This window comes from Inquilinus sp. CA228, assembly GCF_052078665.1.
Taxonomy (GTDB): Bacteria; Pseudomonadota; Alphaproteobacteria; order DSM-16000; family Inquilinaceae; genus Inquilinus.
Genome location: NZ_JBQJIK010000062.1, coordinates 1 through 50,668 on the forward strand (window position 1 = coordinate 1; position 50,668 = coordinate 50,668).

Sequence of the window (50,668 nt, forward strand, 5' to 3'; positions counted from 1 at the left end):
CGTCTCCCCAACACGGCTCAGGCCTGCCTTCCGGACTCCCTAATCCTCTCAACCAGGGCGACACACCATGCCGTAGCCTCTTCACCCGCTTGACACCAAACTCCCCATGTGAGCCCGGGCATGACAGTGAAAAGCTTACTTCGCCCGCAACGGCTTCAGCGCCTCGGCCCAGCGGGCCAGCTCGTCCAGCATCGCGGTCGCGGCCTTGGCCTGGGCCTCGGGGACGGTGAGCTTGCCGTCGGCCACGGCATTCCAGGCCATCGGGATCGCCACCGCCTCGGTCAGCGGCACCACCTTCAGCGTGGTCAGGGTCAGCTTCTCGACCTGGACCGAGCGCAGCCCGCCCGACGCGCCGCCATAGCTGACGAAGCCGGCCGGTTTGTAGTTCCATTCCAGGTACAGGAAGTTCAGCGCGTTCAGCAGCGCCGGCGGCGGGCCGAAATTGTACTCCGGCGTGACGAAGACGAAGGCGTCGGCGGCGCTGACGCTGGCGGCCCACCGCCTGGTGTGCTCGTGCACATAGCGCTGCAGCCGCGGGTGCTCCGGCTCGTCGAACACCGGCAGGTCGAAATCCTTGAGGTCGACCAGCGTGGCATCGAATTGGCCGTGGCCGGCGGCGATCTCCTGGAACCAGGAGGCGACCACCGGTCCGATCCGGGTCGGCCGGGTGCTGCAGATCACGGTGTGGAGCTTCAAGGGCACGGCAGTCTCCGGTTGCGACGCGGGTTGGAAGGGAATGGCGATCTTTGCGGCGGCCAGGACGTCGGTGCAAGCGCGCAGGCCTGCGTCAGTCGGTCTCCGGCCGGCGGGCGATCAGGGCCGAGGAGGTGACGACCTCGGTCACCATGCCGTCGCTCTCGAACTCCGCCATCAGCCCCTCGATCTCGGCGATCAGTGCCTCGACCCGGTCGCCGATCCGCTCCGGCGCGGTGCCGGACATCGACAAAGCGCGGTCGATCAGCGTCTCGGTCGGGATTCGCCGCCGCTCGATCACCGCCACCTCCTCCAGCCGGCTGAACGGCGAGTCGAGCAGCACCGCCGTGTGGCTGACCCACTCCGAAGACCGCAGCATCGCCCGGGCGCTGTCGCCTCCGGCGTAGCGCTCGATCAGCTCGCGGAACGGCTTCGCCCAGCGGTTGTCCGGCACCTTCGGATGGTCGTCATGGATCAGCACCACGGCGCCCTCGGGGTCGATCATCCCGTCGAGCCGGCGCAGCGTCTCGGCCCGGTCCATCCAATGGAAGGAGCGGCCCATCGTCACCAGCCGGAAGCGGCCAAATTGCGGCCCCAGATCAAAGGAGCTGCCCTGGTGCCAGGTGACCCGGACGCCGGCCCGCTCCGCCGTCTCCGCCGCCACCGCCAGCATCTCCGGCTCCGGATCGATGCCGATGACCTCGCCGGCGAAGGGCGCCAGCGCTGCCGCGATCTGCCCCGGCCCGCAGCCGAGATCCATCACCCGATGATCGGCGCCGAGGCCGCAGACCCGAGCGATCCGGGGGAACAGGCCAGCGGCATAGGCCGCGCGGCCCTGCAGGTAATGGGCGGCCGCGGTGCGGAACCGCCGCGGCATATAGGGAATCGTGGTCATGGACCGGCCTCCTGGGCTGTGCCGGCGCCCCCTTCCCCGCGCCTCGTATCCGGCATAGCAGGATTCGATGACCATCCGAAGACGACGGAGCGCCGCGCGGCGCCGCGGCTCAGAGGAAGCGGATGCGCAGCTCGTCGTCATAGGCGCGGTCGCCGATCCGCAGCGCGCCCGGCTCGACCCCGTAGACCTTGAAGCCGTGCCGCTCATAGAGGCGGCGCGCCGGCTCGGCCTCGGTGATCACGGCCAGCAGCACCGCGTCGAGCCCCTCGGCCCGGGCATGGTCCAGCACCGCCTCGACCAGCGCGTCGGCGGCGCCGCTGCCACGTGCCTCGGGCCGGACATACATCCGGACCAGCGTGCCGCGATGCCGGCGCTTGATTGTCTTCTCCAGGGCCAGCCCGGCGAGGCCGAGCGGCCGGCCGTCGCGTTCGGCGGCGAAGGTCGGCACCTCGGCCACGCGCCGGGCGAAGTCCTCCAGCGACAGCCCGGCTTCGGTCTCATAAGTGGAGCCGAACGCCTCTGGATGGCGCTCCAGCCCCTCCAGCCGGATCTCGCGATAGGCCGCGGCATCCGCAGGGCCAAGCCGGCGAATGACGAAGCCCGTCATGATCAGGAAATGGTCTGCGGCAGGGCGGTGAAGCCGGCCGCCTGCTCCATCACTTCGGCGACGCGCAGCAGCGTCTCCTCGTCGAACGGCCGGCCGAGCAGCTGCAGCCCGAGCGGCAGCCCGTCGTCGCCGAGGCCGGCCGGCACCGACAGGCCCGGCAGCCCGGCCAGCGAGGCCGGCACGGTGAACACGTCGTTGAGATACATCGCGATCGGGTCGTCCTGCTTCTCGCCGATGGCGAAGGCGGTGCTTGGCGCGGTCGGCGTCAGGATCACGTCGCAGCGCTGGTAGGCCTCGGTGAAGTCGCGGGCGATCAGCGTCCGCAGCTTCTGCGCCTTGGTGTAGTAGGCGTCGTAATAGCCGGCCGACAGCACATAGGTGCCGATCATCACCCGGCGCTTCACCTCGCGGCCGAAGCCGGCGGCGCGGGTGTTCTCGTACAGCTCGTTCAGGCTGTTGCCGGTCTCGCGCAGGCCGTAGCGCACGCCGTCATAGCGTGCCAGGTTGGACGAGGCCTCGGCCGGGGCGACGATGTAGTAGGTCGGCAGCGCATACTTCGTGTGCGGCAGTGAGACCTCGACGATCTCCGCCCCCGCCGCGCGCAGCCACTCGGCGCCCTGCTGCCAGACGCGCTCGATTTCGGCCGGCATGCCGTCGACCCGGTATTCCTTCGGGATGCCGACCTTGAGGCCGCGGATGTCTCCGGTCAGCGCTGCCTCGAAATCCGGCACGCCCAAGTCGACGCTGGTCGAATCCTTCGGGTCGAAGCCGGCCATCGAGCGCAGCATGATCGCCGCGTCCCGCACGGTCCGCGCCATCGGCCCGGCCTGGTCGAGCGAGGAGGCGAAGGCGACCACGCCCCAGCGCGAGCAGCGACCATAGGTCGGCTTGATGCCGACGATGCCGGTGAAGGCGGCCGGCTGGCGGATCGACCCGCCGGTGTCGGTGCCGGTCGCCGCCAGCGTCATGCGCGCCGCGACCGAGGCCGCCGAGCCGCCGGAGGACCCGCCCGGCACCAGCTTGGCGTTGCTGCCATCCTGCCGCCGCCAGGGGTTCTCGACATTGCCGAAGGCCGAGGTGATGTTGGCCGAGCCCATGGCGAACTCGTCCATGTTCAGCTTGCCCAGCATCACCGCGCCGTCGCGCCACAGATGGCTGGTGACGGTCGATTCATAGGGCGGCACGAAATTGCCGAGGATGTTGCTGCCGGCCGTGGTGCGCACCCCTTCGGTGCAGAACAGGTCTTTAATGGCGATCGGCAGGCCTTCCAGCGGGCCGCCCTCGCCGCGAGCGAGCTTGGCGTCGGAAGCCTTGGCCATCGCGATGGCCTTCTCCGGCGTCTCGGTGACGAAGGCGTTGAGGCCGCGCAGGCTCTCCATCGCGGCGACATGCGCCGTGGTCAGCTCGACCGAGGAGATCTCGCGGCTCTTCAGCGCGTCGCGCGCGCCGGCCAGGGTCAGATGCGTCGGCTTCGCCATCACTCGACCACCTTCGGCACGGTGAAGAACCCGGCCTTGGCCGAGGGCGCGTTGGCCAGCACCTTCTCGGGATAACCGCCGTCGGTGACCTCGTCCGCCCGGCGCCGCAGCCCCTGCTGGGCCACGCTGGTCATCGGCTCGACCCCGTCGGTGTTCACCTCGGCCAGTTGCTCCACGAAGTCCAGGATGCCGGACAATTCGCCGGTCATGGAATCGAGCTCCGCCTCGTCGAGGCGGATACGGGCCAGATGCGCGATTTTCGCGACGGTGGCTCTGTCGAGCGACATGTCGTAGTCATCTCCGGGGATCGGAGGCCGAACCGGGCCGGCATGGGGCCGGAACCGCGGGGAAGGCCATCGGAAAACGGCGCGGAAGGTATCACCCGATATGGCGGTCTGCAATCTTCGCGACCTGAAGCCCCTGCTACCCCTCGGCGGGCGGCTGATCGGCCTGGATCTCGGGGAAAAGACCATCGGCATGGCGGTGTCCGATCCCGGCCTGTCGCTGGCCTCGCCGATCGGCACCATCCGCCGCACCAAGTTCACGCCGGACGCGCAGGAGCTGCTGCGCATCGTCGACGACCGCGGCGTCGCCGGGCTGGTGATCGGCCTGCCGGTCAACATGGACGGCAGCGAGGGGCCGCGCTGCCAGTCGGTGCGCGCCTTCGCCAAGGACCTCTTGAAGCTGCGCGAGCTGCCGATCGCCTTCTGGGACGAGCGGCTGTCGACCATGGCGGTGCAGCGCCAGATGATCGAGTTCGACGTCACCCGGAAGAAGCGCGCCAAGGCGGTGGACACCGCGGCGGCCGCCTGGATCCTGCAGGGCGCGCTGGACGCGCTGCGGTTCGAGACGCCGCCCCCCCTCTAATCCACCGCGATCTGGTCGGGCTCGGCCCGTGCCAGCCGGGCCAGCGTCTCCAGCGCCTCGCGCAGCACCTCGGGCGGCGGCGAGGCCAGTGCCAACCGCACCGCCGCCGGCGCATGACCCGGCCCCGCGGCATAGGCCGGGCCGGGGGTCAGGGAGATGCCCCTGCGGGCGGCGGCGGCGGCGAAGGCCTCCGCCCGCCAACCTTCCGGCAGCTCGAGCCAGAGATGGTAGGCGCGCGGGTCGCCCTGGATCTTCAGCCCGTCCAGCGCCTGGCGGGCGATCGCCTGCCGGGTGCGGGCGTCCTGCCGCTTCTCCGCCACCAGCGTCGCCACCGTGCCGTCCGCCATCCAGCGCGACGCCGCCTCCAGCGCCAGGCCGCCCGGGCTCCAGGGGCCGGAGCGGATCGCCGCCACCATGCGCTCGACCAAAGCGCGCGGCGACACCGCGAATCCCAGGGTCAGGCCGGGCGCGAGGCGCTTGGACAGGCTGTCGATCACGATCGCATGCTCCGGCGCCAGCGCCGCCACCGGCGCCTCGTCGGCCAGGAAGCCGTACACCCGGTCTTCGATCGCGACCAGGTCGAGCCGCTGCAGCAGCGCCGCCAGATCCGCCCGCCGGCCCGGCGGCATCGACATGCCGAGCGGGTTGTGCAGCACCGGCTGCAGATAGACCCCGCGCAGCGGCGCGGCGTGGTGCGCCGCCTCCAGCGCATCCGGCCGCAGCCCCTCGGCGTCCATGGCGATCGGCACCAGCGCGATGCCGAGCCGGGCGGCGACGCCCTTGATCACCGGATAGGTCAGCGCCTCGACCCCGACCCGGCCGCCGACCGGCGCCAGCGCCGACAGCGCCGCCGCGATCGCCTGCCGGCCGTTGCCGGTGAACAGAATCCGCGCCGGCTCCGGCGACCAGCCGGGCTCGGCCAGGAACGCGGCCGCCACCGCCCGCGCCGCCGGGGTGCCGGCCGCCGGCACCGGCCGCAGCGCCAGGCCCAGCGCGTCCGGCCGCAGCAGCGCCTGCAGCCCCTGCGCCAGGACCGCCGGCTGGCCGGGCAGGATCGGGAAGCTGGATTCGAGGTTGATCGGCGCTTGCCAGGGCTCGGCCAGCACCGAGGCCGGCACCGGCGCCGCGGCGCGGACGAAGGTGCCGCGCCCGACCTCGCCCGACACCAGCCCGCGCCGGGTCAGCTCGGCATAGACCCGGGCGGCGGTGGAGGCGGCGATGCCGCGGCGATAGGCGAAGTCGCGCTGCGGCGGCAGCCGGTCGCCCGGGCGCAATTGCCCCGAGGCGATCTCGCCGGCCACGGCGTCGGCGATGGAGCGGAAATCGTCCAGCATGCTAAATTGCTCCGAGTGCAATACAGCGATTGCACCGATATCATGCTCGGATCAATCTAAGAATGCAACCCCGCAATTGCGGCCCGGGCATGGGCCCCCGCCGGCTGCGGGCCAACAGGAGACCTTCCATGTCGACGCGCGTTGTCGAGCGCCGCGTTCCCCGCTCCGTCCTGTCCCATCCCGTGGCGTTCGCCGGGCTTGGGCAGATCTTCGGCCTGTGGCTGCGGCGCGCGCGGACCCGACGCCAGCTCGACGCGCTGAGCGACCACGAGCTGCGCGACCTCGGCCTCGACCGCGGCGACGCTGCGGTCGAGGCGGCGAAACCGTTCTGGCGCGGCTGAGCCTCGCCTGACAGCGGCCCGGCAGGGTATGGCGGGCGACGAGCCCCTGCCCTGCCGGAGGCGGCAGCCCGATGACCGACATCTCGGCCGAAACCCTGCTGCAGACCGAGATCGTCGCCATCCGCGACGTCGCCTGCAGCGGCGCGTGCCGGCACCGCAGCGCCGAGGAATGCGCCCGCTTCACCCATCTGGTGTTCCCCTATCGCGGCGTCTTCGTCCGCCATCTCGGTGCCGACGACGCGGTGGCCGAGGCCAACCAGGTGGTGTTCTTCAACCCGGCGGAGGGCTACCAGGTCAGCCATCCGGTGGCGGGCGGCGATGCCTGCCTGGACCTGGTGGTCGACGACGCGCTGCTGCGCGAGCTGGCGCCGGCGGAGCTTCTGCATGACGGCGCGGTGGCCGCGTTCCGCCCGCATCGGCTGCGCATCGACGCGCGCAGCCAGGCGCTGGTGGCGCTGCTGCGGCACAGCCTGAGGCGAGGCGCCGCCGAGACGCTGGAGGCGGAAACCCTGGCGCTGACCCTGGTGCGGCGCGCCATCGGCGAGCGCACCTCGCACCAGGCCGAGGCCAGCCGCGGCCTGCAGAAGCTGGTCGACCGGGCCAAGCTGGCGCTGTCCGCCGACCTGGCGCGGCGCTGGACCCTGGCCGAGATCGCGACCGAGGTCGGCGTCTCGCCGGTCTACCTGACCCAGGTGTTCCGGCAGGTCGAGGGCATCCCGCTGTACCGCTACCAGCTGCGCCTGCGGCTGGCGCGGGCGCTGGACCTGCTGGGCCGATACGACGACCTGACCGCGCTCGGCCTCGATCTCGGCTTCTCCAGCCACAGCCATTTCAGCGCCGCCTTCCGCCAGGCCTATGGCCGCACCCCGGCGGAGTTCCAGCGCTCGGTCCGCCTGCGCTGACCGGCCCTGCCATAAGTTCCTAAAGAATCCGACAGCGGGCTGGCCGCCCGAAATGCTCCCCTTCCCTGGCCCGGACAGCGGGCGGAGAAGGAGAGTCTTCATGAGCGAGAGAACCTGTGCCGCGTGCGACTGCGAGCTCGACGCCGAGACCATCAAGGTGACGATCGGCGGCCAGACGGTGGAGGTGTGCTGCGACGACTGCGCCCGGGCGCTGCGCGAAGCCGACGCCTCGACCGCGGGCGGGGAGTGACCGATGCGCTCCCGGCCGGCGACCGCAGCGAGACCGCACCGAGCCAACCCGGCCGGCTTCGCCCGCCCCTTCCTGCACCGGATCGCGCTGTGGCTGCGCCGGTCCCGCACCCGCCCCCGGCTGTGGACGCTGAGCGACCACGAGCTGCGCGACCTCGGCCTCGAGCGCTGCGCCGCCGACCGCGAGGCGCTCAGGCCGTTCTGGAGAGGATAGTTCGTGGGTTGGGTTCGCCGCGGCGAACCCAACCCACGAAACCTACCGTTCGACCGAGAGCCAGCGGCTGAGATGGTTGTCGAGGACGTTGTCCTGCCAGCCCTTCACCTTGGTCGAGAGCATCCGCTTGCTGGTGTAGTAGTAGATCGGGATGATCGCCTGCTCGGCCAGGAACAGCTGCTCGGCCTGGGCCAGGGTCTGGCCGCGCTTGGCCAGGTCGGCCTCGACCACCGCCGCATCCATCAGCTTGTCGTAGTCCGGGCTGGCATAGGCCGGGTAGTTCTGCTCGCCGGCGGTGCTGCGGAACAGGTCGAGGAAGTTGCTGGGATCGTCGAAATCGCCGATCCAGGAGGTGCGGCCGATATCCTTGTACTCCTTCTTGCGCAGCGCGCTCTGCATCGTGCCCCATTCGAGATTGGTCAGGGTGGTGTCGACGCCGAGCTTCTGCTTCCACATCGCGCCGATGGCGACGGCGATCTTCTTGTGGTTCTCGGAGGTGTTGTAGGCGATCTCGACCTCGAGCGGCTTGTCCGGGCCGTAGCCGGCCTTGGCGAACAGCGCCTTGGCCTCGGCGTCGCGCTGGGCCTGGGTCTCCCCGGCCTCCTTCGGCGTCCAGGTGGCGAAGTTGCTCATCCCCGGCGGCACGAAGGTGTAGGCCGGCAGCTCGCCGCCCTGGGTGATCTTGCTGACCATCACGTCGCGGTCGATCGCCAGCGACAGGGCGTGGCGCAGCTCCGGATGGCTCTTCCAGGGCTCGTGGGTCAGGTTGACCGTGTAGTAGTAGGTGCCGATATAGGGGACGATCCGCACCTCGTCGGCCATGGTCTGCCTCAGCTCGGGGATCTGCTGGTTCGGCAGGGTGTAGGTGTAGTCGAGCTCGCCGGCCTTGAAGCGCTGCAGCTCGCCGTCGACATCCTCGGTCACGAAGTAGTTGACGGTGTCGATCTTGACGTCGGCGGCGTCGTGGAACTCGGGGTTCTTGGCCAGCTTCACATGCGATTGCGGCACCGCCTCGGCCAGCATGTAGGCGCCGTTCGACACCATGTTGCCCGGCTTGACCCATTCATCGCCGAACTTCTCGAGATTGGCGCGGCTGAGCGGGAAGGTGGCGTGATGGGTCAGGGTCGACAGGAAATACGGCGTCGGACCCACCAGCGTGACCTCGAAGGTGTGGTCGTCGACCGCCTTCACCCCCAGCGTGTCGGCCGGCTTGGTGCCCAGGCGGATGTCCCTGGCGTTGACCACCTGGTCGATGAAGTAGCCGTAGGGGCTGGCCGTCTTCTGGTCCAGCAGGCGCTCCCAGGCGAAGACGAAGTCGCCCGCCGTCACCGGCGTGCCGTCCGACCATTTGCCGTCGGCGCGCAGCTTGAAGGTGTAGGTCTTGCCGTCGTCGGAGACGGTCCAGCTCTCGGCCGCGCCGGGGATCGGCTGCGCCTTGGCGTCTTGGGTCAGCAGACCCTCGAACAGGTCGTTCTGGACGTTCGCCTCGCTGACGCCCGAGGATTTGTGGATGTCGAGCGATTCCGGCTCCTGGCTGTTGCCGGCGTTCAGCACCATCTCGGCCGTCGCGATCTGCGACATCCCGCCCAGCAGCGCCGCCGCCAGCAGGCCGCGGACGAGAACCCTGGAGAAGCCTTGCATTGGGTTGCCCCCTGTTGTGGCTGCCTTTTTTCCGGCGCCAAGGCTATGGCCTAGACCACCGTAGCGCCCCTGCCAAAAAGGAGGAAGGTCTTAACCTGGGGTCATGATCCCTCGAGAGGTCCGGGCCGATTGCGGCCCCGCCCCGCCTGGGCTAACCAGGGCGGAGCAAAGAAGAAGGTTCAAGACATGACCGACAGCCCCGCCGGCGCCCTGGCCGGCCTCAAGGTGCTCGACCTGACCCGCGTCCTGGCCGGCCCCAGCGCCACCCAGATCCTGGGCGACCTCGGCGCCGACGTGGTCAAGGTGGAGCGGCCGGGCGTCGGCGACGACACGCGGAAATGGGGCCCGCCCTTTCTGCAGGATGCAGACGGCGCCGACACCACCGAGAGCGCCTACTATCTCAGCGCCAACCGCAACAAGCGCTCGATCGCCATCGACTTCACGGAAGGCGAGGGCCGCGCCCTGCTGCGCCGGCTGGTGGCCGAGGCCGACGTGCTGGTCGAGAACTACAAGCTCGGCGACCTCGCCCGCTACGGCCTCGGCTATGACGATTTGAAGGACGAATTCCCGGCGCTGGTCTACTGCTCGATCACCGGCTTCGGCCAGACCGGCCCCTATGCCGCGCGCGCCGGCTACGACTACCTGATCCAGGCCATGGGCGGGATCATGAGCCTGACCGGCCCGGTCGACGGCGAGCCGATGAAGGTCGGCGTCGCCATCGCCGACCTGATGACCGGCACCTACGCCACCATCGGCATCCTCGCCGCGCTCGACCACCGCCGCCGCACCGGGCGCGGCCAACTGGTCGACCTGGCGCTGCTCGACACCCAGGTGGCCTGGCTGTCCAATGCCGGCCAGTACTATCTGACCTCGGGCGTGCCGACGCCGCGCACCGGCAACGGCCATCCGACCATCGTACCCTACCAGGCGTTCCGGTCGGCGGACGAGTACCTGATCCTGGCGGTCGGCAACGATTCGCAATTCGCCAAGTTCTGCGACGTCGCCGGCCGGCCGGAGCTGGCGGCCGATCCGCGCTTCGCCACCAACCAGGGGCGGGTGCGCAACCGCGAGGTGCTGGTGCCGATCATCGCCGGGCTGATCGCCGGGAAGCCACGCGGCTTCTGGCTCGCGGCGCTGGAGGCCCGGCAGGTGCCCTGCGGCCCGATCAACACCATCGACCAGGTCTTCGCCGACCCGCAGGTCGTGGCCCGCGGCATGCGGATCGAGATGCCGCATCCGCTGGCGCCGGAACCGGTCGCCCTGATCGGCAGCCCGATCCGGCTGTCGGAGACGCCGGTCAGCTATCGCCACGCCCCGCCGGCCTGCGGCGCCGACGGCGAATCGGTGCTGCGCGACTGGCTCGGTGAACCGAATCCGGATGCCAAGTGTTATTAAGGGGAAGAGAGGCTGGCGTCATGCGCCGGCGAGGCGTGCGCGCCCAGGATCGGGCTGCGTCGCGCCACGGGTTCGTCGTGACCTGGCGCCGTGAAAACGGAGAACAGAGACATGGCCAAGACTGTCCATGCGGCGTCTGCCGCCGCCCTGGCCGCGCTGCTGATCGCAGCGCCGGCCATGGCCCAGACCGTGATCGTACCGGCCCCGGCCCCGACGGTCATCACCCCCGTGCCGACGATGGTCACCCCGGTGCCGACGCCGGTGATCGTGAAGCCGGCACCGATGGCGATCGTGCGGCCGGCCCCGGTGGTCGTCGCCCCGCCGCCGCCTCCCGTGATGGCCGAGCCGGTGACGGCCTATCCGGTCGACCCCAACACCCGGATGGAGCAGCCCTATATCGTGCATGGCGGTGTGCAGCCGCGCCACCCGCCGGTCACGGCGATGCCGGGCGGGCCGGCGCCGGGCGATCCGCGCGAATACGCCACCAACACGCCGATCACGGTGACCGGCCGTGTCGACGGCGTCAGCCATCTGGGCGGCGTCACCTCGTTCCGCCTGCAGACCCCGACCGAGGCCTGGACCGTCGTGGTGCCGGGCGGCCAGCCCGGCCATATCGGTCGCTCCGCCACCGTGACCGGCTATCCGCATGTCGAGGTGCGCAACCAGCTGCTGGCCGCGAGCATCCGCTGAGGCGGGCGCCCCTCTCCACTCGCTGAATAAAAAGAACCCCGGCGTCGAGGCCCGACGCCGGGGTTTCGTGAATGATCGCCGGAAGGGGGAGAGAGGCGATCAGTCCACAGGGTTGGACGACGGCGTCGCCGTCGTCGAGTTTGTCTTGCTGAATAAAAAGAACCCCGGCGCCGAGGCCCGACGCCGGGGTTTCATGAACGATCGCTGGAAGGGGGAGAGAAGCGATCAGTTCACGGGGGTGGACGACGGCGCCGCCATCGTCGAGCTCGTCTTCTTGGCCTGGGCATGCTTCTTGGCATGCTTGGTGGTGTGCGCACGGCGATGCGCCGTGTGATGGGTTGTCTTGTGGGCGGTCGCCGCCGGCGTGGTGGTGGCATCCGTCGTGCCCGACGTCTGGGCGAAGGCGGCGACGGGCAGGGCCAACGTCATGATGCCGGCGAGGATAAGTTTCCGCATAGTCTTGCGCTCCCGGGAGCCGTGTTGAAACGGCACATCCGACAGTGCCGCGCAGCAAGAGAACGCCATGAATCGCCCCTCCGGAGCATCTTAATTCTTGGTAAGGCGGATAAACTCTCGGTAAACTTGCAGCCCCGGCTAACTCGGCCCGTCCCCGTCAAGTGATCGTCCGACCGCATCGGCTGCGGCGATGCCGCGGTCGACAGGCGCCCCGGCGCTTCCCTATCGTCCGCGAGCGGGCCGCAGCGCATCTCCGTCTGCCGCCGCCGACCACGAAGGGGCGCTCCATGACCAGCTTCGATTCCGACATTTCGAGCCTCCGCCATGCCGCCGACCTGACCCGCCGCGGCTTCGCCATGACCTCGCTGATCGCGGGCTTCGCGCTCGCCACCCAGCCGGTCTCGGCCGCGGCCATCGCCACCGACACCGAGGGGCTGGACGCCGGCGAGGTGCAGGTGCCGGTCCAGGACGGCCGGATCCCGGCCTATCGCGCCAAGCCCAAGGCCGGCGGCCCGGCGCCGGTGATCCTGGTGGTGCAGGAGATCTTCGGCGTGCACGAGCACATCAAGGACATCTGCCGCCGCCTGGCCAAGATCGGCTACTACGCGATCGCCACCGAGCTCTATGCCCGGCAGGGCGACGCCAGCAAGATCAGCGATATCAACCAGCTGATCTCGACCATCGTGTCCAAGGTGCCGGACCAGCAGGTGCTGTCCGACCTCGACGCCACCGCCGCCTTCGCCGCCACCGACGGCGGCGACGCCGCCCGGCTGGGCATCACCGGCTTCTGCTGGGGCGGCCGGATCGTCTGGCTCTATGCCGAGCACAACCCGGCCCTGAAGGCCGGCGTCGCCTGGTACGGCAAGGTGGTCGGCGACCCCACCCCGCTGCAGCCGAAGAACCCGATCGACCTGGTGGCCGATCTGCACGCCCCGGTGCTGGGCCTGTATGGCGGCGCCGACACCGGCATCCCGGTCGACACGCTCAAGCAGATGGAGGCGGCGGCCAAGGCGGCCGGCAAGACCGTCGAATTCGTGGTCTATCCGGACACGCCGCACGCCTTCAACGCCGACTACCGGCCGAGCTATCGCCAAGGCCCGGCCGAGGATGGCTGGAAGCGGCTGCAGGCCTGGTTCCGGGCGCACGGGCTCTGACCCGGCTGGACACCGCGGGGGCCAGCCGGGCCCATCGCCGCGCCGGGAGTGTTATGATGCAGGCACCGACGCCGTTCCTATCCCGGAAGCAGACGAAGGACGAAAGATGATGACCCGCGCTTACCGCCGACCGTCCCGCTGGCTGGTGCTGGCCGCCGCGGCCGTCGCCCTGGCCGGCTGCGGCGTCGTCGCCGCGCCGTTCCGCGTCACCGGCGCCGTGGTCAAGGCGGTGCCGATCGTCGGCCATCCGGTCGCCGCCCCGTTCGACGCCACCGGCGACGCCATCGACTGACGGCGCGCCGGCGACTCGGCCGGATCGCCGGGCAGCCATCCCGGCGATCCGGGTTTCGTGGGCCGCCATCACCGGCTATGGTCGGCGCCCCTCTCCCAAGCGCCGCCGATGACCGCCGACCCTTCGACCACCGAAAGCATCTTCCGCCACCGCGGCTTCGCCTATTACTGGACCGCCCGCCTGATCGCGACCTTCGCGGTGCAGTTCATCAGCGTCGCCGTCGGCTGGCAGGTCTACGACCTGACCCGCGACCCGTTCGACCTCGGCCTGGTCGGGCTGGTGCAGTTCCTGCCGTCGCTGCTGCTGGTGCTGGTCACCGGCGCCGCGGCCGACCGCTACAACCGGCGCCGGATCATGGCCATCTGCATCGGCGCGGAGATCCTGTGCGCCCTGGCGCTGCTGGCCCTGACCCTCGGCGGCGACCATCGGGTCTGGCCGATCTTCCTGGTCCTCGCGGGCTTCGGCATCGCCCGCGCCTTCCTCGGTCCCGCGGTGCAGTCGCTGCTGCCCAACCTGGTGCCGCCGGCGGAGCTGTCGACCGCGATCGCCTGGAACTCCTCCTCCTGGCAGATCGCCACCATCAGCGGCCCGGTGATCGGCGGCCTGCTCTACGGCCTGGCGCCGGAGGTGCCCTACGCCCTCGCCGCGGTGCTGATGGCGGCCTCGATCGGGCTGGTGACGCTGATCCCGAAGCCGGCGCAGAAGACGGTGCCGGAGCCGGCGAGCTGGGAGAGCCTGGGGGCCGGCTTCCGCTACATCTGGGGCGAGAAGGTGGTGCTGGGCGCGATCTCGCTCGACCTCTTCGCCGTGCTGCTGGGCGGCGCCACCGCGCTGATGCCGGTCTTTGCCCGCGACATCCTCGAGGTCGGCCCCTGGGGCCTCGGCCTGCTGCGGGCCGGACCCGGCATCGGCGCGCTGGTGGTGGCGGTCTGGCTGGCCCGGCGGCCGATCGAGGACCAGGCCGGGCTGATCATGTTCGCCTGCGTCGCCGGCTTCGGTGCCTTCACCTGCGTCTTCGGCGCCTCGACCCTGCCCTGGCTGTCGATCGTGGCGCTGATCCTGATGGGCGCCTTCGACATGGTCAGCGTCTATATCCGCGAGACCCTGATCCAGCTGTGGACGCCGGATTCGCTGCGCGGCCGGGTGAATGCGGTGAACATGGTCTTCGTCGGCGCCTCGAACGAGCTCGGCGAGTTCCGCTCCGGCATCTCGGCGTCGCTGATCGGCGTGGTGCCGGCGGTGGTGGTCGGCGGCCTCGGCACCATGGCGGTGGCCGGGCTGTGGTCGACCTGGTTCCCGCAGCTGCGCCGGATCCGCCACCTGAACCACGCCGCCTAGCCCCGACATCGCCGTTCCCCCGGCTGGGAAAATCGCCATGATGGTCGCGGCGCAGGAACGGATTCGCTCATGTCCTCATTCGACCCCACCTCGATCTGGGCGCTCGCCGCCGCGGCGGTGCTGGGCTACCTGCTCGGCTCGATCCCGTTCGGCCTGGTGCTGACCCGGGCCGCCGGGCTGGGCGACATCCGCAGCATCGGCTCCGGCAACATCGGCGCCACCAATGTGCTGCGCACCGGCAGCAAGGGCCTGGCCCTGGCGACGCTGCTGCTGGACGGCGGCAAGGGCGCCGTCGCCGTGATGGTCGCCGGCCTGTTCGACCCGATGCTGGCCGTCATCGCCGGCGGCGGCGCCATGCTGGGCCACATTTTCCCGGTCTGGCTCGGCTTCAAGGGCGGCAAGGGCGTAGCCACGGCGCTGGGCATCCTGCTCGCCATCCTGTGGCCGGTCGGCGTGCTGTGCTGCCTGATCTGGCTGGTGATGGCCGTTCTGTTCCGCTACTCGTCCCTCGCCGCGCTGACCGCGATCGCCGCGGCGCCGGTGCTGGCCTGGGCGCTGTCCGGCGTGCCGATCCTCGGCTCGGTCCGGACCGACCTGCCCCGCGCCGCCCTGGCCCTGTTCATCGCGGTGCTGGTGTTCATTCGCCACGACGGCAACATCCGCCGGCTGCTGCGCGGCGAGGAGCCGAAGATCGGCCGGAAGAAAACGCAAGCCGCAGGCTGACCGCGGCGCGATCCCGGTTGACCCGGCCGCCGCCCAGCCGCGAAGCTGGCTGGATGACGACGCCCCGGCGCCCCCTGAGCGAAGCCGAACGGCTGGACTGGCTTCGCCTGGCCCGGACCGACGCCGTCGGGCCCATCACCTTCCATGCCCTGATCGACCGCTACGGCTCGGCCGGCGCCGCGATCGAGGCGCTGCCCGAGCTGTCGCGCCGCGGCGGCCGGCGGGCCGCGCTGAAGCCGCCCTCGGTGGCCGAGGCGAAGCGCGAGCTGGAGGCGCTGGCCCGGATCGGCGGCCGCCTCGTCGCCGCCTGCGAGCCCGACTATCCCGAGATTCTCGCCGCGATCGAGGATGCGCCGCCGGTGCTGTCGCTGCGCGGCCGCGGCGATCTGGCGGCCCGGCCGATGGTCGGCATCGTCGGGGCGCGCAACGCCTCGCTCAACGGCCGCCGCTTCGCCCATGACATGGCGCGGCAGTTGGGCGAGGCCGGCTTCACCGTGGTTTCCGGCTTCGCCCGCGGCATCGACACCGCGGCGCATGAGGGCGCCTTCGCCACCGGCACGCTGGCGGTGCTGGCCGGCGGCCTCGACATCGTCTATCCGCCGGAGAATGCCGGGCTTTACGACCGCCTTGCCGACTCCGGGCTCGCGGTGGCGGAATGCACCATCGGCACCCAGCCGACCGCCCGCCACTTCCCGCGCCGCAACCGGCTGATCTCCGGCCTGTCGCTCGGCGTCGTGGTGATCGAGGCGGCGCTGCGCTCCGGCTCGTTGATCACCGCCCGCATGGCCGCCGAGCAGGGGCGGCAGGTGCTGGCGGTGCCGGGGTCGCCGCTCGACCCTCGCGCCCAGGGCTGCAACCGGCTGATCCGCGGCGGCGCCACTCTGGTCGAATCGGCCGAGCATGTGCTCGAGGCGCTGGCGCCGCAGGTCTCCGCCCCGTTGCTGCGGGAACCGCCGCCGCCGGCGCCCCGTTCCCCCTCCGCCTCCCTCCCGGAGGGCGGCGGAGGGGCCGAGGCCGACCGCGCCCGGGCGATGGCCGAGGTGCTGGAACGGCTGTCGCCGACGCCGACGGCGGTTGACGAACTGTTGCGCGATTGCCAATTGTCTCCGCCGGTGGTGCTGACCGTGCTGCTGGAGCTCGAACTCGCCGGCCGGATCGAGCGCCAGCCGGGCAACCGGATCAGTCTGCTTTGACGCAACGCCCTGAGGCGACGCGTGGTTTTCCTGGCGCCGCCCTCCGGCGACGCCGTCGTAAAGATTGAGTGTGGCGCTTTGGCAGACCAGACCCTCGTCATCGTCGAGTCGCCCGCGAAGGCCAAGACGATCAACAAGTATCTCGGCCGCGACTATACGGTGCTGGCCAGCTTCGGCCATGTCCGCGACCTGCCGGCCAAGGACGGGTCGGTCCGGCCGGAGGAAGACTTCGCCATGGACTGGGAGCTGGCCGACCGCGGCAAGTCCCGCATGGACGAGATCGCCCGTGCCGCCAAGGACGTCACCCGCGTGCTGCTGGCCACCGACCCGGATCGCGAGGGCGAGGCCATCTCCTGGCATGTGCAGCAGCTGCTGCGCGACCGCCGCGGGCTGAAGGACATCGAGATCCGCCGGGTCACCTTCAACGAGATCACCAAATCCGCCATCCTCGACGCCGTCGCTAATCCGCGCGACCTGGACCAGGAGTTGATCGAGGCCTATCTGGCCCGCCGCGCGCTGGACTATCTGGTCGGTTTCACGCTGTCGCCGGTGTTGTGGCGCAAGCTGCCGGGGTCGCGCTCCGCCGGCCGCGTCCAGTCGGTGGCGCTGCGGCTGATCTGCGAGCGCGAGCTGGAGATCGAGCGGTTCCGGGCGCGCGAGTTCTGGAGCATCGAGGCGGTGTTCCGGACGCCGAAGGGCGACGAGTTCACCGCCCGGCTGACCCATCTGAACGGCCGCAAGCTCGACAAGTTCGACCTGCCGGACGAGGCCTCGGCCCGGGCCGCGGTGGCGGCGATCGACCCGCTGGCCTTCGCCGTCGTCTCGGTCGAGACCAAGCAGGTGCGGCGCCACCCGGCCCCGCCCTTCACCACCTCGACCCTGCAGCAGGAGGCGTCGCGCAAGCTGGGCATGAGCGCGACCCAGACCATGCGCACCGCGCAGCGCCTGTATGAGGGCGTCGACATCGGCGGCGAGACCGTCGGCCTGATCACCTATATGCGGACCGACGGCCTGACCCTGGCCGGCGAGGCCATCGCCCAGGCCCGCCAGGCGATCGGCAACCTGTACGGCCCCAGCTACGTCCCGCCCCAGCCGCGGGTCTACAAATCGACCGCCAAGAACGCGCAGGAAGCGCATGAGGCGATCCGCCCGACCGACCTGCGCCGCCGGCCGGAGGAGGTGTCCCGCTCCCTGTCGCGCGAGGAGCTGCGGCTGTACGAGCTGGTCTGGAAGCGCACCATGGCCTGCCAGATGGAATCGGCGGTGATGGACCAGGCCATCGTCGACGTCGCCGACGCCCGCCAGGCCGCGGTGTTCCGCGCCGTCGGCACGGTCATCCGCTTCGACGGCTTCCTCAAGGTCTACCAGGAGGACCGCGACGACCCCGTGGCCCCGGGGGAGGATGCCGACGAGAGCCAGCGCCGCCTGCCGGCCATGGCCAAGGGCGACGCGGTCGACCGCCGCAAGACCGTGCCGGAGCAGCACTTCACCCAGCCGCCGCCGCGCTTCACCGAGGCCAGCCTGGTCAAGCGGATGGAGGAGCTGGGCATCGGCCGCCCCTCCACCTACGCCTCGATCCTGCAGGTGCTGCAGGATCGCGAATATGTCCGGCTGGAGAAGAAGCGCTTCATTCCGGAGGACCGCGGCCGCATCGTCACTGCCTTCCTCGAGAACTTCTTCAAGCGCTACGTCGAGTACGACTTCACCGCCAAGCTGGAGGAGCAGCTCGACGACATCTCGGGCGGCAAGCTCGACTGGAAGCAGGTGCTGCGCGACTTCTGGGCCGCGTTCCATGCCGCGGTCGAGGGCACCAAGGACCTCAAGATCGGCGACGTCATCTCGGCCCTGGACGAGGCGCTGTCCGACCACCTGTTCCCGCCGAAGGGCGACGGCACCGACCCGCGGCTGTGCCCGTCCTGCGCCAAGGGTCGGATGGGCCTGAAGCTCGGCCGCACCGGCGCCTTCATCGGCTGCTCGAACTATCCGGAATGCCGCTACACCCGGCCGCTCGGCGCGCCGACGGAGGAGAATGGCGGTGAGGAATCGGCCTTGCCGCGCCTGCTCGGCGACGACCCCGAGACCGGCCTGCCGGTGTCGATCCGCAAGGGCCCCTACGGCATCTACGCCCAGCTCGGGCCGAAAGACGAGGCCGAGAAGGGCGAGAAACCGAAGCGCGCGTCGCTGACCAAGGCGCAGGACCCGATGGCGATGACGCTGGCCGAGGCGCTCGCCCTGCTGTCGCTGCCGCGCGAGATCGGCCGCCACCCCGAATCGGGCGAGCCGATCCTGGCTGGCATCGGCCGCTACGGGCCCTATCTGAAGCATGGCGACAAGTACAAGAACCTGCCGCCGGAAGAGGATGTGCTGAAGATCGGCATGAACCGGGCCGTCGACCTGCTGGCCGCCGACAACGCCAAGGCCCGGCCCAGCGCCGAGCCGCTGCGCGAGGTCGGGGCGCATCCCGATGGCGGCGAGCCGATCAAGGTGTTCGCCGGCCGCTACGGCCCCTATGTCCGCCACGGCAAGGTCATGGCCTCGCTGCCCCGCGGCGTGGAGCCCGAGGCGGTGACGGTGGAGAAGGCCGTCGAGTGGCTGGCCGCCAAGGCGGCGAAGGGCCCGGCCAAGGGCAGTCGCGGCCGGTCGGCGCCGAAAGCGGCGCCTAAGAAGGCCGCGGCGCGCAAGAGCAAGGCCGCGGAGTGAACGAACCGCCCACCCGCAAGCCCCCGGTCCGGAGGCCGATCAAGCGGAAGAAGGTCGTCAAGACCGTCGTTCCGGCCAAGACGCCGCTGGGCAAGGGCAAGAAGGCGGCCAAGCCGTTCCCGACGCGCGAGCAGATCGCCGAGTTCCTGAAATCGCGCGACGACACGGTCGGCAAGCGCGAGATCGCCCGCGCCTTCCACATCACCGGCGACGACCGGGTGCGCCTCAAGGAACTGCTGCAGGACATGGCCGAGGAGGGCCAGCTGGAGAAGCGCCGCGGCCGCCGCATGCGGGCGCCGGGCGCGGCGGCCTTGCCGAACGTCGCCGTGCTGCGCATCGTCGCCATCGATAGCGACGGCGAGGCCCTGGCCCAACCGGTGCGCTGGGAGGAGGACGAGCCGCCGCCGCGCATCAGCATGGCCGCCGAGGGCCGCGGCCAGGGCGCGCTGGCGGTCGGCGACCGGGTGCTGGCGCGGCTGCAGCAGGACGAGGACGGCAGCTGGACCGGCCGCACCATGCGCCGGCTGGAGAACCAGACCGATGTCCGCGTCGTCGGCGTGTTCCGCCGCGGCCGCGACGGCCAGGGCCGCATCGTGCCGGCCGACAAGCGCGCCCGCGACACCTGGCCGGTGCGCGAGGGCGACACCGGCGGCGCCAAGGATGGCGACCTGGTCGAGGCGCTGGTCGAGGCCTCCGACCGCCTCGGCCCGCGCCGCACCGTGGTCACCGCCCGCTACGGCGACGCCGAGGATCCGCGCTCGATCAGCCTGATCGCGATCCACGCCGCCGGCATCCCGACCGACTTCCGGCCCAAGGCCCTGGCCCAGGCCGAAGCCGCCGAACCGGCCGCGCTGGGCAACCGGGTCGATCTGCGCCTGATCCCGCTGGTCACCATCGACGGCGCCGACGCCCGCGACTTCGACGACGCGGTCTGGGCCGAGCCCGACCCCGATCATCCCGGCGGCTGGCACCTGATCGTCGCCATCGCCGACGTCGCCCACTACGTGCCGCCGGGGTCGCCGCTGGACCGCGACGCCTTCGAGCGCGGCAATTCCTGCTACTTCCCCGACCGCGTCGTGCCGATGCTGCCGGAGGCGCTGTCGAACGGGCTGTGCTCGCTGCGCCCCGACGAGGACCGCGCCTGCCTAGCCGCCGATCTGTGGATCGACCAGCATGGCCAGCTGAAGCGGCACCGCTTCCGCCGCGGGCTGATGCGGTCGTCCGCCCGGCTGACCTATGAGCAGGTGCAGGCCGCCCGCGACGGCCAGCCGGACGAGACCACCGGCCCGCTGCTGGAGCCGGTGATCGCCCCGCTCTACGGCGCCTACCAGGCGCTGCTGGCGGCGCGGGACAAGCGCGGCACGCTGGAGCTGGACCTGCCGGAGCGCAAGGTCCAGCTCGGCGAGGACGGCCGCGTCGCCTCGATCGGCGTCCGGCCGCGGCTCGACAGCCACAAGCTGATCGAGGAGTTCATGATCGCCGCCAATGTCGCCGCGGCGGAGACGCTGAGCGACAAGAGCCTGCCGGCGCTGTACCGGGTGCACGACCAGCCCGACCGCGCCCGGGTCGAGGCGCTGAAGGAGTTCCTGGAGCCGCTCGGCTACACCCTGTCGCTCGGCCAGGTGATGCGGCCGCGGGTGTTCGGCCAGGTCCTGGCGCGGGCTCAGGGCCGACCGGAAGAGCCGATGGTCAACGAGATGGTGCTGCGGGCCCAGGCCCAGGCGGTGTACAGCCCGGACAATCTCGGCCATTTCGGGCTCGCTTTGCCGCGCTACGCCCATTTCACCTCGCCGATCCGGCGCTATGCCGACCTGACCGTGCATCGCGGGCTGATCCGGCTGCTCGGCCTCGGCAAGGACGGCGCCACCGAGGAGGAACTGTCGCGGCTGGAGGAGATCGGGACCCACATCTCGGTCACCGAACGCCGTGCCGCCCAGGCCGAGCGCGACGCGGTCGACCGCTATCTGGCGAGCTGGCTGTCGGACCGGATCGGCGCCATCCTGCCCGGCCGCATCGGCGGCGTCGCCAAGTTCGGCCTGTTCGTCAAGCTGGACGAATCGGGCGCCGACGGGCTGGTGCCGATCTCGACCCTGCCGGACGACTATTACGACCATGACGAGGCGGCGCACGCCTTGGTCGGCCGGCGCTGGAACCGCGTGTTCCGGCTCGGCGCCCGGGTACGGGCGCGGGTCACCGAGGCCGATCCTCTGACCGGCAGCACCGTCTTCGCCCTGGTCGATGCCGGCCACGGCGCCGATGTCGAAGGCCTGCCGCCGTTGCCGGGACCGGACCGCCGGGGCCCCCCTCGGATCGGCATGCGATCGGGCCCCCGATCCGGCCGAAAGCCAGGGTCCGGGCCGCTTCGCGGGCCTCGGCGTTGAACGCAGCCCTGCTGCGCTGCAATAACGCCTTTTTCCTGTCAAGTACCTGGCCTAGAGTGCGCCTGAAAAACTCGGGCCCGGAGTTCCATTAAGTGTTTCGTCAGAAGCGGTTGGCGGCGGTTGTTGCGGCGCTGCTGGTGCTTTCCGGCTGCCTCGCCTCCGCCCCGGACTCCGCGGCGCCCCAGGCCGATGCGCAGACCCGCGAGGGCGGCCATTTCGCCGACCCCTCGGTGTTCACCGTCGGCTTCGACCGGATCCAGGAAGTCTATCTGGTCAAGGAGGACTTCGGGAAGCTGGCCCTGGACGGGCTGAACGGCCTGTCCAAGCTCGACGACACGCTCAGCGTGCGCCGCGACGGCGGCCGGGTGCAGCTGATCCGCACCGGCCATGTGGTCGGGGATTTCGACTCGCCCGCGCCCGACGCCTCCTACGACTGGGGCACGCTGGTCGCCTCCACCCTCGACTCGGCCTCGCTGGCGTCGCCGAAGGTCGCCGCCGCCGGCAGCGAAGCCGCCTACCAGGCGGTCTATGACGCGCTGCTGGCCGATCTCGACCCCTTTTCCCGCTACGCCAACCCGGACCGCGCCCGCGACGACCGCGCCCAGCGCGACGGCTACACCGGCGTCGGCATCGCGCTCAGCCAGGACGACCAGGGCCGGCCGGTGATCGGCGACGTGTTCCCGGACACGCCGGCGGCGCGCGCCAACCTGCTGAAGGGCTCGATGATCGTCGCCATCGACGGCGTGTCGGTGCAGGACGCCAAGGTCGACGAGATCGCCGACCTGATGCGGGGCCCGGTCGACACCAAGGTCGGCCTGACGGTGCGCGAGCCCAAGGGCAGCATCCGCACCGTTACCATGACGCGTGAGAAGGTGATCGAGAACATGGCGCGCAGCGAGGTGCGCGACAACGTCGTCATCGTCAAGCTGCTGCGCTACAACAAGACCTCCGCCGGCGCCGTGCGCAACGCCGTGACCGGCCTGCTGCGCGGCCTGAACGGCCGGGCCCGCGGCATCGTCCTCGACCTGCGCGGCAACCCGGGCGGCCTGCTCGACCAGTCGGTGGCGCTGGCCGACATGTTCATGGAGCATGGCCAGATCGTCTCGACCCGCGGCCGCGACCCGGACAGCGACCAGAGCTTCTCCGCCGGTGACGACGACATCGCGCGCCACCTGCCGCTCGTCGTGCTGGTCGACGGCCATTCCGCCTCGGCGGCGGAGGTGACGGCCGCGGCACTGCAGGATTCCGGCCGGGCGATCCTGGTCGGCTCCACCTCCTTCGGCAAGGGCAGCGTGCAGACCGTGACCCGGCTGCCGAACGACGGCGAGCTGTTCCTGACCTGGAGCCGGATCTATGCGCCATCGGGCTACACCTGGCACCGCCAGGGCATCCTGCCGACCATCTGCACCAGCGGCAACGGCACCGACGCCAAGGCGCTGATCCAGGCCTTCCGGTCGGGCCAGCTGCCGCGCATGGCCGATGCGGCGGCGGAGCGCTTCCAGGCGCCGGACGACGACGCGGCGCTGCGCCGCGTGCGCGGTGCCTGCCCCTGGCAGGTGCACGACGCCGATCTCGACGTCCAGGTCGCCGTCGACCTGCTGAGCGACCCGGCCCTCTACGCCCAGGCCCTGGGCTCGCAGGACCGCGGCACCGTCGCCGCCCACGCGCAGTAATCCTCCTCGCCGCCTCGAGGAGGCCCGTCCCGGGGGATGGGGCGGTCCAGCGTTTCACCGCCTTGTATGGAGGACCGCGTTCGACCCTATCCGGATATCGATCGCCTAGCTTCGAGCCGCCTGACCTCACATAGAAGGAGTGCTCAAATCGTTGGCCGACAGAAACTTCGCCCGTTCAATGGTGTCCCGCATGATTCGCGTGGCTGTGCGAGGGAAGTCCGCCCGAAACCAGTTCTGGTAAAGTTCGCCGACTATCTGCTCTAGTTCGGCGATCTCAAGAGGTTGAGCGTCTGAGTTACTGCGACGTTGTTCGAGGACTGCGCGCACTGCCAGATATGCCTCTTTGCGTGCAACGATCACTGGCTCCCATTCGCTTGGATCACTGCCCTCCGGTGCCACGTCAATCTCCTCTGCAACCTCATCACGATCATAGATGAGATCTGGCTGATGACGAAGCCACTGTCTGCTTTCCGCCCTTTGCGGAAACTGCAGTGTCCTGACGGGCGGTCTCGGAGGGACTTATTGCCTTCGATCGTAAGGACGCGCGCGACCATCCAGCGAGCCGCTATTCTCCTTCCGAGTTGTTCACGCACCGCCGCCCGCGGCGCATGTCTGGACCTGTGTATTTTCTGGTGACGCCACCGCTTGGTCAATGACCGCAATCCGCCCTTGATCGTCTCCGGCGAGCTTCGCCAGACCCTCGCCGTCATCGCGAGCCTCCGCAGGAGGCGTGGCGATCCAGCCTGTCGCCGACCGCGCCGACGGTTAACGCAATGTTCATTGCGCGACCGCTCGCGACTCGTTCATCATACGTTCTATGAAGACGGCGCCAGCAGATCTCGACATCCAGGCCTATTGCCGCGGCCTCGCGCTGCAGCAGGTCCAGATGCTCACGCGCCTGGCCGAGATCGCCATGCAGCTGGCCGAGGCCGAAGGCACCCGCGCCACTGCAGCGCAGGCCCGCGCCGCCCAGCCGAAGGCCGACGCGGCCGCGGTGCAGACGGCCAGGGCCGAGGCGCAGGAGGCCGGGATGGCCTTCGGCCGCTTCTCCCGCTCGGTGCAGCGCTCGCTGGCGCTGCGCAGCCGTGCCGCCGCCGACCTCTGCGCCGGCGACAAGGCCGACCGAAAGGCCCGCCGCGCCCGCCAGCGCAACCATGTCACCTCGGCCCTCCACGCCCTGATCTGGGACCCGACCCAGTCGACCGAGGAGCACGACAAGGCCGAAGACCGCACCGACGATCTGGACCGGCGGCTCGACGAGCTTTATCGCGACGAGGAGGACCGGATCGAGGACCGGCCGGTGGGCTCCGTCATCGCCGGCCTTGCCTGCGGCCTCCACCTGTCGGACGAATGGCGTCGCCGGGCCTCCGACTGGTCGGACCCGCCCTATCCGCCGCCGCTGACCGGCACCCCGGCCGAGACCCGGGAGCGGCGCTGGGCCTGGCTGCGCGAACTGATGAAGCAGACGCTCGACGCCATCGACGCCGACAAGGCCGCCCGCCTCGAGGCCGGGATCGAGGCCCGGCTGCAGGAGCCCGATGTCCCGGCGCGATCGACGCCGGAGCCGCCGATGCGGGCTGCCGGACGCCTCTGCCGATCGCTCGGCCTCGAGCCCTATCCCCATCTCGACTGGGCGGACAAACCCGACACCGGGTGACCGGCCGCGAGGCCGACCGGCGAAGGCTGACCTGCCTCCAGTCGAGGCGGCCATATCACCCTGGCCATCGCCGCGCTTGACTCGGGCGGCGCGGACGCTATGGTGCGCGCTTCCCGGCCCGTGATGCGGCGCCGAGCAGAGTCATATTGGGACCAGCATCATGGCCAAGCCGAGCACCATCAAGATCCGCCTGAACAGCACCGCGGACACCGGTTTCTTCTACGTCACCACGAAGAACCCGAAGACCAAGACCGAGAAGCTGACGCTGAAGAAGTACGACCCGGTCGTGCGCAAGCATGTCGACTTCAAGGAAGGCAAGATCAAGTAAGGACCGCCGTCCGGTCACCTGACCGGATGCCGATCTTCGCTTGACCGATCAGGCCCCGCCGGCGGCGGGGCTTTTTGCTTGCCTGCGTGTCAATCCAAATGCCGGCGCACCGTGGCGATGAAGCCGGCGACGCTGATCGGCTTGGAGATGTAGTCGTCGCAGCCGCCGGCGCGCACCATCGCCTCGTCGCCTTTCATCGCCAGTGCCGTCACCGCGATCACCGGGATCGCCGCCAGATCCGGGTCGGCCTTGAGCCATTTCGTCACCTCCAGCCCCGAGATCTCGGGCAGCTGGATGTCGAGCAGGATCAGGTCCGGCCGGTGCGCCCGCGCCAGCGCCATCACCTCCGACGCGCTGTCGGTGCCGATCGTGGCGTAGCCATTGGCCTCGAGCACGTCGATGAACAGCTTCCGGTTGAGGTCGTTGTCCTCGACGATCAGCACGGTCTTCGGCATGGCCCCGCCCCCCGGCATCTGAGTCCGATGCCCCCAGACCGCAGAATCGGCCGGGCCTTCCGCCTTGTAAAGGCTGCAACGCTCGCAACGCGGTGATCGGTGCGCGTCCGGTACAAAACAGGTACAATCGCGCCATGTCAGAATCCATGGCATCGCGGCCAGCCCGATGACCCCGAAGCCGGACCGGGCCAACCTGCTGCCCGGCCTGTGCCGGGACTGCGGCGCGCATCCGCCGCCGGGTGCGCGGCGCTGCGCCCGCTGCGGGTCGCCGCGCCTGATCCGGCATGCCGAGCTGCACGCGCTGAGCATCGCCCATCTCGACTGCGACGCCTTCTACGCCACGGTGGAGAAGCGCGACCGGCCGGAACTGGCGGGCCGGCCGGTGATCGTCGGCGGCGGGGTGCGCGGCGTGGTCTCCGCCGCCTGCTATGTCGCGCGGCTCTATGGCGTCCGCTCGGCCATGCCGATGTTCAAGGCGCTGGAGGCCTGCCCCGACGCCGTGGTGCTGCGCCCGGACATGGCGAAGTACGCCGCGGTCAGCCGGCAGATCCGCGCCCTGTTCCTGGCCGCCACGCCGAAGGTCGAGCCGCTGTCGCTGGACGAGGCCTTCCTCGACCTGTCCGGCACCCAGGCGCTGCACGGACGCAGCCCGGCCGAGACCTGCGCCGCCATCGCCCGCCAGGTCGAGCGCGAGATCGGCGTCACCCTGTCGATCGGCCTGGCGCCGAACAAGATGCTGGCCAAGATCGCGTCCGACCTGGACAAGCCGCGCGGCTTCGCCGTGATCGGCCGGGCCGACGCCATGGCCTTCCTGGCCGACAAGCCGGCCGGCATCATCCCCGGCGTCGGCCAGGTGATGCGCGAGAAGCTGTTCAGCGACGGCATCCGCACCGTCGGCGACCTGCGCCGGCTGGACGAGGGCGCGCTGGTCCGCCGCTTCGGCGTGTTCGGCCGGCGCCTGTACCGCTATGCCCGCGGCGAGGACCAGCGGCCGGTCGACCCGGACGGTGAGACCAAGAGCGTCTCGGCCGAGACCACCTTCGCCACCGACATCCAGCATTCGCAGGCGCTGCTGCGCGAGCTGTGGCCGCTGTGCGAGACCGTGGCCGCCCGGCTGAAGAAGCACGATCTGGCCGGCGGCACCGTGGTGCTGAAGCTGAAGACCGCCCGCTTCCGGCAGCTGACCCGCAGCCACCGCCTGCCCGACCCGACCCAGTTGGCCGAGACCATCTGGCGCGTCGCCGTGCCGATGGTGGAGCAGGCGGCGTCCGGCGAGGCCTTCCGGCTGATCGGCATCGGCTGCACCGACCTGGTCGAAGGCCGCCTGGCCGACCCGCCGGACCTGCTGGACCCCGCCCCCGCCCGCCGCCGCGCGGTCGAGGAGGCGATGGACGAGATGCGCCGCAAGCTGGGCCCCGACGCCATCGCCAAGGGCCGCTCCGGCCTGCCGCGCCGCCCCGGATAGGTAGCTGTAGCGTCTTTCGGTCGCGGGCTCAGATGCGGGCTGGGCGCGGCCCCCTGGTCGGGAGAAGACTGCGCCCCACCTGCTGTCACGCGATCCGCCGGCGCCGCCGGCGCCCAACCGAGAAAGCCTTGCGATGAACCGACGTGATGCCCTGACGCTGGGCGGGGCCGCCGCCCTCGCCGCCACCGCCGTCCGGATCGGCGCCGCGCGCCCGGCCCTGGCCCAGGCCGCCCCGGCCCCGACCGGCCCGTTCAAGCAGCCGCCGCTGCCGTTCAAGGAGGACGCGCTGGCCCCGACCATCGGCGCCGAGACCGTCGCCCTGCACTATGGCAAGCACCACAAGGCCTATTTCGACACACTGAACAAGCTGGTGCCAGGCACGCCCTACGAATCGATGACGCTGGCCGAGGTGGTGGTGAAATCGGCCGCGGCCAAGGATGCGGCGGTGTTCAACCAGGCCGGCCAGGCCTGGAACCACAACCTGTACTGGGAGCAGTTCACCCCCGGCGGGCCGAAGGCGCCGCAGGGCCGGCTGGCCGACGCCATCGGCGAGTCCTTCGGCGACCAGGCCGCGCTGGTCAAGGCCACCACCGACGCCGCCGGCAAGGTGTTCGGCAGCGGCTGGGTCTGGCTGGTGGCCGATGCCGGCAAGCTGGAGCTGGTCGGCACCTCGAACGCCGATTCGCCCTTCGCCCATGGCGGCCAGCCGCTGTTCGGCATCGATGTCTGGGAGCACGCCTACTATCTGGACTACCAGAACCGCCGCGCCGACCACGTCAAGGCGGTGCTGGAGACGCTGGTCAACTGGTCAGTGGTGTCGGACCGGCTGGGCGCCTGAGCCTCAGTCGCAGCGCGGCGCGTCGATCGGCTCCAACGTGTCCAGCTTCGCCGCCATGGCGAAGTCGCCGTAGTCGATCACGATGCGGTCGGCGATGCCGTTCTCGAACAGGCGCTGGCGCAGCTCGTATTCGGGCTGCTCCGCCCCCGCGCCCGCGCTCTTGTCCTTGTCGGCCTTGCCGACGGTGAAGAAGGCCATGACGATCGGATGCGACGGACCCTGCCGCAGCGCGTCGGCGGCAGGGTCGCCCGGCTGGGTGCGGCCGATCGCGACGCTGACATATTGCGGCCCGTCGGTGGAGCTGCCGTCGAAGAAGCCGGCGGTGAAGATCGATTGCCCCTGCCGCATCGCCTCGACCAGCCGCTGCATATGGGTGGTCGGGAACAGGCTGCCCGCCGGCAGCGGCTGCTTCAGGTCGGCCGGCGTCTTGAACACGGCGTCGCCGCCCGCGCCGCCGTCCAGCCGCGCCGTGCCGCGGATGTCCTCCTTGTCCTCGCCGTTGGTCGAGGAGCTGAGATTGTAGGTCAGCTCATGCCCGTCGGCGGATTCCCAGCCGGCGTAGCGCGTCTTGCGGGTCAGCGTGTCGCCGGAGGCGTAGATCATCGCCACCTGGTAGTTCTGCTCGAAGCTGGAGCCGTCGCAGGCCGTGGCCCAGCGATACTCCATCTGGCCCTCGATCGAGATCACGCTGCGCTGCCCGCGCGTCATGTCGAGGGTCAGGGAATACACCGCCCGGTGCGGCTGCAGCGCCACCGCCGGGGCGGCCTGGGCCGCGCCGGACAGGAGCAGGAGGGCGAGGGCGGCGGATGGTGCGATGCGGGACATGCGCCATCTGAGCCCGAAGCCGCGGGCCGACGCAAGCGCGACGGCGCGGGCCGCCTCAGCCGGCCGGCGCGATCTTCACGCCTTGCAGGCGGATCAGGCTGTCCGGATAGGCGACGAAGCCCTCGACCGCCCGGCGCATCCCCCAGATCGATCGGTAGTGGTACAGCACGATCTGCGGCAGATCCGTGAGGTAGATGTCGGCGGCCTGGCGGTACAGCTCGGCCCGCCGGGCGTCGTCGGTGCTGCCGCGGGCCTGGGCCAGGATGGCGTCGAACTCCGGGTTGCAGTAGCGCCCCCAGTTCAGGAAGCCGTCGCAGGAGGCCCAGGTGCCGATATTGGCGTCGGGGTCGAGCCGCCCGCTCCAGATCGCGATCGAGGCCTGGTAGTTGCCGTCGTTGGAGCTGGCGGCGAGGGTGGCCGCCTCCAGCGCCTGGAGCTTGATGTCGAAGCCGGCCTCGCCCGCCATCGCCTGGATCATCTGCCCGACCTGCTGCGTGACGGGGTTGTTGGTCACCAGCAGGGTGAAGGACGGGTTCGGCGCCCCGGCTTCGGCCAGCAGCGCTTTCGCCTTGTCGAGGTCGCGCGCGGGCATCGGGTGGCCGGGATCCTCGAACCTGGTGCCCGGCACCTCCGGCTGGTTGCCCGGGAGGAACAGCCCGTCATAGGCGGCGGCGTTGATGGCGTCGCGGTCGAGCGACAGCTCCAGCGCCTGGCGCACCTTGGCGCTCTGGCCGATCGGGCTGTTCGCCTGGTCGCCATGGCCGATGTTGAACGAGATCAGGTCGTAGGCCAGCGATGGCGCCTCGACCAGGGTCACGGCCGCATCGTCGCGCAGCCCGGGGACCTCGACCGTCGGCACATGCTCGATCAGGTCGAGGTCGCCGGAGCGCAGGTTGAGCAGCCGCACGGTCTCGTCCGGCATCGGCCGGTAGTCGATCGTGTCCAGGAAGATGGCGTCCCGGTTCCAGTACCGGTCGAAGCGCTTCAGCCGGATGTGGTCGCCCTGGACCCGCTCGACGAACTCGAACGGGCCGGCGCAGACCGGGTGCAGGCCGATGGCGTCGCCCGCCTGCGCCAGCGCCTTCGGCGACAGCATCATCCCGGCCCGATCGGACAACACCGCGACCAGCGGCGCATAGGGTTGCGACAACGTCAGGCGGACGGTCAGCCGGTCCACCGCCGTGACCTCCGCCACCGGCTTCAGCTCCGCCTTCCGGCGCGAGATCGGGGCGCTGCGGAAGCGGTCGAGATTGACCTTCACCGCCGTGGCGTCGAACGGCTCGCCATCCTGGAACAGCACGCCGTCGCGCAGGGTCAGGGTCAGGACCGTGTTGTCGGCCGACCAGCTCCAGCCGGTGGCGAGCTCCGGCTGGAAGTCCCCGCCGGGGGCGACGCCGACCAGCTTGTCGCACAGCGCGGCGAAGACCTGGCGCCCGGAGACCGACCCGCCCTGGGCGGGGTCGAGCACGTCCGGGTCGGCGTCGATGCCGATCCGGATGCCGGCGGCCACGGCCGGCGACGAGGCGACATGAAGCACCAGCACCGCGCCGAGCGCGGCCATCCTTCCCGGCCATCCCAACATCGGTTGCGTCCCTGCAGGTTGGATCCGTCGGGCCTTGAGGCGGCGCGACGTCGCCGGACAGGGTAGCGCGGCAACGCGGCCGCGACGAAGCTGAAATGTCCGATAAAAAGAAACCGCCCGCGGCCGAAGCCGCGAGCGGAAAGCCTCAGCCGGCCTTCTTCGGCAGGTCCAGCTTGATGTGCAGCTCCTTCAGCCGGGCCTCGTCGACCTCGGCCGGGGCACCCATCAGCAGGTCCTCGGCGCGCTGGTTCATCGGGAAGGCGATGACCTCGCGGATGTTCGGCTCGTCCGCCAGCAGCATGACGATGCGGTCGATGCCGGGGGCCGAGCCGCCATGCGGCGGGGCGCCGAAGCGGAAGGCTGACAGCATGCCGCCGAACTTGGCCTCGAGCTCGTTGCGGCCGTAGCCGGCGATCTCGAACGCCTTGATCATGATCTCCGGCTTGTGGTTCCGGATCGCGCCCGAGGACAGCTCGGTGCCGTTGCAGACGATGTCGTACTGGAACGCGTTGATGGTCAGCGGGTCCTGCGTCTCCAGCGCCTCCAGCCCGCCCTGCGGCATCGAGAACGGGTTGTGGCTGAAGTCGATCTGCCCGGTCTCCTCGTTCAGCTCGTACATCGGGAAGTCGACGATCCAGCAGAACTCGTAGCGGTCCGGGTCGATCAGCTCCAGCTCCTGCCCGATCCTGGTGCGGGCGAAGCCGGCCAGCTTGGCGGCCGCGGCCTCCAGGTCGGCGACGAAGAACACCGCGTCGCCGTCCTCGGCGCCGGTGGCCTCGCGCAGCGCTCCCTGGGCACCCGCCTCCAGGAACTTGGCGATCGGGCCCTTGCCGGCGCCGGCCTCGAACACGACGTAGCCGAGGCCCGGCGCGCCCTGCTCCTGCGCCCAGCCGTTCAGCTTGTCGAAGAAGCTGCGCGGCTTGTCGGCCACCTTCGGCGCGCGGATGGCGCGGACCACGCCGCCCTTCTCGATCACGCCCTTGAAGGCGCGGAAGGTCACGTCCTCGCGGGTGAAGACGGCGGTGACGTCGGTGATCACCAGCGGGTTGCGCAGGTCCGGCTTGTCGTTGCCGTATTTCAGCATCGACTCGGCATAGGGGATGCGCGGGAAGGCGCCGGCGGTGACCGCCCGCTTGGTGCCGGTGAAGTCCGAGAACTCCTCGAACACGCCGCGCAGCACCGGCTCGATGGTCTGGAACACGTCTTCCTGGGTGACGTAGCTCATCTCGAAATCGAGCTGGTAGAACTCACCCGGGCTGCGGTCGGCGCGGCCGTCCTCGTCGCGGAAGCAGGGCGCGATCTGGAAGTAGCGGTCGAAGCCGGCCACCATCAGCAGCTGCTTGAACTGCTGCGGCGCCTGCGGCAGGGCGTAGAACTTGCCCGGATGCTGGCGCGCCGGCACCAGGAAGTCGCGCGCGCCCTCCGGGCTCGACGCCGTCAGGATCGGCGTCTGGAACTCGCGGAAGCCCTGCTCGATCATGCGGCGGCGGATCGAGGAGATGACCTCGCTCCGCAGCACGATGTTGCGCTGCATCTTCTGCCGGCGCAGGTCGAGGAAGCGGTGGCGCAGCCGGACATCCTCGCCGGCATCCTCGTCGGACGAGACCTGCAGCGGGATCACCTGGGCAGCCGACTGCAGCACGAAGTCGTCGATCCGCACCTCGATGCCGCCGGTGGGCAGCTTGTCGTTGGCGGTCTCGGCGCTGCGCTTGACCACGGTGCCGGTGATGGTGACGACGCTCTCGACCCGCACCGCCTCGGCCGCCGGGAAATGCGGGCTGTCGGTGTCGACCACGCATTGCGTCAGGCCGTAATGGTCGCGCAGGTCGAGGAACAGCAGATTGCCATGGTCGCGCTTGCGATGGACCCAGCCCGACAGGCGGACGGTCTCGCCGGCCTGTTCGGGACGGAGCTGGCCGCAGGTGTGGGTGCGGTAGGCGTGCATGGGATCGCTCTCGGACCAGGGCAGAAACGCCGGTCAGTGACACTGCGCGCGCCGGCCTGTCAAGCCGCGGCTCGACGCCCCTGCCCTGCCTCCGGCAGAATGGCTGCCGTTCCGCCTCGTTCCGGGCCGCCGATATCATGCGCTGGATTTTCGCCCTCCTCCTTTTCCTCGCCGCAGGGTCCGCCGTCGGACAAGAGCCGCAGCCGCCCTACTTCACCGCCGACGACTGCCCCTCCGGCACGATCCTGCCGGAGGGGATCGCGGCGGAATGCGGCATCGTCACCGTGCTGGAGGACCGCAGCCGGCCGGAGGGGCCGCGCATCCGCCTGCGGGTGGCGACGCTGTGGCGGACGGATCAAGAGCTGCGGCCGGACCCGCTGCTGTACATCGAGGGCGGGCCCGGGCAATGGGCGGGGCTCGACGCCGAGGGTCTCGCAGGTTGGGCGCGAACCCTCAAAGATTGGCGCTGGCTTGGCAACCGCCGCCTCGTGCTGTTCGATCAACGCGGCGTCGGCGCATCACAGATGCTGCCGTCGTCCTGCGGCAGGCTCAACCGGTACACCCTGTTTGAGATCGCAGACCATACGTGGCCCTCGCGACAGGAATGGGCCGCAGCCTTCAAAGACAGTGCCGACAGATGTTGGGCGAGCTTTCGCGAGAACGGATACGATCCCGGCCAGATCACGACCGCCGCGATCGCAGCAGACGTCGCTGATCTCCGCGAGGCGCTGAGCTATCCGGTGTGGAACTTGTGGGCGGTGTCGTTCGGATCTCGCGTCGGGCTGACCGTGATGCGCGACCATCCCGAGGGGCTGCGCTCGGTGATTCTTGAAGGCGTGTGGCCGCCCGAGGCGAATTTCTACGACTATGCCGCAAAGATCGGCGAAGCCTTCGACGCCCTGATCCGAGCCTGTCGAACCGATCTCGCCTGCAGCCAAGGCTACCCCGATCTCGAACGGCGGTTTCTCGCTCTGGCAGATCGGCTCAATGCCAGCCCGCTGTCGGTGCCGCTTTTCGACAGCGAGCCGGCGCGGATCGATGGCTGGACGCTTCGCGACCTTACCGATCAGATGCTGATGTCCGCCGAGCAAGCGCGGCTTCTGCCGCGACTGGTGGCGGAAGTGGAGTCCGGCGATAACCGCCTGCTCGCCGAAAATAAAGAGACCGAGGTCATGGAGTTCTTCGGTGCCGAGCATCGCTACGATCAGGCCGTCTATGTCTCGATTGCCTGTGCCGAGACATTTCCGGACGATCCGGACTGGGTGGCAAAGGCACGATCCCGCGATGCCCGTTTTGCAGAACAGGTCTGGAATCCAATGGCGGACGGGTACTGTGCCGCCTGGCCGGTGCCGCGAAGCCCGGCCAGCGACGCCGCTCCGGTGACCAGCGACATCCCGACCCTGCTGATTTCCGGGGCCTTCGATCCGCGCACTCCACCATCCTGGGCCGAGGCGGCGGCGAAGAGACTGTCCAATGGCTACAGCTATGTCTTTCCCGGACAGGGCCACGGTGTGCTCGATCGTGGCGAAACCTGTGCCGGCCGGATCGCGGATCGGTTCCTCGATGCCCCGTCTCAGCGGCCGGACGATGACTGCTTCGCCAAGCTCGCCCCGCTGATCTTCGAGCCGCCGCCGCGCTAGCCCTCCGCCCGGCGGGCGTCGTAGCGGGCGCGGGCGGTGGCGATCTCAGCCTGGTTGCTCTCGGTCCAGACCACCAGCGCCTTGATCGTCTCGTGCAGGGTGCAGCCGAGCGGCGTCAGCGCATAGTCGACGCGCGGCGGGACGACGGGATAGACCGTCCGCTCGACGATGCCGTCGCGCTCGAGCTGGCGCAGTGTCGTGGTCAGCATGCGCTGGCTGACGCCGTCGATCGTCTTGCGCAGCTCGGTGAAGCGCAGCGTGCGCTTCTCCAGCAGCGAGATCACCAGCAGCGACCATTTGTCGGCGATCCGGTCGAGGATCTGCCGCACCTCGCAATCCTCGCGGGTATCCCACTGCACCACGTCGTCGTCGAGATCGGTGCGGCAGCAGTGCCTCGGTGAGTTTGAAGTGCCTTCTTCCATGGGGTGGGAGCATGCCTTATCTCCATCATGGTTACAATAGGGAACTGATATGCCGATTTCTCACCGGCATGCGGTTTCCTCACCATCGCGACCCAACCCCGAGAGGAGCCGGTCATGTCGACCTCCCCACCCGCCGCCGACGCGGCGGCCGTGCCGATGGGCGCCCGCGCCCGGGGCGCCCTGCTGATCCTGTGCGGCGCGATCTTCCTGGAAGGCATCGACGTGGCGATGCTGAACGTCGCCCTGCCGGCGATCCGGGCCGAGCTCGGCCTGTCGACCACGACGCTGAGCGCCGTGGTCAGCGCCTATGTCCTGGGCTATGCCGGCTTCATGCTGCTGGGCGGGCGCGCCGCCGACCTGTTCGGCAAGCGGCGGATGTTCCTGGCCGCGCTGACCGTCTTCCTGCTGTTCTCCGGCCTCGGCGGCTTCGCCACGGAAGGCTGGATGCTGCTGGTCGCCCGCTTCGTCACCGGCGTGGCCGCGGCCTTCATGACGCCCGCCGGGCTGGCCCTGATCACCACCAACTTCGCCGAGGGGCCGCAACGCAACAAGGCGGTGCTGATCTACGCCGCCACCGCCTCGGCCGGCTTCTCGCTGGGGCTGGTGGCCGGCGGCTTCCTGCTGGCGATCAGCTGGCGCTGGGTGTTCTTCGCGCCGGTGATCCTGTCGGCGCTGATCCTGGCCCTGGCGCCCCGGCTGATCGCGGATGACGGGAAGCGCAGCGCCGGCGGCCGCTTCGACATGCCCGGCGCCGTCACCCTGACCGGCGCCATGCTGACCGCCGCCTATGCCGTCACCCGGCTGGAAAACCCCGGCGAGGGTCTGCCCTGGACCCTGGCCGCCATTGCCGCGAGCCTGGTGCTGGCACTGCTCTTCGTCGCGATCGAGCGGCGCACCCGCGCGCCGCTGGTCCGCCTCGGCATCCTGCGCACCGGGTCGCTGGTCCGCGCCAATCTCGGCGCACTGCTGTTCGCCGGCGCCTTCTTCGGCTTCCAGTTCCTGGTGTCGCTGTACCTGCAGGAGTTGCGCGGCTGGACCGCGCTGGAGACCAGCGTCGCCCTGCTGGCGATCGGCGTCGACGCGATCCTGGCGCCGACGCTGACCCCGAAGCTGGTGTCCCGCTTCGGCCATGCCCGGGTGGTGCTGGGCGGGCTGGTGCTGGCCGTCCTGTCTTACGCGTTGTTCCTGCGCATCAGCCTGGACTGGACCTATGCCAGCATGTTCCCGACCATGATCCTGCTGGGCCTCGCCTTCGCCCTGGCCTACGGCCCGCTGACCATCGCGGCGACCGACGGCATCGCCGCGGACGAGCAGGGGCTGGCCGGCGGCCTGTTCAACACCGCCTTCCAGTTCGGCGCGGCGCTGGGCCTGTCCGCGGTCAGCGCCATCAGCGTCTACAGCCTGGCGGACCTGTCGCCCGCTGGCCGGCTGGAGGCGCTGCAGACGGCGCTGCTGGTGCCCGTCGCCGCCACGGCGCTGGCCGTGCTGGTGACCGCCACCGGGCTGCGCCGGCCCGGGCTGCAGCCGCAGCAGGCCGGCTGACGCGCCGGTCGCGACTCGTCACTGAACGGACGCCCGCGCATGCTATCCTGGCCGTATGAGAGTCGAGGCTTCGAAACCAGCATGGCCGGCGTGACGGCCAGGGCGCAGCGGGCGCCGAATTCCCCCCAGACCCGGGGGCCCCAGAGCCGGGCCGCCCAGGACCGGGTGACGGTCGACCTGTCCGCGGTGGTCGTGGCGGTGGCCGGCGAGACGCCGCGCGTGCTGGCGCTGCGCGGGCCGGACGGGGTCGACGCCCTGCCCGCCGGCCCGCTGGAGCCGCAGCACCGGACCCTGGAGCTGGGGCTGCGCGCCTGGGTCGAGGCCCAGACTGGCCAGCCGCTGGGCTATGTCGAGCAGCTCTACACCTTCGGCGACCGCGACCGGCAGCTGGCCGGGCCGGGCCGGGTCCTGTCGGTCGGCTATCTGGCGCTGCTGCGCGAGGCGGCGCCGGCCGGCGACAGCCTGTGGAGCGACTGGTACCACCACTTCCCGTGGGAGGATCGCCGCGCCGGCCGCCCGGAACTGTTGGACCGGATCGAGCCGGCGCTGGCCGGCTGGGCCGGGGCCGCCGCTGCCGAGCCGGAGCGGCGGCGGCGCGAGGCCCGGCTGCGCCTCGCCTTCGGCCTGGGCGGCCTGCCCTGGGGCGAGGAGCGGGTGCTGGAGCGCTACGAGCTGATGTACGAGGCCGGGCTGGCCGCCGAGGCGCATCAGGACGCCCCGGGCGACCGCGCCCACCCGGCCTGCCCGGCCCTGGCCGAGGGCGCGCCGATGGCGGCCGACCACCGCCGCATCCTGGCCACCGCGATCGGCCGGCTGCGCGGCAAGATCAAGTACCGGCCGGTGGTGTTCGAGCTGATGCCGCCGACCTTCACCCTGTCGCAGTTGCAGCGTACGGTCGAGGCGCTGGCCGGGCTGCGCCTGCACGCCCCGAACTTCCGCCGCCTGGTCGACAGCCAGGGGCTGGTGGAGGAGACCGGCGAGGTCGCCGGCGGCACCGGCGGCCGCCCGGCCCGTCTGGTCCGTTTCCGCCGCGAGGTGCTGCAGGAGCAGCCCGAGCCGGGGGTCAGGCTGCCCCTGTCGCGCCGGCCGGGGTGAGAGGCCGGCCCTAAAACTCGACGTCGAGCTCCTCGAGCTCGTCCGGCTCGGCCCGGGCGGCCTCGACCCATTCGGCCATCGGCGCCCAGCGCATCACCGTCCGGCAATAGGCCCGGCTGTCGGCGTCGAGCGGGACGGCGTAGGTCAGGAAACGGGTGCAGACCGGCGCGTACATCGCATCCGCCAGCGACGGCCGGCCGCCGAACAGGAAGGGGCCGCCGGAGCGCGCCAGGGCGTCGCGCCAGATGGCGAAGACCCGGTCGATGTCGGGCCCGGCGCCGGCCCAGACCTTGAAGCCCGGGTAATGCGCCTTCAGGTTCATCGGCAGCGCCGAGCGCAGATTGTGGAAGCCGGAATGCATCTCGCCGCTGATGGCGCGGCACAGGGCGCGCGCCTTGCGCTCCACCGGCAGGATCCCGGCCTCGGGCTGCAGCTCGGCCAGGTACTCGCCGATCGCCAGCGTGTCCCAGACCACCGCGCCCTCATGCTCCAGGCACGGCACCAGGAAGGAGGGCGAGAGCAGCAGCAGCTCGGCCCGGATCGAGGGATCGTCGATCGGCAGCACATGCTCCTCGATCTCCAGCTCCGCCATCCGGCACAGGAGCCAGCCGCGCAGCGACCAGGAGGAGTAGTTCCTGCTCGATATGGTCGATCTGGCCGTGGCCACCGGCGTCCTCACCCCGTTGCAGCGTCGCCCGGACGGACAATCATCTCGCAGTGCAGCAGAAAACGCACTAGCGTTTCGGTCGGGGGCTCTCGATGGGGGCAGTGCCGGAATCGTGCTCTATCTCGCCTATCAGATCCAATCCGACCTGGCCGCTCCGGTCCGCGCCGCGGCGCGCGCCGCCGAGGCCCTGTTCGGACCCGCTGGCGCCATCGCCGCCCCGACGGCCGCCCGCCCCCTGGCCGCGGCCTGGCACCTGATGGCCCGGGCCGGGCTGAGCCACGCCCGTCCGTCCTACGGCATCGACCGGGTCACGGTCGGCAATCGCGAGGCGGCGGTCACCGAGGTGCCGGTCGCCGCCACGCCGTTCGGCACGCTGCTGCACTTCCGCAAGGACATCGACATCGCCCAGCCGCGGGTGCTGGTGGTGGCGCCGCTGTCCGGCCATTTCGCCACCCTGTTGCGCGGCACGGTGCGCACCCTGCTGGCCGACCACGACGTCTTCATCACCGACTGGCACAATGCCCGCGACATCCCGGTCGGCGCCGGGCGCTTCGGCTTCGACGAGCATATCGAGCACGTCATCCGCTTCCTCGATGCGATCGGCCCCGGCGCGCATGTCCTGGCCGTGTGCCAGCCCTGCGTCCAGGTGCTGGCGGCGGTCTCGGTGATGGCGGCGGACGGCCACCCGGCGACGCCGCGCAGCATGACCCTGATGGCCGGGCCGGTCGACACCCGGATCAACCCGACCAAGGTCAACGAGCTGGCCACCAGCCGACCGATCGACTGGTTCGAGCGGACGCTGATCTCGACCGTTCCCCCGCCCCATGGTGGTGCCGGCCGCCGGGTCTATCCGGGCTTCGTCCAGCTGCTGTCCTTCATGTCGCTCAACATCAACCGGCACCTGAAGACACATATCGAGCTGTGGGGCCATCTGGCGCGCGGCGAGGCGGCGGAGGCGCAGGCGATCCGCAGCTTCTACGACGAGTATTTCGCCGTGCTGGACCTGACCGCGGAGTTCTATCTCGAGACCGTCCGCCTGGTGTTCCAGGAGGCGCTGCTGGCCCGCGGCGAGCTGCGCTTCCGCGGCAGCCGTGTGGAGCCGCGGGCGATCCGGCGGACCGCGCTCCTGACCGTCGAGGGCGAGCGCGACGACATCTGCGCCGTCGGCCAGACCGCCGCGGCGCACGATCTGTGCTCCGGCCTGCGGCCACATCTGAAGCGCCACCACATGCAGCCCGGCGTCGGCCATTACGGCGTGTTCAGCGGCCGGCGCTGGGAAACCCGCACCTATCCCATCGTCCGCCACCTGATGCTGTCGGCGGATCGCTCGTGACGGTCGCCGACGCTACCTCCCTGCCTCGTCCAGCAGTTGGATCTCGTCGGCCGCCAGGGTCAGCCGGGTCGCGGCGATCTGGTCCTCGAGCTGCTCCGGGCTGGTCGCGCTGGCGATCGGGGCGGTGATGCCGGGACGGGCGATCAGCCAGGCCAGCGCCACCGTGGCCGGGCGGACGCCATGCGCCTGCGCCACCCGGTCGAGCGCGTCGAGGATGCGGAAGCCCCGCGGGTTCAGCCGGTCCTTCATGCCGCCGCCGCGGGCGCTCTTCGACAGGTCGGCCTCGCTGCGGTACTTGCCGCTGAGGAAGCCGCTGGCCAGCGAGAAATAGGTGATCACGCCGATGCCCTCGCGCCGGCACAGCTCCTCCAGCGGCCCCTCGTAATGCGACCGCTCGTAGAGATTGTAGTGCGGCTGCATCGTCTCGTAGCGCGGCAGGTCCTTCTCGGCGCTGATCTTCAGGGCCGAGGCCAGCCGCTCGGCGGAAAAGTTCGAGGCGCCGATCGCCCGCACCTTGCCGGCGCGGATCAGCTCGGCATGCGCCGCCAGCGTCTCCTCCTGCGGCGTCTGCAGGTCGTCGTGATGCGACTGGTACAGGTCGATGACATCGACCTGCAGCCGGCGCAGCGAGGCCTCGACCTCCTCGCGGATCCAGGCCGCCGACAGGTCCTTGCGCTGCACCCGGCCCGGCATCTCCCAGCCGACCTTGGTGGCGACCACCACCCGGTCGCGCTTGCCGCTGCGCTTCAGCCACTTGCCGATGATGGTTTCCGACTCGCCGCCCTGGTTGCCGGGCGCCCAGGAGGAATAGGCGTCGGCGGTGTCGATCAGGTTCAGCCCGGCATCGACGAAGGCGTCGAGCACCCGGAACGAGGCGGCCTCGTCCGCGGTCCAGCCGAAGACATTGGTTCCGAGGGCCAGCGGCCCGACCCGGATGCCGGACCGGCCCAGATTGCGCAGTTCCACGGTCTCTCTCCTGCGATCACATCCGGCCGGAACGCCTGCGGCCCGGCCGGATGGCTGCGGGCAACTTCGGGCGTGCCGCGGTGCCCCTGCCACCATTGTAGGCGGAGTGCCGGACGATGCTCAACGCCCGCGGACGGCCTGACCGGCAGGCCTATACCTAGGTATGGCCCATGGCACCGCTCCCGGTTACGGGGCCAACCGCCAATATGATGGCGCCGGGCCTGCAAAGGGCGTTTTCTTCCCGGGCATCGGCGGTCGGACCGGCGATGGCCGAGGCGGCGCCCTTCTCGGATGACAACCGAAACCTGCCGCCCGGCCCTGCCGTCCCGACCATCGAGCCAGCGTGCCAATCGGCTTGGGCCGAAGGCGCGGGCGAGGTTCTGGCGGCTGGCCGTCCCAACCTCCCCCTCCCCGCCTCCCGGGAAAGACGATCGACGCGTGGATCCGATGACGCCGTCGCGCCGCTCAGCGCCCGCGACGTGCGGTCCGGCTCCTGAAAAGCCGGGACCACGAAGGACTGGAGGAAAAAACAATGACCCTGTTCACCCGCCGCGCCGCCCTCGGCACCCTGGCCGCAGGCGGCCTCGCCGTCGCCGCCACCGGCGCGAATGCCCAGACCGCGGCCGTGCCGCAGCCGATGACCCCCGGCCGCGGCGGCACCGATCCCGGCCCGCGCGATCTGATGCGCGACCAGGAGAATCCGAGCTTCCTGAACCCGCCGCGGACCGACAGCGGCACGTTCCAGAACCTGCGCTATTCATTCTCCGACTCGCATATGCGCCAGGAGGAGGGCGGCTGGACCCGCCAGGTCACGATCCGCGAGCTCAGCGTCTCCAAGACCATCGCGGGCGTGAACATGCGCCTGAACGCCGGCGGCACGCGCGAGCTGCACTGGCACAAGCAGGCGGAATGGGCCTACATGCTGTATGGCGAGGCGCGGATCACCGCCGTCGACGCCGCGGGCAACAACTTCGTCGACGATGTCGGCGTCGGCGACCTCTGGTACTTCCCCTCGGGCATCCCGCATTCGATCCAGGGCCTGGGCAAGGATGGCTGCGAATTCCTGCTCGTCTTCGATGACGGCGAATTCGACGAGGACGGCACCTTCCTGCTGAGCGACTGGTTCAAGCATGTGCCGACCGACGTGCTGGGCAAGAATTTCGGTGTCGATCCGAAGTATTTCGGTAACACGCCGGATCCGCATCAGCGCTACATCTTCAACCTGCCGATCCCGGGCCCGCTGGCCGGCGACAGGATCCCCGGGGCGAGCCCGGTGCCGCAGGTCTTCAGCCACAAGATGCTGGCGCAGGACCCGATCAAGACCAAGGGCGGCACCGTCCGCATCACCGACTCCTCGAACTTCCAAGCCTCCAAGACCATCGCCGCGGCGCTGGTCGAGATCGAGCCCGGCGGGATGCGCGAGCTGCACTGGCACCCGAACGCCGATGAGTGGCAGTACTACATCGAGGGCCAGGCCCGCATGGGCGTGTTCGGCGCGGTCGGGTCCGCCCGCACCATCGACTACGTCGCCGGCGATGTCGGCTACGTGCCCTTCGCCATGGGCCACTACATCGAGAACACCGGCACCACCACGCTGCGCTTCCTCGAGATGTTCAAGAGCAGCTACTACGCCGACGTCTCGCTGAACCAGTGGATGGCGCTGACCCCGCCGGAGTTGGTGCAGGGCCATCTCAACCTCGACAAGGCGGTGATGGACGCGCTGCGCAAGGACAAGAGCCCGGTCGTCGCCGGCTGAGCCGGCGGCCCCGCCGCCGGGCCCCCTGCGCCAGACGCGGGGGTCCGGCGAGGGATGGGCTGAACGATCTTCGACGCCGTGAAGGAGAAGGCTGGCGATGTATCGCGACACGATTGCCAAATATGCCGAGTCCGGGGCGCACAAGGCCGGGATGGTCAGGGCCCATCTGCTGGCCTTCCTGATCGGCTCGGCCCTGGCCGGCGCCTATATCGGCTTCGGCGACATCTTCATGTTCACCGTCGGCGCCCATGCCGACCCATCCTGGTCGCATCTGGTGATGGGCACGGTCTTCGCCTCGGCCCTGACCATCGTGATCTTCGCCGGGTCGGAACTGTTCACCGGCACCGCCATGTACATGCCCTTCGCCGTGCTGCGCGGCGACAGCGGCGTGGGCGACATGCTGCGGGTCTGGATCGCCTGCTGGGTCGGCAACCTGGCCGGTGCAGTGGTGCTGGCGGGGCTGCTGCACATGGCCGGCGGCGGCGTGCTGCTGACCGACGGCAGCAGCGAGTTCTTCGCCGTGGTCGCCGCCAAGATGGCGGCGCCCGGCTATGAGCTGTTCGCCCGCGGCCTATTGTGCAACTGGCTGGTCTGCCTGGCCATCTGGATGTGCGGCCGCACCGAGAACGACGCCGCCAAGATCGCGCTGATCTTCTGGCCGATCGCGCTCTTCGTCGCCTGCGGCTTCGAGCATTCGGTCGCCAACATGTTCGTCTTCGCCCTGGCCCTGCTGGGCGCGCATCCGGAGACGGTCACGCTCGGCGGCGCCGTGCACAACCTGGTCTGGGTGACGCTGGGCAACCTCGTCGGCGGCGGCCTGATGGTCGGGCTGGGCTACTGGCTGCAGGAGCGCGGCGCCGACCGGCCGGCCGAAGCCACGGTCCCTGCCCCGGCGGCCCGGCCGTCGAACGTTCTGCCACGCGTCTAGCCGAGGAGCCTTGCGATGCCGAAAGACACCGATGTCCCGGGCGTGAAGCCCTATGGCGGCCCGGCCGGCGGCTGGGGTGCCCTCGGCGCCGTGGCCCGGGCGATCAAGGACCAGATGGCGATCGCCGAGGACACCCGCGCGCTGATGCGGATGAACCAGCCCTCGGGCTTCGACTGCCCCGGCTGCGCCTGGCCCGACCCGAAGCACACCTCGTCCTTCGAGTTCTGCGAGAACGGCGCCAAGGCGGTGTCGTGGGAGACCACGAGCAAGCGCGTCACACCGGAGTTCTTCGCCGCGCACCCGGTCTCCGAGCTCTGGACCTGGTCCGACCATGCGCTGGAGGACGAGGGCCGGCTGACCCATCCGCTGGCCTATGACCGGGCGACCGACCGCTACCTGCCGGTCAGCTGGGACGAAGCGTTCCGCCGGATCGGCGAGCGATTGCGCGGCTATGCCGACCCGAACACGGTCGAGTTCTATACCTCCGGCCGGACCTCGAACGAGGCCGCCTTCCTGTACCAGCTCTTCGTCCGCGAATACGGCACCAACAACTTCCCCGACTGCTCGAACATGTGCCACGAGGCCACGAGCGTCGGCCTGCCGGTGTCGATCGGCGTCGGCAAGGGCACGGTGACGCTGGAGGATTTCGACCTCTGCGACGCCATCTTCTGCATCGGCCACAACCCGGGCACCAACCATCCGCGCATGCTGACGACGTTGCGCGAGGCGGCGAAGCGCGGCGTGCCGATCGTGGTCTTCAACCCGCTGCGCGAGCGCGGGCTGGAGCGCTTCGCGGCGCCGCAGAGCCCGATGGAGATGCTGACCCTCGGCTCGACCCCGATCGCCTCGGCCTACCACCAGGTCAAGGTCGGCGGCGACGTCGCCGTGCTGAAGGGCATGATGAAGGCGCTGCTGGCGGCCGACGCCGCGGACCTCGCCGCCGGCGGGCCGGGGTTGCTGGACCGGGCCTTCATCGCCGGGCACACCGCCGGCTTCGAAGCACTGGTCGCGGATCTGGAGACGGTGTCCTGGGAGGTGATCGAGGCGCAATCCGGCCTGCCGCGCGACACCATCGAATCCGCCGCTTCGGTCTATGCCAAGGCGCAGAAGGTCATCGTCTGCTACGGCATGGGCCTGACCCAGCACCGGCACGGCACCTCGAATGTGCAGCAGCTGGCCAACCTGATGCTGCTGCGCGGCAATATCGGCCGGCCGGGCGCCGGCATCTGCCCGCTGCGCGGCCATTCCAACGTGCAGGGCGACCGTACCGTCGGCATCACCGAGATCCCGTCCAAGCCGTTCCTCGACGCGATCGAGCGGGTCTTCGGCTTCGACCCGCCGCGGGAGAAGGGCCACAGCGCGGTGGAATCGGTGCAGGCGATCATCGACGGCCGGTCCAAGGCGATCATCTGCCTCGGCGGCAACCTCGCCGTCGCCATGTCCGACCCCGACGCGGTGTTCGCCGGCATGCGCAAGCTGGACCTGGCGGTGCACATCGCCACCAAGCTGAACCGCTCGCACCTGCTGCTGGCGCAGGAGTCGATCATCCTGCCCTGCCTCGGCCGCACCGAGCGCGACCTGCAGGAAGGCGGTGTCCAGTCGATCACGGTCGAGGATTCGATGTCGATGGTGCACGCCTCGCGCGGCGCCCTGCCCCCGGCCTCGGACCAGCTGCGGTCGGAGCCGGCGATCGTCGCCGGGCTGGCGCTGGCGACGCTGCCGGACACGAAGGTCGACTGGGCCGGGCTGGTCGCCGACTACGCCCGCATCCGCGACAAGATCGAGGCGGTGTTCCCCGACTTCTTCGACTTCAACGCCCGCGTCGCCGAGCCCGGCGGGTTCCGGCTGAACGTGCCGGCGTCGCAGCGCGAATGGCGGACGCCGTCGGGCAAGGCCCACTTCCTGGTCTGCGCCGGGGTCGAGGAAGATCCGCGCGTGGCCCGGGCCGACGCGCTGCGTCTGACCACCATCCGCAGCCACGACCAGTACAACACCACGATCTACGGCCTGAACGACCGCTACCGCGGCATCACCGGCCGGCGCGACGTGGTATTCCTGAACGGGGACGACTTGGCGGCGCTGGGCCTCGGCCATGGCGATCTGGTCGATGTCGAGGCGGTGGCCAACGACCCGGGCGATCCGCCGCGGGTGCTGCGCGGCGTCACCGCCGTGGCCTATGACATCGCCCGGGGCTCGGCCGCCGCCTACTACCCCGAGGCCAACGGCCTGGTCGCGCTCGACTCCTATGACGAGCGCAGCGGCACGCCGACCTACAAGTCGATCCCGGTGGTGATCCGCCGCGCCGGGTAGAACACGATGCGGCCGGTTTCGCGTTGCCTCTCCCGCTTGCGAGGCTTTTTCAGAATACCGCCGTTCGAGCCGATCCATCCCTTCTACCCTCCCCCTCCCCTCGCGGGAGGGGGCAGGGGGAGGGGGTTTTCGCCATCAAGGCCGGCCTGAATTCTGACGCTTCGGCCATGACGGCGAGACCTGTTTTCTCCGCATTCGCGCGCGGACGCGCGCAGACCCCTCCCCCAACCCCCTCCCGCAAGGGGAGGGGGAGTGTGGAAGGCTGCGCTCATCGATGCTGAAAGGTTGTGAAGACAGCGAGTTCGCGAGCGGCTTACCCCGTGTCCGGCGGCCTGGGCTTGCGGCCGGAGGGCGAGCGGGGCTTGGGCTGATCCGCGGGCGGATCGTCCTCGCCGTCCTGCGGCGGTATGAAGCCCAGCTGCTCCATGGCCTCGTCGGCCATCTCGAGCCACTGCTCCACCCGCACCGGGAGGCCCCAGCGCCGGCACAGCGCCGCCACCGCGACCGGCGCCCGGCTGGCCTCGATCAGCTCGACCACCTCCGGCCGCTCCAACTGCTCGCGCACCTCGGTGACGCGGCGGTTGATCTCCTCATTGTCCTCCGACACCTCGTAAGCCGCCGCCAGCATCGCCAGCTTCACCCGCAGATCGTGAAAGTCCTCCTGGGCCGCCTCACGCTTCGCCGCCGCCTTGCGACGCTCGTCGACCTGCCGGGACAGCTTGTCCTTGAGCAGCAGGGTCAGCCGCGCCGAGCGCGCGACGGTGGCGATCCGCTGGCAATAGTCGACGCCCAACGCCGGCGCCTGCAGCGCCTCCTGCTGCGTCGCCCGGGCGATCGACATCTGGATCTCGACCAGCTCCGCCAGCACGCGCAGATCCCCCTCTGCCGCCGGAGCGGCCGGGGCTTCCGAAACCGAATCGGTCTGCGCCTTGTCCATAGAACGTATCATGAACATTATCGCAGATTAATACAAGAGCACAATGTGTTAACAGCGAGACCAGGTCCGATCCCGTCAGGGTCATCCGATCCGGCCAAGGCTCATCCCGATCTAACCGGGCCGGCTGTCCAGCGCGTCGGCGATGCGCACCAGGTCGGCGACCGACCGCGCCGCCATCTTCCGCATCACCTGGCCGCGGTGGATCTTGACCGTGACCTCGCTGAGGCCGAGCCGGCCGGCGATCTCCTTGTTCATCAGCCCGGTGGTGACCAGGGCCATGATCTGCCGCTCGCGCGGGGTCAGGGTCTCGTACCGCCCCGCGACCTCGGCCACGCGCTGCTCCGCCGCGCGCCGCTCGCGGTCGCGCTCGACGGCCGCGGCGACGGCGTCGAGCATGTCCTGGTCGCGGAACGGCTTGGTCAGGAAGTCGACGGCGCCGGCCTTCATCGCCCGCACGCTCATCGGGATGTCGCCATGGCCGGTCATGAACACGACCGGGATGCCGAGTCCGGCCTGGGTCAGCTGCGCCTGGACATCGAAGCCGCTGGCCATCTGCAGCCGGATGTCGAGCACCAGGCAGTTCGCCGACCCCAGCGGGTCGCCGTGCAGCAGTTCCTCCGGCGCGGCGAAGCAGGCGACGCGGAAGCCGACCGAGCGCAGCAGGCTGTCCAGCGCGGTGCGAACCGCGTCCTCGTCGTCCAGCACCAGCACCAGCGGCGCCTCGGCCAAAGTATCGGTCATGCCGCCGCCCGGGCCGCCGGCAGGGCGACATGAAAGGTCAGCCCCACATCGGCGTTGCGCGACGCCCGAATCCGCCCGCCATGGGCTTCGACGATGGAGCGGCAGATCGACAGCCCGAGGCCCATGCCGCCGGGCTTGGTGGTGCGGAACGGGGTGAACAGGCCAGCCATCGCCTCCGGCTCCAGCCCGACGCCGCTGTCCGCGACCTGGACCACGACCTCCCCTGTCGGGCTGCGGAGGGTCTCGACCGTGAGCTCGCGGCGGGGCGCCGTCGCCATCGCCTGGATCGCGTTGACCATGAGGTTGATCAGCACCTGCTGCAGCTGGATGCGGTCGCCCGCCACCGGCGGCAGCCCGGGCGCGAGCCGGGTCCGTAGCGCCGCGCCATGGTCGGCGATCTCGCGCTGCATCAGCTCGGCCACGTCGTCGACGACGGTGTTGGGATCGACCGGCACCCGTTCCGGCTCCACCTTCCGGGTCAGGTCGCGCAGCCGCTGCACGACATGGTCGGCACGGTTGGCCTGGCCGGCGATCCGGCCGGCGCAGGCCCGGGCCTCGTCGAGAGCCGGCACCGGCCGGTCGAGCCAGCGCAGGCAGGCCTGGCTGTCGGTGACGATCGCCGCCAGCGGCTGCTTCACCTCATGCGCAATCGACGTCGTCAGCTCGCCGAGCGTGACCACGCGGGAGACATGCGCCAGCTCGGCCCGGGCCTCGGCCAGGGCCTGGCGTTCGGTGATGTCGACGGCGCTCAACAGGGCGGTGGAGCGCACGCCGTCGGCCGGGAAGGTGGCGGTGAGCAGGACCGAGCGGCGCTGTCCGCCGATGGTCTGCAGCACGGTTTCGCCGGCGAAGGACGGCCGGCCCTCCGCCAGGGCGATCAGCAGGTCGCGCCAGGTCCGCACGGTCTCGGGCAGGAAGATGCGCGGACGTCCGGCGATCGCCTCGGCCGCATCGGCGGCACCGACCAGCCGGACCGCGGCGTCGTTGGCGTCGACCGTGCGCATCAGGGCGATGCAGCGCTCGACTAGGCGATGGTCGTCCTCCAGCCGGCGCCGGAGGTCGGGGACGCCCTGGCGCGCGAGCTCCTCGAACAGGCGATGGACCCGGGTGAAATCCTCCTCCCAGATCGCCACGCCGACCGACCGGAAGATGCCGCGCCAGCGCCGCTCGCTGTCGCGCAGCACCGCCGTCGCCGCCTGGCTGCGCTGGGCCAGCACGGTGGCGATGGCGATGGCCGACAGGCTGACGATGCCGCGCAGGAGATGGGCCTCGAACCCGGTGTGCCGCAGCCCGACCAGGAAGCCGATGATGGTCAGCCCGCCGCAGCCCAGCGCCACCAGCAGGACGCCGCGGCGGTCGAGGAAGCCGACCGACATCAGGATGACGATGGCGTAGAGCACCGCCACCGCGATCTTCATCGGGCTGAAGGTGTCGAACTGGAAGATGGCGAGGGCGAGGGCCCCGGTCAGCAGCGGCAGCAGCCGGTCGCGCCCGGCCCAGGCCCGCAGGGTGGCGCCCGGACGGAACCCGGATGCTGCGGTCGGAGTGGCGGTCATCGGGGCCGCTGCCCGGCGACGGGATCGGTCATGGTGCTCTGTCCTCGGGCCGGCTCGAATCGCCCGTGCTGGCCGAGAGATGATCACGCGCGCGGCCGGCGGCAACACCTTCCGGCGGGATGCTGGGTCGTCCTCCGCGAAGCCATCTTGATTTTCTTATTCTGAGAATTAGTATAACCAAAGCGACACCGATTCGGGCCGCGCCCGTCCTCTTAATTCTCGAAATGAGCAGAACCCCGATGTCCGCCCTGACCGACTACACCGAAGCCGTCGCCGCGCGCACCGCGCCGCTGTACGACCGGCTGTCCCGCGTCATCCCGGCCTTCGACTGGCCGGGCTTCGCCCCCGACATCGACGCCATCCTGCGGCTGAAGCGCGAGCGCGACGCGGTGATCCTGGCGCACAACTACCAGACGCCGGAGATCTTCCACGGCATCGCCGACATCACCGGCGACAGCCTGGCCCTGGCACGCGAGGCGGCCCGGGTCGAGGCCTCGGTGATCGTGCTGTGCGGCGTGCACTTCATGGCCGAGACGGCGAAGCTGCTGAACCCGGCCAAGACAGTGCTGATCCCCGATGCCGCCGCCGGCTGCTCGCTGGCCGAATCGATCACGCCGGAGGATGTGCGCCTGCTGCGCCGCCGCTACCCGGGCGTGCCGGTGGTGACCTATGTCAACACCTCGGCCGCGGTGAAGGCGGAGAGCGACATCTGCTGCACCTCCGGCAACGCCGTGAAGGTGGTGGAGAGCCTGGGCGTGCCGCGCGTCATCTTCATCCCGGACGGCTACCTGGCGGCCAATGTCGCGGCCGAGACCAAAGTCGAGATCATCGCCTGGCAGGGCGCCTGCGAGGTGCATGAGCGGTTCGGGCCGGACGACATCCGGCAGCTGCGCGAGGCCCATCCCGGCGTGGTCGTGCTGGCCCATCCGGAATGCCCGCCCGAGGTGGTGGCGGAGGCCGATTTCGCCGGCTCCACCGCCGCCATGAGCGACTATGTGGCGCGCGAGCGGCCCGGCCGGGTGGTGCTGGTGACCGAATGCTCGATGAGCGACAACGTCGCCGTGCAGTTCCCGGAGATCGACTTCATCCGGCCCTGCAACCTGTGCCCGCACATGAAGCGGATCACCCTGCCCAAGATCCGGCACGCGCTGGAGACGATGACCCATGCGGTGACGCTGGACCCCGCCGTGATCGCCCGCGCCCGCGCCGCGGTCGAACGCATGCTGGAGGTGCGCTGATGGACGCGATCTCGTCCCGCCCGCAGGATCGCGTCGTGGTGATCGGCGCCGGCATCGCCGGCCTGGCCACGGCGCTGCGGCTGGCCCCCTTGCCCGTCCTGCTGCTCACCTCGGCACCCGTGGGGGCCGCGGCCGCCACCGGCTGGGCCCAGGGCGGCATCGCCGCGGCGCTAGGCCCCGACGACGACCCGACGCTGCACGCCGCCGACACGCTGGCGGCCGCCGCTGGGCTGGGCGACCCGGGGGTGGCGCGGCGCGTCACCGAGGCGGCCCCCGGCTGCATCGTCTGGCTGGCCGAACTGGGAGCGCCCTTCGACCGCTCGGATGACGGCGGCTTCGCGCTCGGCCTGGAGGCGGCGCATGGCCGCCGCCGCATCGTCCATGCCGGCGGCGACGGCACCGGCGCCGCGGTGTTGCACACCCTGGCCCGGGCGGTCGAGGCCGATCCGCGCATCACCCTCCGCCATGCCCGCGCCACCGCCCTGCTGCGCGACGAGGCCGGCGTCTGCGGCGTGCTGGCCTGGGAGGACGGCGCCCCGGTCGCCATCCCGGCCCGGGCCGTGGTGCTGGCCACCGGCGGGGTCGGCGGCCTCTACGCCCACACCACCAACCCGCTCGGCGTGGCCGGCACCGGCCTGGCCCTGGCGGCGCGGGCCGGGGCGGTGCTGCGGTGGCCTCCGGGGCGCGGCGGGGCGAGGGCGCGACGCTGGTCACGGCCTCGGGCGAGCGGGTGATGGCGGACCATCCGCAGGGCGACCTGGCCCCGCGCGACGTGATCGCCCGCGCCGTCTGGCGCCGGGTCGCGGCCGGCGAGGCGGTGTTCCTGGACGCGCGGCCTCTGGGCAGCGGGTTGGACCGCTTCGCCCGGGTCACAGCCTTGTGCCGCGAGGCCGGGCTGGACCCGTCCCGGCAGCCGATCCCGATCCGCCCGGCGGCGCATTACCACATGGGCGGCGTGGCAGTGGACGGCAGCGGCCGCAGCTCCGTGCCCGGCCTCTGGGCCGCGGGCGAGGTCGCGGCGACCGGCCTGCATGGCGCCAACCGCCTGGCCAGCAACTCGCTGCTCGAGGCCCTGGCCTTCGCCGGCTGGATCGCCGCGGACATCCGCGGCGGCGACGCCCGGCCGCCGCTGCGCCCGCTGCCGCTCGGCGCCGCCCGCCGCCCCGCCCCCGACGCCGGCATGGTCGCCACGCTGCGAGGGGTGATGGAGCGCCATGTCGGCGTGG

48 protein-coding genes are annotated in these 50,668 nt (G+C 70.6%); 29 read left to right on the forward strand and 19 right to left on the reverse strand.

What is annotated here, in order from left to right:
- Positions 1-135 precede the first annotated feature (135 nt).
- From ACTOWL_RS26700 to gatC, 5 genes are all read right to left on the reverse strand, one after another.
- Entirely contained in the window at positions 136-702 is a 567-nt protein-coding gene (locus ACTOWL_RS26700; protein ID WP_441324325.1) for an NADPH-dependent FMN reductase, read from the reverse strand.
- A gap of 85 nt (positions 703-787) precedes the next feature.
- The gene (locus ACTOWL_RS26705; RefSeq protein ID WP_441324326.1) at positions 788-1,588 is read right to left on the reverse strand and encodes a class I SAM-dependent methyltransferase; all 801 of its coding nucleotides are present in this window, start codon (positions 1,586-1,588) and stop codon (positions 788-790) included.
- Between the two features lie 109 nt (positions 1,589-1,697).
- Complete coding sequence (locus ACTOWL_RS26710) at positions 1,698-2,195, reverse strand: GNAT family N-acetyltransferase (protein WP_441324327.1); 498 nt, start codon at positions 2,193-2,195, stop codon at positions 1,698-1,700.
- Positions 2,196-2,197: 2 nt separating this feature from the next.
- Entirely contained in the window at positions 2,198-3,673 is a 1,476-nt protein-coding gene (gatA, locus tag ACTOWL_RS26715) for an Asp-tRNA(Asn)/Glu-tRNA(Gln) amidotransferase subunit GatA (protein ID WP_441324328.1), read from the reverse strand.
- On the reverse strand, positions 3,673-3,960 hold the full coding sequence (gene gatC / locus ACTOWL_RS26720; protein WP_088152847.1) for an Asp-tRNA(Asn)/Glu-tRNA(Gln) amidotransferase subunit GatC: 288 nt from the start codon (positions 3,958-3,960) through the stop codon (positions 3,673-3,675). Before gatC ends, gatA begins: the two co-directional genes overlap by 1 nt.
- A gap of 100 nt (positions 3,961-4,060) precedes the next feature.
- On the opposite strand from gatC, the gene ruvX reads away from it, so the two are divergent.
- Positions 4,061-4,540, forward strand: coding sequence for a Holliday junction resolvase RuvX (ruvX, locus tag ACTOWL_RS26725; protein ID WP_441324329.1), 480 nt, complete (start codon positions 4,061-4,063; stop codon positions 4,538-4,540).
- On the opposite strand, the gene ACTOWL_RS26730 is transcribed toward ruvX, so the two are convergent.
- Positions 4,537-5,874: an aminotransferase-like domain-containing protein gene (locus ACTOWL_RS26730; RefSeq protein ID WP_441324330.1), complete on the reverse strand. Its 1,338-nt coding sequence runs from the start codon at positions 5,872-5,874 to the stop codon at positions 4,537-4,539. The two genes, ruvX and ACTOWL_RS26730, sit on opposite strands and share 4 nt — an antisense overlap.
- A gap of 128 nt (positions 5,875-6,002) precedes the next feature.
- On the opposite strand from ACTOWL_RS26730, the gene ACTOWL_RS26735 reads away from it, so the two are divergent.
- The 4 genes from ACTOWL_RS26735 (at position 6,003) to ACTOWL_RS26750 (ending at position 7,580) form a co-directional block, all read left to right on the forward strand.
- Positions 6,003-6,215, forward strand: a complete 213-nt coding sequence (locus ACTOWL_RS26735) for a DUF1127 domain-containing protein (protein WP_441324331.1) — start codon at positions 6,003-6,005, stop codon at positions 6,213-6,215.
- 71 nt (positions 6,216-6,286) lie between these two features.
- A complete protein-coding gene (locus ACTOWL_RS26740; RefSeq protein WP_441324332.1) occupies positions 6,287-7,117 on the forward strand; it encodes a helix-turn-helix domain-containing protein in 831 nt (276 codons plus the stop codon).
- 100 nt (positions 7,118-7,217) lie between these two features.
- The gene (locus ACTOWL_RS26745) at positions 7,218-7,367 is read left to right on the forward strand and encodes a hypothetical protein (protein ID WP_441324333.1); all 150 of its coding nucleotides are present in this window, start codon (positions 7,218-7,220) and stop codon (positions 7,365-7,367) included.
- Positions 7,368-7,370: 3 nt separating this feature from the next.
- Positions 7,371-7,580 (forward strand): DUF1127 domain-containing protein, encoded by a 210-nt coding sequence (locus ACTOWL_RS26750; protein WP_441324334.1) that lies wholly within the window; start codon positions 7,371-7,373, stop codon positions 7,578-7,580.
- A 42-nt stretch (positions 7,581-7,622) separates the two neighbouring features.
- Here ACTOWL_RS26750 and ACTOWL_RS26755 read toward each other — a convergent pair whose 3' ends face one another.
- Entirely contained in the window at positions 7,623-9,221 is a 1,599-nt protein-coding gene (locus tag ACTOWL_RS26755; RefSeq protein WP_441324335.1) for a peptide ABC transporter substrate-binding protein, read from the reverse strand.
- A 186-nt stretch (positions 9,222-9,407) separates the two neighbouring features.
- Between ACTOWL_RS26755 and ACTOWL_RS26760 the strand changes: the two genes are divergently transcribed.
- Both ACTOWL_RS26760 and ACTOWL_RS26765 read left to right on the forward strand, forming a co-directional pair.
- Positions 9,408-10,616, forward strand: coding sequence for a CaiB/BaiF CoA transferase family protein (locus tag ACTOWL_RS26760; protein ID WP_441324336.1), 1,209 nt, complete (start codon positions 9,408-9,410; stop codon positions 10,614-10,616).
- A gap of 111 nt (positions 10,617-10,727) precedes the next feature.
- Complete coding sequence (locus ACTOWL_RS26765) at positions 10,728-11,306, forward strand: hypothetical protein (RefSeq protein ID WP_441324337.1); 579 nt, start codon at positions 10,728-10,730, stop codon at positions 11,304-11,306.
- Positions 11,307-11,531: 225 nt separating this feature from the next.
- On the opposite strand, the gene ACTOWL_RS26770 is transcribed toward ACTOWL_RS26765, so the two are convergent.
- Positions 11,532-11,831, reverse strand: a complete 300-nt coding sequence (locus ACTOWL_RS26770) for a hypothetical protein (protein ID WP_441324338.1) — start codon at positions 11,829-11,831, stop codon at positions 11,532-11,534.
- Between the two features lie 218 nt (positions 11,832-12,049).
- Here ACTOWL_RS26770 and ACTOWL_RS26775 point away from each other — a divergent pair, with 218 nt between their 5' ends.
- The 8 genes from ACTOWL_RS26775 (at position 12,050) to ACTOWL_RS26810 (ending at position 23,216) form a co-directional block, all read left to right on the forward strand.
- Positions 12,050-12,916, forward strand: a complete 867-nt coding sequence (locus ACTOWL_RS26775) for a dienelactone hydrolase family protein (protein WP_441324339.1) — start codon at positions 12,050-12,052, stop codon at positions 12,914-12,916.
- A gap of 106 nt (positions 12,917-13,022) precedes the next feature.
- Positions 13,023-13,208, forward strand: coding sequence for a DUF6726 family protein (locus tag ACTOWL_RS26780; RefSeq protein WP_441324340.1), 186 nt, complete (start codon positions 13,023-13,025; stop codon positions 13,206-13,208).
- 108 nt (positions 13,209-13,316) lie between these two features.
- Entirely contained in the window at positions 13,317-14,546 is a 1,230-nt protein-coding gene (locus ACTOWL_RS26785; RefSeq protein ID WP_441324341.1) for an MFS transporter, read from the forward strand.
- A 69-nt stretch (positions 14,547-14,615) separates the two neighbouring features.
- Positions 14,616-15,269 carry a glycerol-3-phosphate 1-O-acyltransferase PlsY gene (plsY, locus tag ACTOWL_RS26790; protein ID WP_441324342.1) on the forward strand — a complete coding sequence of 218 codons (654 nt, stop codon included), beginning with the start codon at positions 14,616-14,618 and terminating at the stop codon, positions 15,267-15,269.
- 53 nt (positions 15,270-15,322) lie between these two features.
- On the forward strand, positions 15,323-16,462 hold the full coding sequence (gene dprA, locus ACTOWL_RS26795) for a DNA-processing protein DprA (protein WP_441324343.1): 1,140 nt from the start codon (positions 15,323-15,325) through the stop codon (positions 16,460-16,462).
- Between the two features lie 78 nt (positions 16,463-16,540).
- Positions 16,541-19,162: a type I DNA topoisomerase gene (gene topA, locus ACTOWL_RS26800; RefSeq protein ID WP_441324344.1), complete on the forward strand. Its 2,622-nt coding sequence runs from the start codon at positions 16,541-16,543 to the stop codon at positions 19,160-19,162.
- On the forward strand, positions 19,159-21,543 hold the full coding sequence (gene rnr / locus ACTOWL_RS26805) for a ribonuclease R (protein WP_441324345.1): 2,385 nt from the start codon (positions 19,159-19,161) through the stop codon (positions 21,541-21,543). The genes topA and rnr overlap by 4 nt, the downstream gene beginning before the upstream one ends.
- A 92-nt stretch (positions 21,544-21,635) precedes the next feature.
- The gene (locus ACTOWL_RS26810) at positions 21,636-23,216 is read left to right on the forward strand and encodes a S41 family peptidase (protein ID WP_441324346.1); all 1,581 of its coding nucleotides are present in this window, start codon (positions 21,636-21,638) and stop codon (positions 23,214-23,216) included.
- Positions 23,217-23,342: 126 nt separating this feature from the next.
- On the opposite strand, the gene ACTOWL_RS26815 is transcribed toward ACTOWL_RS26810, so the two are convergent.
- Positions 23,343-23,615: a hypothetical protein gene (locus tag ACTOWL_RS26815; RefSeq protein WP_441324347.1), complete on the reverse strand. Its 273-nt coding sequence runs from the start codon at positions 23,613-23,615 to the stop codon at positions 23,343-23,345.
- Between the two features lie 418 nt (positions 23,616-24,033).
- Between ACTOWL_RS26815 and ACTOWL_RS26820 the strand changes: the two genes are divergently transcribed.
- Both ACTOWL_RS26820 and rpmG read left to right on the forward strand, forming a co-directional pair.
- Positions 24,034-24,873, forward strand: a complete 840-nt coding sequence (locus tag ACTOWL_RS26820) for a hypothetical protein (RefSeq protein ID WP_441324348.1) — start codon at positions 24,034-24,036, stop codon at positions 24,871-24,873.
- Between the two features lie 160 nt (positions 24,874-25,033).
- Complete coding sequence (rpmG, locus tag ACTOWL_RS26825; protein WP_138890083.1) at positions 25,034-25,201, forward strand: 50S ribosomal protein L33; 168 nt, start codon at positions 25,034-25,036, stop codon at positions 25,199-25,201.
- An 89-nt stretch (positions 25,202-25,290) separates the two neighbouring features.
- On the opposite strand, the gene ACTOWL_RS26830 is transcribed toward rpmG, so the two are convergent.
- On the reverse strand, positions 25,291-25,656 hold the full coding sequence (locus ACTOWL_RS26830) for a response regulator (protein ID WP_441324349.1): 366 nt from the start codon (positions 25,654-25,656) through the stop codon (positions 25,291-25,293).
- Between the two features lie 166 nt (positions 25,657-25,822).
- Here ACTOWL_RS26830 and ACTOWL_RS26835 point away from each other — a divergent pair, with 166 nt between their 5' ends.
- Both ACTOWL_RS26835 and ACTOWL_RS26840 read left to right on the forward strand, forming a co-directional pair.
- Positions 25,823-27,121 carry a DNA polymerase IV gene (locus tag ACTOWL_RS26835; RefSeq protein WP_441324350.1) on the forward strand — a complete coding sequence of 433 codons (1,299 nt, stop codon included), beginning with the start codon at positions 25,823-25,825 and terminating at the stop codon, positions 27,119-27,121.
- Between the two features lie 133 nt (positions 27,122-27,254).
- Positions 27,255-27,959 (forward strand): superoxide dismutase, encoded by a 705-nt coding sequence (locus tag ACTOWL_RS26840; protein WP_441324351.1) that lies wholly within the window; start codon positions 27,255-27,257, stop codon positions 27,957-27,959.
- 3 nt (positions 27,960-27,962) lie between these two features.
- Here the strand turns inward: ACTOWL_RS26840 and ACTOWL_RS26845 are convergent, their stop codons facing one another.
- The 3 genes from ACTOWL_RS26845 to aspS form a co-directional block, all read right to left on the reverse strand.
- Entirely contained in the window at positions 27,963-28,784 is an 822-nt protein-coding gene (locus ACTOWL_RS26845; RefSeq protein ID WP_441324352.1) for an EipB family protein, read from the reverse strand.
- 55 nt (positions 28,785-28,839) lie between these two features.
- Positions 28,840-30,345 carry an ABC transporter substrate-binding protein gene (locus ACTOWL_RS26850; RefSeq protein WP_441324353.1) on the reverse strand — a complete coding sequence of 502 codons (1,506 nt, stop codon included), beginning with the start codon at positions 30,343-30,345 and terminating at the stop codon, positions 28,840-28,842.
- A 166-nt stretch (positions 30,346-30,511) separates the two neighbouring features.
- The gene (gene aspS, locus ACTOWL_RS26855; RefSeq protein WP_441324354.1) at positions 30,512-32,311 is read right to left on the reverse strand and encodes an aspartate--tRNA ligase; all 1,800 of its coding nucleotides are present in this window, start codon (positions 32,309-32,311) and stop codon (positions 30,512-30,514) included.
- 137 nt (positions 32,312-32,448) lie between these two features.
- On the opposite strand from aspS, the gene ACTOWL_RS26860 reads away from it, so the two are divergent.
- Positions 32,449-33,951 carry an alpha/beta hydrolase gene (locus ACTOWL_RS26860; RefSeq protein ID WP_441324355.1) on the forward strand — a complete coding sequence of 501 codons (1,503 nt, stop codon included), beginning with the start codon at positions 32,449-32,451 and terminating at the stop codon, positions 33,949-33,951.
- Here ACTOWL_RS26860 and ACTOWL_RS26865 read toward each other — a convergent pair.
- Complete coding sequence (locus ACTOWL_RS26865) at positions 33,948-34,310, reverse strand: winged helix-turn-helix transcriptional regulator (RefSeq protein WP_441324356.1); 363 nt, start codon at positions 34,308-34,310, stop codon at positions 33,948-33,950. The genes ACTOWL_RS26860 and ACTOWL_RS26865 overlap by 4 nt on opposite strands.
- A 177-nt stretch (positions 34,311-34,487) precedes the next feature.
- On the opposite strand from ACTOWL_RS26865, the gene ACTOWL_RS26870 reads away from it, so the two are divergent.
- Together ACTOWL_RS26870 and ACTOWL_RS26875 are read left to right on the forward strand one after the other, a co-directional pair.
- Positions 34,488-35,915: an MFS transporter gene (locus tag ACTOWL_RS26870; protein ID WP_441324357.1), complete on the forward strand. Its 1,428-nt coding sequence runs from the start codon at positions 34,488-34,490 to the stop codon at positions 35,913-35,915.
- 81 nt (positions 35,916-35,996) lie between these two features.
- Positions 35,997-37,010 (forward strand): NUDIX hydrolase, encoded by a 1,014-nt coding sequence (locus ACTOWL_RS26875; protein ID WP_441324358.1) that lies wholly within the window; start codon positions 35,997-35,999, stop codon positions 37,008-37,010.
- 10 nt (positions 37,011-37,020) lie between these two features.
- Here the strand turns inward: ACTOWL_RS26875 and ACTOWL_RS26880 are convergent, their stop codons facing one another.
- Positions 37,021-37,677 carry a glutathione S-transferase family protein gene (locus ACTOWL_RS26880; RefSeq protein WP_441324359.1) on the reverse strand — a complete coding sequence of 219 codons (657 nt, stop codon included), beginning with the start codon at positions 37,675-37,677 and terminating at the stop codon, positions 37,021-37,023.
- 112 nt (positions 37,678-37,789) lie between these two features.
- Here ACTOWL_RS26880 and ACTOWL_RS26885 point away from each other — a divergent pair, with 112 nt between their 5' ends.
- Entirely contained in the window at positions 37,790-39,010 is a 1,221-nt protein-coding gene (locus ACTOWL_RS26885) for a polyhydroxyalkanoate depolymerase (protein WP_441324360.1), read from the forward strand.
- A 12-nt stretch (positions 39,011-39,022) separates the two neighbouring features.
- Here the strand turns inward: ACTOWL_RS26885 and ACTOWL_RS26890 are convergent, their stop codons facing one another.
- Complete coding sequence (locus ACTOWL_RS26890) at positions 39,023-39,976, reverse strand: aldo/keto reductase (protein ID WP_441324361.1); 954 nt, start codon at positions 39,974-39,976, stop codon at positions 39,023-39,025.
- A 532-nt stretch (positions 39,977-40,508) separates the two neighbouring features.
- On the opposite strand from ACTOWL_RS26890, the gene ACTOWL_RS26895 reads away from it, so the two are divergent.
- The 3 genes from ACTOWL_RS26895 to ACTOWL_RS26905 all read left to right on the forward strand — a co-directional run bounded on the left by ACTOWL_RS26895 (position 40,509) and on the right by ACTOWL_RS26905 (position 44,970).
- Positions 40,509-41,732 (forward strand): oxalate decarboxylase family bicupin, encoded by a 1,224-nt coding sequence (locus ACTOWL_RS26895; RefSeq protein WP_441324362.1) that lies wholly within the window; start codon positions 40,509-40,511, stop codon positions 41,730-41,732.
- Between the two features lie 97 nt (positions 41,733-41,829).
- Positions 41,830-42,660 (forward strand): formate/nitrite transporter family protein, encoded by an 831-nt coding sequence (locus tag ACTOWL_RS26900; RefSeq protein ID WP_441324363.1) that lies wholly within the window; start codon positions 41,830-41,832, stop codon positions 42,658-42,660.
- A 15-nt stretch (positions 42,661-42,675) separates the two neighbouring features.
- Positions 42,676-44,970, forward strand: coding sequence for an FdhF/YdeP family oxidoreductase (locus ACTOWL_RS26905; RefSeq protein WP_441324364.1), 2,295 nt, complete (start codon positions 42,676-42,678; stop codon positions 44,968-44,970).
- Between the two features lie 313 nt (positions 44,971-45,283).
- On the opposite strand, the gene ACTOWL_RS26910 is transcribed toward ACTOWL_RS26905, so the two are convergent.
- The 3 genes from ACTOWL_RS26910 to ACTOWL_RS26920 form a co-directional block, all read right to left on the reverse strand.
- Positions 45,284-45,919, reverse strand: coding sequence for a hypothetical protein (locus ACTOWL_RS26910; protein ID WP_441324365.1), 636 nt, complete (start codon positions 45,917-45,919; stop codon positions 45,284-45,286).
- Positions 45,920-46,018: 99 nt separating this feature from the next.
- The gene (locus ACTOWL_RS26915) at positions 46,019-46,648 is read right to left on the reverse strand and encodes a response regulator transcription factor (RefSeq protein WP_441324366.1); all 630 of its coding nucleotides are present in this window, start codon (positions 46,646-46,648) and stop codon (positions 46,019-46,021) included.
- Complete coding sequence (locus tag ACTOWL_RS26920) at positions 46,645-48,204, reverse strand: sensor histidine kinase (RefSeq protein ID WP_441324367.1); 1,560 nt, start codon at positions 48,202-48,204, stop codon at positions 46,645-46,647. Before ACTOWL_RS26920 ends, ACTOWL_RS26915 begins: the two co-directional genes overlap by 4 nt.
- A 239-nt stretch (positions 48,205-48,443) precedes the next feature.
- Here ACTOWL_RS26920 and nadA point away from each other — a divergent pair, with 239 nt between their 5' ends.
- The 3 genes from nadA to ACTOWL_RS26935 all read left to right on the forward strand — a co-directional run.
- Entirely contained in the window at positions 48,444-49,442 is a 999-nt protein-coding gene (gene nadA, locus ACTOWL_RS26925) for a quinolinate synthase NadA (protein ID WP_441324368.1), read from the forward strand.
- Positions 49,442-50,176, forward strand: a complete 735-nt coding sequence (locus tag ACTOWL_RS26930; protein ID WP_441324369.1) for an FAD-binding protein — start codon at positions 49,442-49,444, stop codon at positions 50,174-50,176. The genes nadA and ACTOWL_RS26930 overlap by 1 nt, the downstream gene beginning before the upstream one ends.
- Positions 50,173-50,668 (forward strand): FAD-binding protein (locus ACTOWL_RS26935; RefSeq protein ID WP_441324370.1); only part of this gene is annotated, 496 nt, incomplete at its 3' end. The genes ACTOWL_RS26930 and ACTOWL_RS26935, both read left to right, overlap by 4 nt.

Coding starts and splice junctions, on each gene's coding strand:
- ACTOWL_RS26705 (WP_441324326.1), bottom strand. CDS start 1,588: ATGACCACGATTCCCTATATGCCGCGGCGGTTCCGCACCGCGGCCGCC.
- ACTOWL_RS26710 (WP_441324327.1), bottom strand. CDS start 2,195: ATGACGGGCTTCGTCATTCGCCGGCTTGGCCCTGCGGATGCCGCGGCC.
- gatA (WP_441324328.1), bottom strand. CDS start 3,673: ATGGCGAAGCCGACGCATCTGACCCTGGCCGGCGCGCGCGACGCGCTG.
- gatC (WP_088152847.1), bottom strand. CDS start 3,960: ATGTCGCTCGACAGAGCCACCGTCGCGAAAATCGCGCATCTGGCCCGT.
- ruvX (WP_441324329.1), top strand. CDS start 4,061: ATGGCGGTCTGCAATCTTCGCGACCTGAAGCCCCTGCTACCCCTCGGC.
- ACTOWL_RS26730 (WP_441324330.1), bottom strand. CDS start 5,874: ATGCTGGACGATTTCCGCTCCATCGCCGACGCCGTGGCCGGCGAGATC.
- ACTOWL_RS26735 (WP_441324331.1), top strand. CDS start 6,003: ATGTCGACGCGCGTTGTCGAGCGCCGCGTTCCCCGCTCCGTCCTGTCC.
- ACTOWL_RS26740 (WP_441324332.1), top strand. CDS start 6,287: ATGACCGACATCTCGGCCGAAACCCTGCTGCAGACCGAGATCGTCGCC.
- ACTOWL_RS26745 (WP_441324333.1), top strand. CDS start 7,218: ATGAGCGAGAGAACCTGTGCCGCGTGCGACTGCGAGCTCGACGCCGAG.
- ACTOWL_RS26750 (WP_441324334.1), top strand. CDS start 7,371: ATGCGCTCCCGGCCGGCGACCGCAGCGAGACCGCACCGAGCCAACCCG.
- ACTOWL_RS26755 (WP_441324335.1), bottom strand. CDS start 9,221: ATGCAAGGCTTCTCCAGGGTTCTCGTCCGCGGCCTGCTGGCGGCGGCG.
- ACTOWL_RS26760 (WP_441324336.1), top strand. CDS start 9,408: ATGACCGACAGCCCCGCCGGCGCCCTGGCCGGCCTCAAGGTGCTCGAC.
- ACTOWL_RS26765 (WP_441324337.1), top strand. CDS start 10,728: ATGGCCAAGACTGTCCATGCGGCGTCTGCCGCCGCCCTGGCCGCGCTG.
- ACTOWL_RS26770 (WP_441324338.1), bottom strand. CDS start 11,831: ATGGCGTTCTCTTGCTGCGCGGCACTGTCGGATGTGCCGTTTCAACAC.
- ACTOWL_RS26775 (WP_441324339.1), top strand. CDS start 12,050: ATGACCAGCTTCGATTCCGACATTTCGAGCCTCCGCCATGCCGCCGAC.
- ACTOWL_RS26780 (WP_441324340.1), top strand. CDS start 13,023: ATGATGACCCGCGCTTACCGCCGACCGTCCCGCTGGCTGGTGCTGGCC.
- ACTOWL_RS26785 (WP_441324341.1), top strand. CDS start 13,317: ATGACCGCCGACCCTTCGACCACCGAAAGCATCTTCCGCCACCGCGGC.
- plsY (WP_441324342.1), top strand. CDS start 14,616: ATGTCCTCATTCGACCCCACCTCGATCTGGGCGCTCGCCGCCGCGGCG.
- dprA (WP_441324343.1), top strand. CDS start 15,323: ATGACGACGCCCCGGCGCCCCCTGAGCGAAGCCGAACGGCTGGACTGG.
- ACTOWL_RS26820 (WP_441324348.1), top strand. CDS start 24,034: ATGAAGACGGCGCCAGCAGATCTCGACATCCAGGCCTATTGCCGCGGC.
- rpmG (WP_138890083.1), top strand. CDS start 25,034: ATGGCCAAGCCGAGCACCATCAAGATCCGCCTGAACAGCACCGCGGAC.
- ACTOWL_RS26830 (WP_441324349.1), bottom strand. CDS start 25,656: ATGCCGAAGACCGTGCTGATCGTCGAGGACAACGACCTCAACCGGAAG.
- ACTOWL_RS26835 (WP_441324350.1), top strand. CDS start 25,823: ATGACCCCGAAGCCGGACCGGGCCAACCTGCTGCCCGGCCTGTGCCGG.
- ACTOWL_RS26840 (WP_441324351.1), top strand. CDS start 27,255: ATGAACCGACGTGATGCCCTGACGCTGGGCGGGGCCGCCGCCCTCGCC.
- ACTOWL_RS26845 (WP_441324352.1), bottom strand. CDS start 28,784: ATGTCCCGCATCGCACCATCCGCCGCCCTCGCCCTCCTGCTCCTGTCC.
- ACTOWL_RS26850 (WP_441324353.1), bottom strand. CDS start 30,345: ATGGCCGCGCTCGGCGCGGTGCTGGTGCTTCATGTCGCCTCGTCGCCG.
- aspS (WP_441324354.1), bottom strand. CDS start 32,311: ATGCACGCCTACCGCACCCACACCTGCGGCCAGCTCCGTCCCGAACAG.
- ACTOWL_RS26860 (WP_441324355.1), top strand. CDS start 32,449: ATGCGCTGGATTTTCGCCCTCCTCCTTTTCCTCGCCGCAGGGTCCGCC.
- ACTOWL_RS26870 (WP_441324357.1), top strand. CDS start 34,488: ATGTCGACCTCCCCACCCGCCGCCGACGCGGCGGCCGTGCCGATGGGC.
- ACTOWL_RS26875 (WP_441324358.1), top strand. CDS start 35,997: ATGGCCGGCGTGACGGCCAGGGCGCAGCGGGCGCCGAATTCCCCCCAG.
- ACTOWL_RS26895 (WP_441324362.1), top strand. CDS start 40,509: ATGACCCTGTTCACCCGCCGCGCCGCCCTCGGCACCCTGGCCGCAGGC.
- ACTOWL_RS26900 (WP_441324363.1), top strand. CDS start 41,830: ATGTATCGCGACACGATTGCCAAATATGCCGAGTCCGGGGCGCACAAG.
- ACTOWL_RS26905 (WP_441324364.1), top strand. CDS start 42,676: ATGCCGAAAGACACCGATGTCCCGGGCGTGAAGCCCTATGGCGGCCCG.
- ACTOWL_RS26910 (WP_441324365.1), bottom strand. CDS start 45,919: ATGATACGTTCTATGGACAAGGCGCAGACCGATTCGGTTTCGGAAGCC.
- ACTOWL_RS26915 (WP_441324366.1), bottom strand. CDS start 46,648: ATGACCGATACTTTGGCCGAGGCGCCGCTGGTGCTGGTGCTGGACGAC.
- ACTOWL_RS26920 (WP_441324367.1), bottom strand. CDS start 48,204: ATGACCGCCACTCCGACCGCAGCATCCGGGTTCCGTCCGGGCGCCACC.
- nadA (WP_441324368.1), top strand. CDS start 48,444: ATGTCCGCCCTGACCGACTACACCGAAGCCGTCGCCGCGCGCACCGCG.
- ACTOWL_RS26930 (WP_441324369.1), top strand. CDS start 49,442: ATGGACGCGATCTCGTCCCGCCCGCAGGATCGCGTCGTGGTGATCGGC.